Consider the following 53,162-nt stretch of genomic DNA (forward strand, 5'->3'; position numbering starts at 1 on the left):
CTCCGAACCACCCGGTCCAGCGCTGCGGTGAAAGGCCCTCTAAGGACGCCGAACCAGCCCGTCAAACGGTTTTTGTCACGGATGCGACTTTTTTCTCAACGTCAGCGGAAAGATGCGGTCGCCGATGGCGCAACCGCATCGACGCCGGGGCCCTACATCGCCGCGAGCAGCTCGCTGATCGGCACGAAGGCGAAGCCGATCGAGCTGTCGGCGATGCCGTAGGGCAGGAACAGCGTGTCGCCATGCCGCACCGCACCGCAGCTGTAGACGACATTGGGTACATAGCCCTCGCGGTCCTGGTCCTTGGCGGCGAGCAACGGCTCGCGCGTGCGGCCGATCACCCGCGACGGATCGTCCTTGTCGAGCAGCACCGCGCCGATCGAATATTTGCGCATCGCGCCGACGCCGTGCGTCAGCAGCAGCCAGCCTTCGTCGAGCTCGATCGGCGGTCCACAATTGCCGATCTGCACCAGCTCCCAGGGATAGACCGGGGTCAGGATCTTCTCGCCATCATCCCAATGGGTCAGGTCGCCGGACTTGAGCAGGAACAGATTCTCGCCGTCCGACCGGCCGATCATCATATACTGGCCGTCGATGGTGCGCGGGAAGAGCGCCATGCCCTTGTTGCGCGCGGCCGCGCCGGTCATCGGCACCAGGTCGAATGCGCGGAAGTCGCGGGTGCGCAGCAGCTCCGACTGGATCTGGCTGCCATTATAGGCGGTATAGGTCCCGATCCACTCATAGCTGCCGTCATCATGCTGGAAGTGCACGATGCGCAGATCCTCCAGCCCCTTGGACTGAGCGGCGGTGAAGGGGAAGATCACCGTGCCCGACAGCGTCGAGTCGCGGTGGCGATAGACCGTTACCGGGCCATCGAGCACGCCCTGCTGGTCGCTGCCGATGGTATCGACGGCGGTCGCGAAGGGCGGCTCGGGCGCGAGGCGCATCTGGTTGCGATCGGTGATGATCCCCTCGCGGAACGCGACCGAGGAGATATGCCCCTCGCCCACCGCACGCATCGACATGAGGATGCGCAGGCTGCCCGGCGGCATGCCCGACTGGTCGAAATGCGGCACCGCGCTGGGGTTCATCAACGCGGCGGCGGCATAGCTGTATTCGTGGCAGAAATAGGCGCCAATCAACTGCCGTTTCTCGTCGCCGATCGCCGCGCCGTCGAGCTGCAGCAGATCCTCGATCTCGTCATAGCGGGTCATGAACACCCGGCGCGTCTGCCAGTGCCGCGCCTCGAAATCCTTGAGCACGATCTCGAGCTGCTCGCGCGCCTGTTCGGGCGTCATCGCCAGCACTTCCGACACCAGTCGCTCGGTACGGCTGGGCGGGGCGCCCGGACCGCCAAAGGCGATATGGAAGGGACGCACCACCACGCGCGACGGATCGGCGTGCAAACGCAACTCGTGATTGAACAAATTCATGCTGGCCCCGGCCCCGCGCAATGGTCGTTCCGCCTGACGCGCTTCAAGTCACGCGACGGCGCGACCGCCTCCTGCCACGGACGCGACCCCCTGCGAAAGCCCTGAAATCGTGCAGCTGGCCAGTTGCAGCGCCAGGATCGATTCCGCCCCCTGGTTGCGGTTGAGCCCGGTCGGCATCAACCCGTCGAAACACCCGCCATCCTCGACGCTGGCGAGCGGCAGGCCCAGATCGTTCAGCCCCATGAACCAGCCATAGGCGCGCTCGGCTTCCGCCACCCAGCGCGGGTCGCCGGTCGCGGCATGCGCCGCCTGGCAGGCGTCGACCGTGGCCTGCGCCTCCAGCGGCTGCTGGTCGAACTGGAGCGGATCGGCATAGGGACGATGGAAGCTCTCCGTGCCGACAGCGCGGAACCGCCCCTCGGGCGAGGTCTGCTTGGAGACGATCCAGTCGAGCGTCGCCAGACCGCATTGCACCAGGTCGTCGCGCTCCAACGCCATACCGGCCCGGATCAGCGCCTCGGGCAGGCGGGCATTGTCATAGGCCAGCACGATCTCGAACCACTGCCATTCGGGCCGACGCGTCTCGGCGAGCAGTTCGAGATGCACGTCCGGGAAGCGCTGCAGGATGGTGCGCGCCAGCTCGTGGCCGGGTTTCGCCTCCAGCATCGCCGCAGCGCCCAGCATCGCGAAGGACTGGGCCCGCAGCGACCCCAGGTCGAGCGCCAGACTGGCCGTCGAGTCGAACATCACCGCCGCCCAGTCGCGATGCTTCTGCTCGGCCGCGTCGCGCGCGGTGACGCCGAGCGCCCAGAGCGTACGCCCGTTCGAGTCCTCCGACCCCTCCTCCTCGCACCAGGTGCGGTCGAAGCGCATGAAATTGCGGAAACGCCTCCGGTCGGGGTTCCAGGCATATTGCAGGAAGGACGCGTAGATCGTCATCCACTTGTCGCGCTGCACGGACTCGAGATCGGGCATCGCACTGACCAGCATCAGCGCGCGGGCATTGTCGTCGATGCAATAGCCGTGGCGACGATCGGGGATCGAATAGATCGAATGCTGCAACATGCCCGTGGCATCGCTCATCCGCTCGACGGCGGCGAAATCGGGCTTGAGGGGACGGACGGTCATCGGTTGGGCCAATCGCCTGGGACGCGCCGCGATCGCCGCCTCCGTCGCCGCCAGCATCGCTTCAGCGAGCCGCGGCCAGATCATCGTGCGGCCGCGCGCATAGGCGCGTTGCGACAGTCGGTTGCGGTCACGGTCGCTGGACAGCAGCCTGTCCATTTCGCGCGCGAAGGCGGCGACGTCGCGGAAGTCGACCAGCACGCCATGCCCATCCGCCAGGATCTCGGTGGCATGGACATAGGGCGTGGAGATCACCGCCTTGCCGACGCCGACCGCATAGGACAACGTGCCCGAGGTGATCTGCGCCGGGTTCAGATAGGGCGTCGCATAGATGTCGGCGGCCTGAAGATAGTCGATCAGCTCGTCATGCTCGACGAAGCCGTCGACGAAGGCGACATTGTCGCTGACGCCCTTGTCCGCCGCCAGCGTCTTCAGGCTGTCGCGATAGCGCTCGCCCTCATGCGCAACGAGGTTGGGGTGGGTCGCGCCGAGCACGACGTAGAGCAGATTCGGATGCCGCTCGACGACACTGGGCAGCGCCTCGATGATCGTCTCGATGCCCTTGTTGGGCGCGAGCAGCCCAAAGGTCAGCACCACCGGCCGGTCCTGCCAGCCGAACCGTTCCTTGAGCGTCGCTGGATCGACCAGCGCGCGGTCGGGCACGCCATGCGCGATCATCGCGATCTGGCGCGGATTGGCGGCATAGACGCGCTGCAGGATCTCGCGCCCGCGCTCCGCCATCACCACCACCCGCGCGGCGCGGCGCAACAGTCCCTCGAGCACGCGGCGCTCGTCGGCGCTCGGCTTTTCCAGCACCGTGTGGAGCGTCACCACGACGGGCAGCGTCGTGCGGTCGAGGAGCGCGAGCAGATGCTCGCCCGCCGGGCCGCCATAGATGCCATATTCGTGCTGGACCCAGATCGCCTGCGCGCCGCTCGCCTCGATGGTGCGGGCGGTGGCGATATAGGCCGACAGGTCGTTCTGCGGGATCGCGCCGGTCACCGCATCCGGATAGGCATAGCGGCCGGGATGGTCGTCCATCGCATAGACGTCCATGCGGATGTCCGGGAACCGGTCACGCATCGCCTGGTGCACGTCGGTCGTGAAGGTGGCGATCCCACACTGGCGCGGCAAGTAATTGCCGATCATCGCCAAGTGATTGATCGTCATCTCGCCGGACTCTTGCACCATCATCGATCCTCGGGATTGCATCCACACCGTGGAACCGGTGCGATGCGCCATCAAGCCAAACCGTTCACCCCTGCGAAAGGTTCCACTTTTCCCGTTGCAGTGCAACATGTATACGACATGGCGATCAACCGCGTCCGCGATAGGACGCGACGCCCTGGTCGGGCAGCCAGAGGTCGGCGGGCGGCGCGCCCGATTGCCAGAACACGTCGATCGGGATGCCGCCGCGCGGATACCAATAGCCGCCGATGCGCAGCCACACCGGCTTCATCTCCTCGAACAGACGCTCGCCGATGCCGACCGTGCAATCCTCATGGAAGGCGGCATGGTTGCGGAACGACCCCAGGAACAGCTTCAGCGACTTGGATTCCACGATCGTGTCGCGCGGCACATAGTCGATCACCAGATGCGCGAAGTCGGGCTGGCCGGTCACCGGGCAGAGCGACGTGAATTCGGGCGCGGCGAAGCGTACGAGATAGGTGCGGCCGGGTCGCGGATTGGGAACGTAATCGAGCACCGCTGCTTCGGGTGAGTCGGGAAGCGCTGCGGTCTGGCCAAGGAATTTCGGTGTCATGCCGCCCATGTAGGACGACGATGCGGCAATGAAAACGCTGATACCGGTGCTGGGCGACCAGCTCTCCCTATCGCTGTCCGCCCTGCACGACCAGGACCGGGACGCCTGTGTGGTGGTGATGATGGAGGTGGCCGAGGAGACGGGCTATGTCCGCCACCACCAGCAGAAGATCGCCTATATCCTGTCGGCGATGCGCCACCATGCCCAGGCGCTGCGCGCCGCCGGCTGGACGGTCGATTACCAGCGGCTCGACGATCGGGACGCCGCCGACAGCTTCACCGGCGCGGTCGCCGCCGCCATCGACCGTCACGCCCCCGACCGGATCGTGGTGACCGAGGCGGGCGAGTGGCGGGTCCGCGCGATGCTGGAAAGCTGGCAGACGCTGTTCGGCCTGCCCGTCGCGATCCGCGCCGACGACCGGTTCGTCGCCGATCATCGCGACTTCGAACAATGGGCCGAGGGCCGGCGCGAGCTGACCATGGAATATTTCTACCGCGACATGCGCCGCCGCACCGGCCTGTTGATGGACGGCGACCAGCCGGAGGGCGGCCGGTGGAATTTCGACAAGGAGAACAGGAAGCCCGCCGAACGGGACCTGCTGATGCCGCGCCCCTTGTCCTTCGCCCCGGACGCGATCACCACCGAGGTGCTGGCGCTGGTGCGGCGGCGCTTCGCCAACCATCCCGGCCGGCTCGACGGGTTCGACTGGGCGGTGACCGCCGCGGATGCCGAGCGCCAGGCCGACGCCTTCTTCGCCCACGCGCTGCCCCGCTTCGGCGATTACGAGGATGCGATGCTGACCGGCGAGCGGCATCTCTGGCACTCGATCCTCAGCCCCTATATCAATTCCGGGCTGCTCGACCCGCTCGCGCTGTGCCGCCGGGCGGAGTCGGAGTATCGCGCCGGGCGCGCGCCCCTCAACAGCGTCGAGGGCTATATCCGCCAGATCATCGGCTGGCGCGAATATATGCGCGGCATCTACTGGCGCGAAGGGCCGGACTATGTGAACCGCAACCATCTGGACCATCACCGGCCGCTGCCCGGCTGGTACTGGACGGGCGAGACAGAGTTGCACTGCCTGCGCGAAGCGATCGGCCAGACGCTCGACACCGCCCACGCCCATCATATCCAGCGGCTGATGGTGACCGGCAATTTCGCAGCTCTGATCGGCGCCGACCCCGCCGCCGTCCACCGCTGGTATCTGGAGGTCTATGTCGACGCCTATGAATGGGTCGAGCTGCCAAACACATTGGGGATGAGCCAGTTCGGCGATGGCGGGCTGGTCGGGTCGAAGCCCTATGTCTCCTCGGGCGCCTATATCGACCGGATGTCGGACTATTGCCGCCATTGCCGATACGACGTGAAGCAGCGGATCGGGCCCGACGCCTGCCCGTTCAACGCGCTCTACTGGGACTTCATCGCCCGGCATGCGGACCGGCTGGCCGGCAACCGCCGCATGGCGATGCCCTATCGCACCTGGGCGAAACAGTCGCCGGAAGCGCAAGACGCGACGCGCGCGCAGGCGGCGGCGTTCCTCGACGCTCTCGACGGCGGCGGCGGCGCGGCCTACTGAACCCCGGCTCGCCCCCGCCCGCGCCTGTCGACGGGCCGCCCGGCCCACGGGGAACGAGTAGAGGTCGCGACAGGCTGGCCCGCCCGGAGGCCGTCTTGGACCCGCTCGTCACCACCGAATGGCTCGCCGCCGAGCTGGGCGCGCGCGACCTGCGCATCGCCGACGCGACGCTGCTCGACCCCGCGCTGGGCCGCGATGCGCACGCCGACTTTGACGCGGGTCATATCCCAGGCGCGGTCTTCCTGGATCTCGCCGAACTGCGCGATACCGATTCCGCGCTTCCCAACATGCTGCCGCCGATCGCCAAGGTCGCCAGCCGGCTGGGACGGCTAGGCCTGGGCGACGGCACCCGCATCATCCTCTATGACGACAGTCCGTGGCGGAGCGCCGCGCGGGCCTGGTGGCTGATCCGCAACCACCAGATCGGCGACGTCGCGATCCTCGACGGCGGTCTCGCCAAATGGCGCGCCGAAGGTCGGCCGCTGGAAACGGGCGCGGCCACGCCCCGCTCGCGCCACGCGACGCCGCGCTTCGCGCCGACTCACCTGCGCACGCTCCACCAGATGCGCGCCAATCTGGAAAGCGGCGCCGAGCAGGTGATCGACGCACGCTCGCCCGGCCGCTTCACCGGCGCGGAGGCCGATCCGCATGGCGCGGCCCCCGGCCATATTCCGGGGTCGCGCAGCCTGCATTATCCGCGCCTGTTCAACCCGGACGGCACCTACAAGCGGGGCGAGGCGCTGGCGGCGGAATTCGCCGGCATCGATCTCGACCGGCCGATCGTCACCACCTGCGGATCGGGCGTGACCGCCGCGACGCTCGCCTTCGCGCTCCACCTGATGGGCCGCGATGCCGCACTGTATGACGGCAGCTGGAGCGAATGGGGCGGCCGCGCCGACACCCCCAAGGCGCTGGGAGACGCGGCATGAGCGGCGACGCCACCGGCAAGCGCGAGGGTACGCGCGTCGTCCAGGCCGGGCGGCGCCCAGAATGGACGGCGGGGATCGTCAACCCGCCGGTCTGGCGCGCCTCGACCATCCTCTATGATTCGGTCGCGCATCTGCGCGAGGCGGGCGGACGTGACACGCATCACCGGCTGTTCTACGGCCGGCGTGGCACGCCGACGCAATGGTCGCTCGCCGATGCGCTGACCAGCCTGGAGCCGGGGGCCGAGGGCACCTTCCTCTACCCCTCGGGCGTCGCCGCCATCTCCACCGCCTTGCTCGCGGTCCTGTCGCCGGGCGACGAGCTGCTGCTGGTCGACAGCGCCTATGACCCGACGCGCAACCTGGCCAACGGCCTGCTGAAACGCATGGGGATCACCACCCGCTTCTACGACCCGATGATCGGGGCCGGCATCGCCGATCTGATCGGCGAGCGCACCCGCGCCATCTTCCTGGAAAGCCCCGGCAGCCTGACCTTCGAGGTGCAGGACGTGCCCGCCATCGTCGCCGCCGCTCGGGCCCGGGGCGTGACCACCCTGCTCGACAATACCTGGGCGACGCCGCTGCTGTTCCCGGCGATCGAACGGGGCGTGGACTATACGATCCTGGCCTGCACCAAGTATATCGTCGGCCATTCCGACGTGATGCTGGGTTCGGTCACCGCCGGCCCCGGCCGGTTCGCCGCCTTGCGCGACGCCAGCCTGCAACTGGGCCAGGTGACCAGCCCCGACGATGCGTGGCTGGGCAGCCGGGGCCTGCGCACCATGGCCGTCCGGCTGCGCCACCACGAGGCGGCCGCGCTGCGCATCGCCCGCTGGCTGGTCGAGCGGCCGGAGGTGGCGGCCGTGCTCCATCCCGCCATGCCGGGCTGCCCCGGCCACGACCTGTTCCTGCGCGACTTCCAGGGGTCGAGCGGACTGTTCGCCTTCACCCTGGCGGGCGGCGACGACGCCGCCCGCGCCGCGCTGATCGACACGCTCGACCTGTTCGGCATCGGCTATAGCTGGGGCGGCTATGAGAGTCTGGCGATCCCGATCGATCCGCAGCGCCATCGCAGCGTCACGACCCGCGACGATGTCGGACCGATGGTCCGCCTCCAGATCGGGCTGGAGGACCCGGACGACCTGATCGCCGACCTGGAGCGCGGCCTGGCCGCCTGGCGCGCCACGGCCGGGTGAACCCGCTCCTCGCCTGGTGGCGGGCGACCGGCTTCGCCACGCCGGCGCGCGGTGACCTGGCCCAGATCGGGGTAGCGGCCGGACTGGTGGTGCTCTGCCTGCTGGCGGGGGTGCTGGCCGGCCGCCGGCTCGGCCCGCCGGTCGGCCTGTGGTGGAAGCAGCACGCCTCCGGCCATGGCGAGGGCATCTGGACGCGCACCAGCGCCATCCTCCGCCACCTGAGCGCCGCGCTGCTCCTGGCGATCGTGCTGACCGTCTGGCCCTGGCCGCCGCTGGCGGCGCTGCCGCTGGGCTTCGCCGCCGGGCTGGCGACCGCGCGCGCCGCGCATCAGGTGCTGCGCGGCCTCGGCCTGCCGCGCTGGTCGGCCTGGCTGGTCGCGGTCGTGCTGTTCGTCACCCTGTTCAGCCGCGCGGTCGGCGGGCTGGAGCCGATCACCCAGGTGCTGGAGCGGATCGGCTTTCCCTTCGGGCAGCGCCGGCTGTCGCTGCTGACGCTGATCAGCATGACCGTGACGCTGGTCGCGCTATTCGCGGGCGTGCGGCTGGTCAATCGGGTCGCTGGCCATTCGATCGGCCATGCCAACGGCCTCGACCCGACGCAGAAGCTGCTGGCGCAGAAGCTGGTCGGCGTCGGCGTGGTCATCCTCGCCTTCTTCTTCGGCATCGACCTGCTGGGCCTGGACCTGACCAGCTTCGCGATCTTCTCGGGCGCCTTCGGCCTGGCGGTCGGCTTCGGCCTGCAAAAGACGATCGGCAACCTGATCGCCGGCATCATCCTGTTGATGGATCGCTCGATCAAGCCCGGCGACGTGATCGTGGTCGGCGAGGAAGCCGGCCGGGTCAACAAGATCGGGGTGCGCGCCGTCTCCGTCCTCACCCGCGACGGCAAGGAGCATCTGATCCCCAACGAGAATCTGATGACGCAGGAGGTGGAGAACTGGTCCTTCTCCGACCGTAACGTGCGCGTGCGAATCGCGGTGCGGGTCGGCTATGACTGCGACCTCAGGCTGGCGCAGGCCCTGATGCTGCGCGCGGCGGCGGAAAGCCCGCGCGTGTTGAAAAGCCCCAGGCCCAATGTCTGGCTGACCGCGTACGGCGAATATGCGGTCGAGCATGAGATCCTGGCCTGGATCAGCGATCCCGAGGGCGGCGTCGGCAATGTCCGTTCCGATGTGCTCAACCGCTTGTGGTGGCTGTTCAAAGATCACGGCATCGCCATCCCGGTGCCGCAGCGGGAGGTGCGGCTGCGGCCCGCGCGCGACGATTGATCGCGGTCGTCCGCTGTTGCGTCCGCGCAACATGCTGATGCGGGTTGCTCACGCATCGCACGAAAACATCTTGTGCGGTGCGGCACCGGCTGTCATGCCGCTGTCACCGACGGACGGACCGCACGGGGGCTTCAAGCCCTGACAGAGGCGGCATCCCTCGGCATGCAGGCGGGGACATCGGCTTCATCCCTCAGGGAGACTCCTGATGCGCTTCTCGCACTTCCTGGTCGCCGGGCTTTCGCTCGCGGCCGCCACCCCTGCCCTGGCGCAGGACACCGCGCCGCCCTCGCCGATCACGGTCAGCGGCAGCGCGTCGATTCTCACCGACTATCGTCTGCGCGGCATCTCGCAGACCAACAAGAACGCGGCCGTCCAGGCGGCGCTGACGATCGCGCATGAAAGCGGCTTCTATATCGGCACCTTCGCCTCCAACCTGGCGGGCTGGGGCACGTTCGGCGGCGCCAACATGGAGCTGGACGCGATCGGCGGCTACAAGCACACATTCGGCAGCGCGACGATCGACACCGGCGTCACCTGGTACACCTATCCGGGCGGCTTCTCGGAATCGGACGTGGTCGAGTTCTTCGGCCGCCTGTCGGGCGCGGCGGGTCCGGCAACGCTGACGGCCGGGGCCTATTATGCGCCCAAGCAGACCTCGCTGGGCAATTTCTCCAACACGCCCTACAGCCGGGGCCAGCGCCAGGACAATGTCTACCTGACCGGCGACGCCGCGGTCGCGGTGCCCAGCACGCCGATCACCGCCAAGGCGCATATCGGCTATTCGCACGGCAATCCCGGCCTGGGCCCGAACGGCACCAGCCTGGCGCCGACCGGCGAATATTGGGACTGGTCGCTGGGCGCGGACGTCGCCGCCTACAAGAACCTGACGTTCAACGTGTCGTACATCGACACCGACATCAGCAAGGCCGAGTCCGCCTATCTCCAGCCCAATTTCTCCAAGGGCCAGGTGCCCGGCGGAGCCTCGATCGCCAGCGGCACGGTGGTGTTCTCGCTGACCGCCGCCTTCTGATTTCACCCACGACGGCGGCGGTGGCTTCGGGGGAAGCCACCGCCGCCCGAACGACGAAGGGCCGGCGTTCCGCAGGGGGAACGCCGGCCCTTTTCGTGACCAGTCAAACGAAACCGGTCCCATCCCGGCGAAGGCCGGGGCCGAGCTACGGAACGCCTCTGATGATCCGCGAACCTCCCCAACTGGATCCCGGCCTTCGCCGGGATGGGACAAGGGGTCAGGCGAAAGCTTTACCCAACCGCGAACCCCCTCTCGCCGATCAGTTCGCGGTGGCGCGGGCGTCCTGTCCGTCGCCGGCGGGCGCGGCGACGATGCTGCGGGTGGTCTCGCCCTTGTCGATCACGTTGGTCTGCGGATCGCCGGCCGAGGAGCGGATGCCGGGCGTGGCGGCGTCCGCCCCCGCCTGGTCCAGCGCCGCCCGCTCGGACGCGCTGCGCGGCGCGCTGCCGAACAGGGCGTCGATCGTGTCCTGCTGGCCGGCAGTGTCCTGCGGCCGCGCCGTGCCCGGCTGCGGTGGGACCAGGGCGTAATCGGGCGGAATCACCAGCGGAGGCTGGCGCGCGACGGCGAATTCGTCGGGCCGCGCCCGGTCGAGCGAACGGCCGGCGCCGCAACCGGCAAGGAGCGCCGCCGCTCCGACGATGGCCACGAAGTTACGCATGGGGACTCTCCACAGAAGGCGCGGCCTTGTCGCGCGACAGAAAGGCACGGAGCAGCAGCACCAGAACACCGATGGTAATCGCCGCATCGGCGACATTGAAGACCAAAAAGGGTCGCCAGTCACCGAAGTGCAGATCGGCGAAATCGACCACATAGCCGAACCGCACCCGGTCGAGGATGTTGCCGAGCGCACCGCCCAGCACCAGCCCCAACGCGACCTGGTCGGTCGGATGCTTCTCGCGCGTCATCCAGATGGCGACGCCGATCGCGATTGCGCCGGTCATCGCCACCAGCGCCCAGCGCGTGGCGCTGCCGTCGGCGGGCAGCAGGCCCAGCGACACGCCGACATTGGGCACGAAGCGCAGCGAGAAGATCGGCGCGACATAGCGCTCCGCCCCCAGGTGATCCAGGCCGAGCGGTCCGGTGACCGCCCATTTGACGAGCTGGTCGATCGCGAACAGCGCCAATGCCGCGAGCAGGCCCCGCTTGGGCAGCGTCATGCCACGACCTCGGCGCAACGGTCGCACAGGTCGCCGTCGGTCGTCACCTCGGGCAGGTGGCGCCAGCAGCGGCCGCATTTGTGCCGCTCGGTCCGCGCGACCGCCACGTCCTCGCCCGCGCGCACGTCGGCGACGATGAACAGTTCGGCCAGCTCCGCCTCCGGCAGCGGCGTGGCCGGCACCGTCACTTCGGCTTCCAGGCTGGAACGGATCGTCTTGGCGCGGCGCAGCGGCTCGATCGCTTCGGTCACCGTCTCGCGCAGCGCACGCACGCCCTGCCAGCGGGTGCCGAGCGGCGCGTCGCCGTCGAGCGCCGGCAGTTCGGGCCATTCGAGCAGATGGACCGACCCCTCCTCGCTCGGGAAGCGCGCCTGCCACACTTCCTCGGCGGTGAAGCAGAGGATCGGCGCGGCATAGCGGACCAGCGCATGGAACAGGATGTCGAGCACGGTGCGATAGCTGCGCCGCTTCAGGCTGTCGGCGGCGTCGCAATAGAGGCTGTCCTTGCGCACGTCGAAGAAGAAGGCGCTCAGATCCTCATTGGCGAAATCGGTCAGCAGCCGGACATAGCGGTTGAACTCGTAACCGGTCGCCGCGGTGCGCAGCTCGGTGTCAATCATGCCCAGCCGGTGGAGGACGTAGCGCTCCAGCTCGGGCATCGCCTCGACCGCCACCGCCTCTTCGGCGGTGAAGCCGTCGAGCGCGCCGAGCAGATAGCGGAAGGTGTTGCGCAGCTTGCGATAGGCGTCCGACGCGGTCGCCAGCACTTCCTTGCCGATCCGCACATCGTCGAAATAGTCGGTCGAGGCGACCCACATGCGCAGAATGTCCGCGCCCGACTCGCCGATCACCTTGAGCGGATCGACGACATTGCCCAGCGACTTGGACATCTTGCGTCCCTTGTCGTCGAGCGCGAAGCCGTGCGTCAGCACCGCGTCGTACGGCGCGCGGCCGCGCGTGCCGCAGCTTTCCAGCAGCGACGACTGGAACCAGCCGCGATGCTGGTCCGACCCTTCCAGGTACAGGTTGGCGCGCACGCCCGCGCCGTAACGCGCCTCCACGGTGAAGACGTGCGTGCAGCCCGAATCGAACCACACGTCGAGAATGTCGTTCTGCGGCGCCCAGTCGGCGAGCGTATAGCCCTCGCCCAGCAGCGCCTGATGGTCGCCGGTGAACCAGGCATCCGCGCCGCCCGCGCGGAAAGCCTCGACGATGCGCGCATTGACCGCCGGGTCGTTCAGATATTCGCCGGTCGTGCGGTTGACATAGAGCGCGATCGGCACGCCCCAGGCGCGCTGGCGGCTGATCACCCAGTCGGGGCGGCCCTGCACCATCGCGGTGATCCGGTTCTCGGCGCGTGGCGGCACCCACTGGGTCCGCGCGATCGAATCGAGCGCCAGTTCGCGCAGGGTCGCGCCATTGCCGTTGCCGCCGTCGACCTCCGCCACGCCGCTGCGGTCCATCGGGATGAACCATTGCGGCGTCGCGCGGAAGATCACCTTGGCCTTGGAGCGCCAGCTATGCGGATAGCTGTGCCGGAAGTCGTCCGACGCGGCGAGCAGCGCGCCGGCGCCCCGCAGGTCGGTGCAGATCGGCCCGTCGCTGGCGACGAACTTCTTGTTGATGACCGAGCCCTGCCCGCCCAGCCACGCCCAGTCAGGCCGGTACAGGCCGGCGGCATCGACCGCAAAGACCGGATCGATGCCGAACTGCTTGCAGAGCAGGAAGTCGTCCTCGCCATGGTCCGGGGCCATATGGACCAGGCCGGTGCCGGCATCGGTGGTGACGAACTCGCCCGGCAGCATCGGCCGCGGCTTGGCGAAGAAACCGCCCAGGGCGTGCATCGGGTGGCGGACGACGGCGCCGTCCAACTGCGCGCCCTTGCCCGCCCAGCCGGTGCGGGTCAGTGCGATGCCGGCGCGCGCCGCGAAGGATTCGACCAGCGCGTCGGCAACCAGGAAGCGGCGACCGCCCTCGTCGGCGACCAGCACGTAATCGACCTCCGGACCGTAAGCGAGCGCCTGGTTGACCGGGATCGTCCAGGGCGTCGTCGTCCAGATCACCGCCTGCGCGCCGACCAGTTCGGGTGCGTTGGGGGCCTCGACGATCTCGAACGCCACGTCGATCTGGGTCGACACGACATCCTCATATTCGACCTCGGCCTCGGCCAGCGCGGTCTTCTCGACCGGCGACCACATCACCGGCTTGGCGCCGCGATAGAGCTGGCCGCTCTCGGCAAACTTGAGCAGCTCGCCGACGATCGCCGCCTCGGCGTCGTAGTTCATGGTCAGGTACGGGTCGGACCAGTCGCCCATCACGCCCAGCCGCTCGAACTCGCCGCGCTGCACGTCGACCCACTTGGCCGCATAGGCGCGGCACTCGGCGCGGAACTGGTCGACGGGCACGTCGTCCTTGTTCAGCTTCTTCGCGCGATAGGCCTCCTCGACCTTCCACTCGATCGGCAGGCCGTGGCAGTCCCAGCCGGGCACATAGGGCGCATCCTTGCCGAGCAGCGACTGGCTGCGGACTATCACGTCCTTCAGCACCTTGTTCATTGCATGGCCCATATGGATGTCGCCATTGGCGTAAGGGGGGCCGTCGTGCAGCACGAACAGCTCGCGCCCCGCCCGCGCCGCGCGCAGCTTCTGGTACAGGCCGATCCGCGCCCAGCGCTCCAGGATCGCCGGCTCCTTGGCGGCCAGGCCCGCCTTCATCGGGAAGTCGGTCTTCGGCAGGAAGACGGTGTCGCGCCAGTCGCGCGCGGGCTCTTGGGTCGAAGATGCGTCGGTCATGAGTGCGCGGCCCCTAGAACCTCCCGCGCCCGCAGACAATCGGCGTCCATCTGCGCGATCAGCGCATCCAGTCCGTCGAACATCGCCTCGGGGCGGAGGTATTCGATCAGCTCGACCTCCAGCCGGCGGCCGTACAGATCGCCGGTGAAGTCGAAGAAATGCGGCTCCAGCAGTTCCTTCAGCGGCGTGAACTGCGGTCGGATGCCCAGATTGGCGGCGCCGTCCAGCACCCGCCCGTCGTCCAGCCGTCCGCGCACCGCATAGATGCCATAGGCCGGGCGGAGATACTGGCCGAGCTGGAGATTGGCGGTTGGATAGCCGATCGTGCGGCCGACCTTGTCGCCATGCTCCACCACGCCCTGGATCGTGAACGGACGGGTGAGCAGCCGGGCCGCCTCGCGCATCTCGCCCAGGCGCAAATGCGCGCGGATGCGGCTGGAGGAGACCGGCTCGCCGTCCAGCGTGACCGGAGCGACGGCGGTGGCGGAGAAGCCGTGGCGCGCGCCCAGCCGCGCCAGCACCCCCGCATCGCCCGACTTGCGGCGGCCGAAGGTGAAGTCCTGGCCCGTCACCACGCCCGCGACCCGCAGCCGCTCGACCAGCCGCTCGGCGACGAACGCCTCGGCATCCAGGCTGGCGAGCGCGGCATCGAATCCGAACACCAGCATCGCGTCCGCGCCCGCCTCGGCGAACAGCCGTTCGCGCTGGTCGAGCGTGGTCAGGCGGAAGGGTGGCGTGTCAGGGACGAAATGGCGCACCGGATGGGGGTCGAAGGTCGCGACCAGCGCCGGCCGGCCCTCGTGCCGCGCGCGCGCGACCGCTTCCCCGACCACCGCCTGATGTCCGAGGTGAAAGCCGTCGAAATTGCCGAGCGCGACGATCCCGCCGGCAAGATGGGGCGGAATGGCCGAGCCGCCGTCGAGCCGCTGCATGGCCGCGCTGTAGCTTAGCCGCGCGGGCTTGGCGATAGGGTCGATTCGACCGGTGGCAGCAGCGTGACGAAGCTGTAGGCGGGGCGGCCGTCCATCGCCGGGCGGTCCTCGCGCGCCACCTCGCGCCAGCCGGCGAAGTCCGGCACCCGCGTATCGCCCAGCGCGTCGACATGGACCTCGGTGAGCTCGATCCGGTCGGGGGTGAACAGCGCGAAGATCTCCGCGCCGCCGATCACCGCCGCATCGTCGCCGGCCAGCGCCAGCGCCGCCGCCGGGTCATGCGCGACCTCGGCGCCCGTCGCCGACCAGGCGCGGTCGCGGGTCAGCACGATATGGCGCCGGCCGGGCAGCGGCGCGGGGAAGCTGTCGAAGGTCTTGCGCCCCATGATCATCGGCCGGCCGAGCGTCTGCGCCTTGAACCGCTTGAGATCGGCGGGCAGGTGCCAGGGCAGCCGCCCGTCGACGCCGATCACGCCATTGTCGGCCCGCGCGAGGTGGAAGGAGATCATGCCGCCGCCCTGCCCTGCCCCGCCGCGCACGGCAAGGTCGCGGGGCGTCGGGCCTTTCCATGAAGACGAAGCGCGGCCAGCTAGATCCGGTCGAGATAGCGCAGCATGATGTCCTGCGCGTGCGGCGTCAGCGTGACGTAGCGGACGCGCGCGTCGCTCTTGCTCTGCCAGCACTGGGCCAGCCCCTCGCGCTCCAGCACCTTGATCCAGCGCAGCGCCGTGGTCTGCGGGACGCAGGATGCGCTCGACAGGTTGGAGATCGGCACGCGCTCGCCGCGCTCCTGCTGGATGAACAGGTGCAGCAGCATGTCCCAGGCCGGTTCCTGGAACAGCCCGTCGGGATGGCCGAACAGGCGCTGGCGCAAGCGGCGCTGCTCGTAGAGCGCGACCGCCCGCTCGGCATAGCTGGGCTGTTCGGGTGCGGCGGGCCGATCCGCGTCGGGATCGGCGGGTTTCGGCTCGGCCGGCACCTCGGCCGCCGCCCCGGAACCGCGTCCGACCGCGACCTGCGCGGTGGTCGGCGGGTCCTGCCACGGGGCATGGTGCGGGTCCGGCCAGCGGACCAGGCGAATGGGATGGGTCACGATAGGTCTCGATTGTTGGTCAAGCCGACCAGTCGGGGTCGGCGCCGGCCGCGCGGCGGCGCTGCTGGTGGCGGACCGTGCCGACCAGCAGCAGGGCGAGCATCGCATAGGCGAGCTGACCGACCGCGACGGCATAGATCCACGGCAGCAGGAACGGGTGATAGGCCTTGGCGAAATGCACCGCGATCGCGATCAGGTGCATCGCCGCCAGCCAGAGCGGCCAGAACCGTGCCGCCCGCACGGCCACCACGACCAGCGGCGCAAGCAGCGCCACGTCGATCGCCAGCACCCGCCAGTGGAGCTGGTCGAAGCCGCGCGGCACGGCCGGCAGCAGCAGCGTGCCCAACCCCGCCACCATCAGCAGCAGCGCGACCACCCGCTCGGGCTGGCCGCCCCGCCACCACGCATAGCCGCACACCAGGATCTGGACGGCGTTGAAGATCAGGATGTGCAGGGCCATGGCGCGGTGGATCGGGGCGACGTGGATCGGGCGAGTCGACTGGCGGCGGTGCGATCAGGCCGCGTCGCGGATCGACACGATGCTGGCGCTGTTCCGACCATAATTGTCGTCGCCCGGCTTCGGCTGCTCGTCGCCATAGGCGACGACATAGCCGACCTGCTGGTTGATCTTGTCCAGCAGGCGATGGCTGGCGACGGCATGGCCACGCGCCTCGCCCATCGCGGTCAGCGCCTGGCAGACCCGGTCGAATACGCCCTGCCCGACCACCGCGGACAGCCGCGCCTCGCTGCGGGCGGCAGGCAGCAGTGCGGCGAGTCGGCCGCCCAGCGCGAAGCTGTCATCGATCGCCTGTTCGAAGGCGCGCAGCGTGTTCGTCAGTTCCTCGGCGGCGGGCATCGCCACGGCGTCGGTCGGAATGGTGTGCAGCATCTGGGTCATTCATGCGTCCGCTCCCCCCTGGGAGCGCCCCCTGTGCGGACTATGTGGGCAGCTGCCAGACTCGTCCGAGTAGCCCGGTCAGCGTTTCGAGCGCGGTCACCAGCGTACCGAACCCCACCACGGAGGCGAGGGCCAGGGCCGGTATCCACAGGAGGCGCTGGCCCATGCTCAGGTCATTGCCCAGCTCCCCCTTGCGCCGGAGCGGCAGGCGGAACCCCGATGCCGCCGCCGACCCGGTCCGGGACGGCGCCGCGGCGACGGGGTCCACCCTGTCCGGCGAGACCGGAAATGCGGGGAAAACGGCGGCTTCCACCACCCCGGCCGATTCCACCCCCGGGATTCCGGGGGGTGGATTTGGGACCGGATTCGAGGGCGGCGCGGCCGGGCCGTCGCCCAGACGCAGCGCGGCCTCGTGTTCGGCCAGGGCGTTGGCGGCGGCGGCGCGGCCGCGCACGCCGATGATCTCCGCCGCTTCGGTCAGGTAACCGTCAACGGTGCCGGGCGCGATGCCGAGTTCGCCCGCGATCTGCTTGGAACTCTTGAGCTGGCGCACCAGTCGCAGACATTCGCGATGGCGCGGGGCAAGCCGCGTGAATCGATCAGCATCCGTAACGGATCAATGGCGGCCAATGCCGGGCAAGCGCAATGCCGCGCGTGCGCCGATGCGTCGAAATCGGCGCGAAAAAGCGGGCTATGTTACTAGTCTGGAACGGGAAGCAGCGGCGGCAAGGGCTGCGTCCGTCGGGGGGACCGGTGCGCACCCGCCCGTCGCCGCGGCAAAGACGGGACCTTGGCGATACCCCGCAGACCGGACGGGCCTCCGCCGGGGTGGCGGAGGATCTTGCCGACCGCCCAGGGCTTCTGCGCGGCTTCCCATCAGCAGACGAGCGATGCGGGAATCGGTCCTCCCGGCTCGTGCGCGCGGTCATGGAAAAGGGGCCGCGACGTCGCCGTCGCAGCCCCTTTTCCGTTCTGAAGCCTGCGTCCGGCGATCAGCCGTCGTAATCGGCGCCCAGATTCTGGTTGCGCGGCGGCGCGGCGGCCGTAAGGCGCAGCGCCTCGGCCGATGCGGCCAGGCTGCCGATCTCGTCCGCCTCGTCCTCGTCGTCGATCCGCACCTTCTGCAGGCTGTTGACGACCGACTCCTCGAGATTGTCGGGACGCACCGTCTCCTCGGCGATCTCGCGCAGCGCGACGACCGGGTTCTTGTCGCGATCGCGGTCGAGCGTCAGCTCCGCGCCGCCCGAAATCTGCCGCGCGCGCTGGGCGGCGAACAGCACCAGATCGAAACGGTTGGGAATCTTGTCGACGCAATCCTCGACGGTGACGCGTGCCATGCCGTGTCCTTCGGAAACCGGAATCAGGAGAAGCGTGAGCGGCTATCCACCGGCCGCCGAAAAGTCAAGGAAAACCCCCAGGCCGGCTCCTGCGCGGAATCGTGACGGTCCCGGATCAATTCCGGATCGACCGGGCGGCTGGTGCGTAGAACAGCATCATGACGCTCGCCATCGTCCCGTCGGCCGCCCCGTTGGCCGATCGCCCGCGCGCCGCCGCCCCACCGCCGGCGCCTCCGGCGGCGCGGCCGGAACAACCGGTCTTCACCGTCGACGGCAACCGCCTGACCCTGCTCGACACCGGCCCGCGCCGCCTCGACGCGCTGGTCGCGCTCATCGACTCGGCGCATACCAGCTTGCGCATCCTCTATTACATCTACGCCGATGACGGCGCGGGGCGGCGGGTGAACGACGCGCTGGTCGCCGCTGCCCGGCGCGGGGTGGCGGTCGCGCTGCTGATCGACGGCTTCGGCAGCGACGACACGCCCGATGCCTTCTTCGCGCCGCTCGGCGAAGCGGGGATCGACCTGTGCCGCTTCGCGCCGCGCTTCGGCCGGCGCTATCTGCTGCGCAACCACCAGAAGCTGGCGCTCGCCGACGCGGAGACGCCGGACCGGGCGCGGATCATCATCGGCGGCTTCAATGTCGAGGACGACTATTTCGGCACCGTCGCCGATCAGGCATGGCGCGACCTCGGCCTGCTGGTCGAGGGACCGGCGGCGGCACGAATGGGCGACTATTTCGACGCGCTGCACCAGGCGACCAAGCATCCCAAGCTGCGCGTCCGACCGCTCAACAAGATCCTGGCGCGCTACAGCGAGACGCAAGGAGCGTTGCGCTGGCTGATCGGCGGGCCGACGCGGAAACTGTCGCCCTGGGCGCGGACGGTGCGCGACGACATGGCGCGCGGGCGGTGCATCGACATGGTCGCCGGCTATTTCCTGCCCAGCCCGCTGCTGCTCCGCCGGATCGAGCGCGCCGGCCGCGACAGCCACCGCGTCCGCGTCGTCACCGCCGCCCGGTCCGACAACAACGCGACCATCGCGGCGGCGCGTTTCTCCTATGCCGGTCTCCTGCGCCGGGGCGTGCGCCTGTACGAATATGCGCCGACCAAGCTGCACACCAAGCTCTATGTCATCGACGACGCCGTCCATATCGGCTCCGCCAATTTCGACATGCGAAGCCTGTTCATCAACCTGGAGCTGATGCTGCGGATCAAGGACCGCGCCTTCGCCGACCATGTCCGCCGCTATGTCGATGGCGAGGTCGCCCAATCGACCGAAGTGACGCTGGACGGCTACAAGGCGGCGACCGGCTGGTGGCAGCGCGCCAAGCAGTTCGGCGCCTATCTGCTGCTCGCGGTGGTCGATCCCAGCGTGTCGCGGGGGCTGAATTTCGGGATCGACGAATGAGGGCGGACGGCGTCATGCCGGTCGGGTGACGAAGACGATGGTTTCACGCGGCGGCGCGAGGGCGCGGAGAGGGTTGCTGGCGCGGCCGCAGGCCCGCGTCATGATCGTTCATGATGTGGCGACGCAGCCGTCAGGATCGAAACGGCCTCCGCACGCTCCGCGCCTCCGCGTCCGTCATCCTGCCGACATTTCGGCCGCGCCATGCCCGATGTGATCGCCCGGCGCGACCTGATGCTGCTGGTCGCGATGGTGGCGGGCGGCTGGACCGTGGGAAAGCTGATCGCCCGCGCGCCGGACGACACGCGGGAAACAGGTGACGATCCGGCGGTGCAAGCCATTCTCACGGACCGGTCCGCTCCCTCCATGGATCCGGCGAGCGCCGATCTGACGATGCAGGTCTTCACCGACTATCGCTGCCCGGCCTGCCGGCGCGCCGATCCGGCGATGCACCGGGCGGTCGCGGCGGATGGCCGGGTCCGGCTGGTCTATCGCGACTGGCCGATCTTCGGCGACGCGTCGCGCCGGGCGGCGCGGGTCGCGCTGGCTTCGGGGTCGCTCTACCCGGCGGTCCACCGCGCACTGATGGCCGAGCGCCGCGCGCTGACCGACGCCGTGCTGGGCGAAACCGTCACGGCGGCCGGCGGCGACGGGGACCGGCTGCTCCGCGACCTGGACGGGCGGGGCGCGGCGATCGACGCCCTGCTCGCCGCCAATGCCCGTGCCGCCGCGACGCTGGGACTGGCGGGGACGCCGGCCTATCTGGTCGGCCCGCTGATCGTCACCGGCGCGATGGACGAGGGCGGCTTCGCCGACACCTTCGCCCAGGCGCGCGTGGCTCAGCAGCAGCGCCCGCCGCCGCTGCCGTAGCGCGCCTGCTGGCGGTCGCGGAAGAAGGCGGCGCGGCTCATCGGCGCGCGCTCCGGATGATGCGCGGCCATGTGCCGGCAATAGGCGTCGTAGTCGGGCATCCCGACCATCAGCCGCGCCATCTGCGCCAGCCGAGCCAGCACCCGCCGCATGGCGCCCGGCACGCTCATTCCGCCGGGACCAGGGCCATGGCCGGCGGCACCTCGGTCACGCTTGGCCGGGGCAGCGCACGGGCGGCGCGGCAGGTCCTGACCGCATAGACCAGGATCGCCGCGACCACCGCCAGGAACAGCGCGCACAGCGCGGCGTCGATCCGGTCGTTCATCACGATCCGCTGCATATCGCCCATGGTCTTGGCGGGGCCGAGCACCTCGCCCCGCGCCGCCGCGTCGGCGAAGCGCCGGGCATGGGCGAGGAAGCCGACCTTGGGATCGGGGTGGAACAGCTTCATCAGGCCGGCGGTGCCCGTGCACAGCAGCAGCCAGCCGGCCGGCGCCATCGTCACCCACGCGAAGCGCTCGCGCTTCATCCGGAACAGCACCACGGTCGCCAGCATCAGCGCCACCGCCGCCAGCATCTGGTTGGAGATGCCGAACAACGGCCACAGCGTGTTCACCCCGCCCAGGGGATCGGTGACGCCCTGATAGAGGAAGAAGCCCCAGGCCGCGACGCACAAGGCGGTCGCGACCAGGCCCGCCGCGCCCTTGCCCTCCCGGAAGCGCGGGCTGGCCAGGCCGATCAGGTCCTGGAGCATGAAGCGGCCGGCGCGGGTGCCGGCATCGACCGCGGTCAGGATGAACAGCGCCTCGAACAGGATGGCGAAATGATACCAGAAGGCCTTCATGCCTGCGCCGCCGACCGCGTGGCTGAAGATTTCCGCCATCGCCACCGCCAGGGTCGGCGCGCCGCCGGTGCGGCTGATGATCGTCGCCTCGCCCACGTCGCGCGCGGTCTGCGCCAGCGTGTCGGGCGTGACGGGGAAGCCCATCGCGGTCACCGCCGCCGCCGCGCTGGCGGGATCGGTGCCGAGCAGCGCGGCGGGCGCGTTCATCGCGAAATAGACGCCGGGGTCGAGGATCGAGGCCGCGACCAGCGCCATGATCGCCACCGCGCTTTCCATCAGCATCGCGCCATATCCGATGAACGGCGCATCCGCCTCGCTGGCGATCAGCTTGGGGGTGGTGCCGCTGGCGATCAGCGCATGGAACCCCGACACCGCGCCGCAGGCGATGGTGATGAACAGGAAGGGAAAGAGCGGCCCCGCCCAGACCGGTCCCGCCCCGGTCGAGGCGAAGGCGGTCAGCGCCGGCATCCGGAGCGGCGGGGCCATCACGACGATGCCGATCGCCAGCGCGGCGATCGCGCCGATCTTGAGGAAGGTCGATAGATAGTCGCGCGGCGCGAGCAGCAGCCAGACCGGCAGCACCGAGGCGACCGCGCCGTAGACGATCAGGATGAAGCAGAGCTGCACCGGCGTGAAGGTGAACATCGGCGCCAGCACGGGATGCAGCGACACCCATTGCCCGGCGAAGATCGCGCCGATCAGCCCGACGAAGCCGAGCAGCGACACCTCGCCGATCGCGCCGGGGCGGACCCAGCGGGTATAGGCGCCCATCAGCATCGCCAGCGGCACCGTCGCCGCCACCGTCACCATGCCCCAGGGGCTTTCGGCCAGCGCGCGCACCACGATCAGCGCCAGCACCGCCAGGATGATGACCATGATCATGAACGCGCCGATGAGCGCGATCGTGCCGGCCACCGCGCCCATCTCCATCCGGATCAGTTCGCCCAGCGACCGGCCGTCGCGGCGCATCGAGATGAACAGCACGGCGAAGTCCTGCACCGCGCCGGCCAGCACCACGCCCGCCAGGATCCACAAGGTGCCGGGCAGATAGCCCATCTGCGCCGCCAGCACCGGCCCGACCAGCGGCCCCGCGCCCGCGATCGCGGCGAAATGGTGGCCGAACAGCACGCGCCGGTCGGTGGCGACATAGTCCAGCCCGTCGGCGCGCCGCACCGCCGGGGTCGCGCGCGCCGGGTCGAGGCCGAACACGCGGCCGGCGATGAATCGGGCATAATAGCGATAGGCGATCAGATACACCGACAGCGCCGCCGCGACGATCCAGAGCGCGTTGATCGGCTCCCCCCGCGCGGAGGCGACCACCGCCAGGCAGGCGGCGCCGACCAGCCCCAGCATGATCCACGGCCAATGCTTGTTCATGCGCGCCCTCCCGATCGCTTGTCGCGTCCGGTCTAGCGGGCCATGACGGACAAGGCGAGGCTTTGTACATGCTGCGCTGGAAAAGCCGAGGATGGAACCGATGACAAAGGGTGTGACCCTGGTGCTGGGCGGCGCTCGATCGGGCAAGAGCCGGCGGGCGCAAGCGCTCGCGGAAGCGGCGACGGCGACGCGGCGCGTCTTCATCGCCACCGCGCAAGGCTTCGACGCGGAGATGCGCGACCGGATAGACCGGCACCGCGCCGATCGCGACGCACGCTGGTCCACGGTGGAGGCGCCGGTCGCGCTGGCCGCGGCGATCACCGCGGCCGACGGACCGGACGCGGTGCTACTGGTCGACTGCCTGACGCTGTGGACCTCCAACCTGCTGCTCGCCGAGCACCCGCTCGACCCGGCGCTGGACGCGCTCTGCGACGCCCTGGCCGCCGCCCGGGGGCGCGTGCTGCTGGTGTCGAACGAGGTGGGCTGGGGGATCGTGCCCGACAATGCGCTGGCGCGCCGGTTCCGCGACCTGGCCGGCATCGTCAACCAGCGCGTCGCCGCCACCGCCGACCGAGTCGAACTGGTCGTCGCGGGCCTGCCCATGGTGCTGAAGTGACCGGAACCACGCCGCTCCGCCTCCGCCCGGTGCGGCCGGAAGACCAGGCCGCCTTGTCTGCCATCCTGATGCCGGTGATCCGCGCGGGCGAGACCTATGCGCTCGACCCGGCGATGACCGAGGCGGCGGCGCTGGCCTATTGGCTGGGGCCGGACAAGACCGGCTTCGTCGCCGAGCGGGACGGGCGCATCCTGGGCAGCTACTATCTGCGCGCCAACCAGGCGGGCGGCGGCGCGCATGTCGCCAATGCCGGCTATATGACTGCGCCGGGCGCCGGCGGACGGGGGGTCGGCCGGGCGATGGCGGAGCATTCGCTGGACCAGGCGCGGGCGATGGGCTTCCGGGCGATGCAGTTCAACTTCGTCGTCGCCAGCAACGAACGCGCGGTGCGGCTGTGGCTGGCGCTGGGCTTCGCGATCGTCGGCACGCTGCCGGGCGCGTTCCGGCGGCCGGACGGGCGGGAGGTCGATGCGCTGGTCATGTTCCGCCGCCTGTAGGGAGTCACGAAACTGTCCGATCCGCTGGCTAACCGCCGCGCGATGATCCGCTTCCTTCCGCGCCTGCCTCTCCTGCTCGCCGCCATCGCGGGCCTGTCCCCGCCCGTCATGGCCGCCTCCGCGCGCCACCATCTGGTGCTCGACCGCGCGGTGGTGCTGATGCGGCACGGCGTGCGCGTGCCGCTGGAGGGCGAGGTGCCTGGCGACACGCGGAGCGCCGCGCCCTGGCCGCGCTGGCCGCTGCCGGAAAGCCAGGTGACGCCGCATGGTGCGCGCGCGATGACGCTGCTCGGCCGGTTCGACCGCCGCCGCTGGGCCAAGGCCGGTCTGTTCCCCGCCACCGGCTGTCCGCGGCCGGGCACGATCCGCATCCACAGCAACACCGCGATCCGCACCGTCCAGAGCGGCGATTCCTTTGCCGCCGGCTTCGCGCCCGGTTGCGGCATCGCGGTGGATCATCTGGGCGCGGACCAGGCCGATCCATTGTTCGAGCCGCTACGCGCCGGCGTCACCGCCTTCGACGCGCGCGCCGCCGTCGCCGCGATCGACCGCTATACCGGCGGCATGGCGGCGCTCGCCGCGCGCCACCGGCCGGCGATCCGCCTGCTCGACCGGGTGCTCGACTGCGGCGACCCGCGCGGCTGCACCGGCGGCGGCGCGCCCGGCCTGCGCCCCTCGGCGGACGGGCGGGGCATCGACCTGTCGGGGCCGATCCGCAGCACATCGGGCATCGCGCAGGTGCTGCTGCTGCAATATGCGCAAGGGATGCCGAAGGCCCAGGTCGGCTGGGGCCGCGCCGACGCCCGGACGATCGCGCGGCTGGGCACGCTTCATGCCGCCCTGTTCGACGTGTTCACCCGCTCCCCCTATATGGCCGCGCATCAGGCGGCGGCGCTGGCCGACCATATGCTCGCCGCGCTGACCCGGACGGACGGCCCCGCGCTCGACCTGCTGGTCGGCCACGACACCAACGTCACCGCATTGGGCGCGGCGCTGGGCGTCGACCTCACCGCGCCTGGCTATGCGCCGAATGACGTCGCCCCCGGCGGCGCGATCCTGCTGGAACGGTATCGCGACCCGCGTTCGGGTGCGCGCTATGTCCGTGCCGCCTATCAGGCGCAGCCGCTGGACGGCTTGCGCGCGCTATCGCCCGAAGTGGCGGTGACGCCGCTGACCGTGAAGGGCTGCGCCACGCTCTGCCCGCTCCCGACCTTCGAACGCCTGCTCCGCGCCCGCCTCGCGCCGCTGGTGGCGCGACCGGCGCAGGGGTCCTAACGTCCTGTGATCGCCGCCACCGCCGCCGCCAGCGCCGCGTCGCGTTGCGCGCTCAGGGCCGCCGGCGTCGTGGCGGCCAGGTCGAAGCGGAGCTCGTGCATCGTCATGCCGGAGCGATAGCCCTCCGGCCACACTGCCGTCTCTTCGAAGCCGCAGCGGCGGAAGAAGGGCGCGACCCGGGGCGAGGTGTCGACGGTGACATAGCGGGTCGGCGGGTCGGCGCGGGTGGCGACGTGCAGCAACCGCTCGAACAGCAGCAGCCGGCCGAGGCCGCAGCCATGCCAGCGTCACGCCGCCATGCCCCAATAGAGCAGCGCCTTGTTGTAATGGTCCCAGACCTCATAGCCGCCGAACGCTGCCGCCGCGCCGTCCACCGCGACGACGAAGGCGGGGCCGTCCGGCGCGTCCAGCGTCTCCGCCAGCCATAGCCGGTCGCCCGCGCCGAAATAGCCGTCTTCATTGCCGTCGAAGATCGCCAGCACCGCGTCGCGATCGGTATCGGCATAGGGGCGGACGGCAAGGTCGGTCATGCGGCGCTCCACACAGCCAGGGTCTCGATCGCATCGCCGCTGTCGCGTGTCCAGCAGTCGGAGCGGCCTTTGCAATTCGCAGTGGCGCGGACCCGATCGATCAGCCGCGTGTCGATCGTCTCGGGCGCGAGGCGGCGCGGCGTGCCGACCAGCTTGGCGTGCGCCTCCTTGATCGTCCAGCGGCGCAGCCACGCGCGGGGCTGGTCTGCGACCGGCAGGTGGCGCAGGTCGCGCGTCTCCCCGGCCGTCAGCATGTCCCAGAGCGGCGGTTGGCCGTCGACCAGCTCGCGATCGACCGCGATCCGGCACCGCGCCGCGCCGATCAGGCAACAGTCGCCGCGCCCCGCCAGGCTGACATGCCAGCCGGGCGGATGGGCCACAAAAGGCGCGCCCGCCGCATCGCGGGCGAGGCGGATGGCGTCGGCCGCGTCGCCGCTGAGCCGGCCGAGCAGCGCGGCGACCAGAGGCTGGCGTCGCCCCCGCCCCGGATCGGCGATGCGCCAGGCCACCGGCGCCGCGCCATCCCAGTCGAGCGCCGCCAACGGCCCGTCATGCCAGATCGGACTCACGCGGCCCCGGTGACGATCCGCGCCGGGCTACCTTCCCAATTGGTGCCGTCGGGTAACGTCTCGCCCTTCATCACCACCGACAGGTCGCCGAGCTGCGCGTCCGCGCCGACCTCCGCGTCGTAGAGGACGATGGCGAGCGAGCCGATCGTCGCGCGGTCGCCGACGGTGATCGCGCCGACCTTCATCACCCGATCCTCGAACAGGTGCGTCTGGAGACCCGCATAGTCGTTGAGCGCGACATCGTCGCCGATCGTCACCAGGTCGTGCTCGGTCAGGTCGGTGGTGTCGATATAGCAGCGCTTGCCGATCGTCGCCCCCATCAACCGCAGGTAGAGGCCGATCCAGGGCGTGCCGCGCAGCGGCTCCAGCAGGTTGGCGACCGCCAGATTCTCATAGGTCGCGGTGACCAGCTCGGTGCGCCAGACAAAGGTGCTCCACAAGGGCGCGGTAGTGGCGGTGTAGCGGCCGACCACCAGCCATTTGAGCGCCAGCACGAACGCCCCGCAAGCCAGGCAGAAGCCGATATAGAGGAAGGGGAAGGCCGTCACGATCACCAGCCCGCCGCGCTCCAGATCGTCCAGGTCGCCGACGATCGACAGCAACAGGCTGAAGAACACCAGGAAGGCGGTCAGCGACAGGGTGGCGCGGATCGCCTCGATCGACAGGCGGGTGGCGATCAGCCCGCGCGAGGGATTGAAGCGCGCGCCCTCGTCGAACATCGTCGCGACCTGGCGCACCGGCAGCTTGAACGCGGGCGATCCGAACCAGGTGCTACCCGCTTCCATGGCCAGCGCCGGGTCCTCGGGCGGCTTGGACAGGACGCCGATCAGCACCTCGTCGCCGATCTGCGCGCCGCTCGGCAACAGCGCCGAATTGCCGATGAAGCTGCGCCGGCCGATCCGGGTATGCGCCAGCTCGATCGTGCCATGGCCGATCTTCGCGGCACCGAAGATGACCGAGTCGGCGATGAAGCTTTCCGGCCCGATCTCCACCAGATCGGGGACGATCGCGCTGGCGGTGGAAATCTCCGCCCGTCGGCCGACCTTCACGCCCAGCGCCCGGTACCAGGGGATGACATAGAGGGTCGCGAAGATCGGGTGCAGCAGCCTGAGCGCCAGGTCGTTGATCTGCTTGACCATCCAATAGCGAACGTAGAACCAGCTGCCCAACCGGTAGATGCCGGGCGACACCCGGCCCAGGATCAGGCGCTTGGCCAGCACGGTCAGCACGCACATCATGACCACATAGGTGACGGCGAGCAGCGGCGAGACCAGCATATAGGCATAGCCGGTCGTCGCCCAGTCGAGCTCGATCAGCGCGATCAGGCCCGGCGCGATCGGCAGGATGGCCAGGATCGGCAGCAGCAGCGCGCCGACCAGCAGCCCCAGCGACGGGCCGAGCCCGCCGGTCCTGCCCGCGACCATGGCCGGCTCGACCGCCGCGGCGAAGCGGGCGGGCGATCCGGTCCAGCGCTCGCGCGCGGGCACCACCATCTCCGCCGGCAGCGCCGACATGTCGTCGAGAATCGCATCCGCCTCCAGCCGGGCGTCGCGGCCGACCACCGCCTGCGACCCCACGAACGCCCGGTCGCCCAGCGTCACCCGGCCGAGCCGCAGCAGCCCGCGCTCGACCGCGCTGGTCGCCATCACTGCCTGGTCGCTCACGATCGCGTCGTCGCCGCAGGCGAACAGGTCGGCTGTGTCGATCACCCCGGTGCCGAGATAGGCGCGCTTGCCGATCCTGGCGCCCAGCATCCGGTAATAGCCCCGGATCATCGGCGTGCCGGCGATATAGGGCGTCGCGGTCACCGCGATGATCCGCCGCACCAGCCACCAGCGGAAGTAATAGCTGCCCCACAAGGGGTAATCGCCCGCCTTGAACCGCCCGACGATCAGCCATTTCGCCGCGATCGACAGGAACATGGAGGCGACCGGCACGATGGTGAAGAACAAGGCGCTGAGGATCAGCGCGTCGATCCGGCTCATCCGCGCCGCCAGATGCGTATAGGCGATATAGGGCGTGAACCATTGCAGGCCCGCCAGCGTGTAGATCGGGATCAGCGCCAGCGTCTGCGCCGCGACGCACAGCCAGCGCTGCCATTCGGGCACGCGGTGGAAGCTGTCCTCCTCCAGCAGCGCGACCGGGGCCGCGCCGCCGATCCGCTGCGCCAGCGCGCGGATGGTGGGGGCGGCATAGACGTCCTCCAGCGACAGGCCTGCCAGCCCCGGCACCTTGCGCGCCGCCGACACCAGCCGCGCCGCCTTCAGCGAATGGCCGCCCAGGTCCTCGAACAGGTCGTCCAGCACCGAGACGGGCTGCGGCGCGAACGCCTCGGCCCAGATGCGGTGGAGCACCTCTTCCATCGGCGTCGCCGGCGGCGCGACCGCGCGGCCGGTGTCGACGGTCACCTCGGGCTTGACCAGCGCCTTGCGGTCGACCTTGCCCGAGGCGGGCAGCGTCGGCAGCGCGGCCATCATCTGATAGGCGGCCGGGCGCATGTAGTTGGGCAACCGCTCGGTCACCCGCGCCTTGACGCCGCCTATGTCGACCGTCTCGCCGCTGCGCGCGACGATGAACGCGGCCAGGAATTCCGCGCCATCGGCATCGTTGAACAGATGCACGACCGCCTGCGCCACGCCCGGCGCCTCGCCGATCACCGCCTCGATCTCGGCGAGCTCGACGCGGAAGCCGCGAATCTTGACCTGCGTGTCGATCCGCCCGACAAAGTCGATGTCGCCTGCCGCGTCCAGCCGGACGAGGTCGCCCGAGCGATAGATCCGCTCCGGCCCGCCCGACACGGTGTCGAACGGCGTCGTGGTGAACTTCTCGGCGGTCAGGTCGGGTCGGTTGACGTACCCGACGCCGACGCCTGGGCCGCCGATCACCAGTTCGCCCTCCTGCCCCGCCGCGACCGGCTGCAGATGGTCGTCCACGATCCAGGCTGTATAGCCGGGCAGGGGCTTGCCGATGGTGATGCGCTGGCCGGGATGCACCTCGGTCCAGGTCGCGGTCACCGACGTCTCGGTCGGGCCATAGGTGTTGAGCAGGCGCAACCCCGGACGCGCCAGCCGGCGCGGCAGGTCGGGCGGACAGGCCTCGCCGCCCATGTTGATCAGGCGCAGGCTTGGCACCGGATGCTCGACCAGCGCGATCAGCGAGGGGACGACATGCCAGATCGTCGTCCCCTCCGCCGCCAGCGCGATCGCCACGTCGGGACCGCTCGACGCCAGCGCCTCCGTCGCGACCAGCAGCGTCGCGCCGACGAAGAAGGCGCTCCACATCGTCTCGACCGACATGTCGAAGGCCAGGCTGAACCCGCCGAACACAATGTCGGCCGGGTCCAGCGCCAGGATCGCGCTTTCGGATCGGACCAGGTGGCAGGCATTGGCATGGGTGATCATCACCCCCTTGGGCCGGCCGGTCGTGCCCGAGGTGTAGATGATATAGGCCAGGTCCTGCGGGTCCGACCCCGTCGCGTCGCGCGGCAGCGGCAGCGGCGGCTCGGCGGCCAGATCGCCCAGCTCGGCGTCGATCGCCAGCGTCCGCCCGCCGATCTCCCCGGCGCGACCCGCGACCGTGATGGTCAGCGCCGCGCCGCTGTCCTCGACGATGAACGCGATGCGATCCTGTGGATAACCCCAGTCGACCGGCACATAGGCGGCGCCCGCGCGCAGGACGCCCAGGATCGCCATATACTGGTCCAGCCCCCGCGGCAGGCACAGCACCACCCGGTCGCCCCGGCCGATTCCCATCGCCCGCAGCCGATGCGCCAACGACAGGCTGCGCCGCGCCAGCATGTCATAGGTCCATGCCGTCACCCGGCCATATTCCTCGTCCGCGCCGATCAGCGTCAGCGCGGTGGCCGGGCCATGGTCGCGGACGGTGGCGTCGAACAGCTCGTGGAGCAGTTCGTCGCGGGCATAGGGCGCGCCGGGGCGCAGTTCCGGCGCGGGGGCGATCGGGGCCTGGATGCTCGGCGGCGCCTGGCGGCCGGGCGGCGTGGCAGGGTCGGTGAGAAGCGGCGTTTCCGCTGGCATCGGCTGAACGGTCCTGTGGATAAGTTGGACGGGCGACGACGGGCCTAGCTGCGCCGGATCAGCGCGCGGGCGAGCCGCCGGTCCTCCAGCGAATAATAGAGCCAGATCCTGCCGCCCTCGACCACCACCGAGGCGGCGAAGGCGATATCGGTCGCACCACGGTCATCGGCCGGCGGCGGCAGGACCAGCGGCTCGATGCCGCGCGCGACAACGCGGGTGTAATGGTCGTCGAACGCCACCCAGCCGATCCGCCAGCGCGCGTCGCGCGTCGCGCCATTGTAGAACATCACCGGCCGCGCCGGATCGTCGGTCAGCAGCGGCCCTGTGGATAAATGCCAGTCGTCCCAGCTATTCTCGCGCGGCATGAACGGGGTGGGCTGTTCGTCCCAGGGTCCCGCCACATCCGCGCCGATCGCCAGACCGATGCGCGACGCATCGTCGGCGGCATATTCGTAGAACAGCCGCCAGCGCCCGTCCGCGGTGCGGTCGACCGTCGCCTCCTTGGTATTGCCCTCCGACTTGGACGAGGCGAGCGCGACGCCGCTCTTCACCAGCCGGTCGAGCGACGGGCCGGCGGCATAGGACAGCTCGCCGTGCGAATGATCGGCCAGCACGCCCGAATAATAGACGATGTACCCGTCCGGCCCGCGCACCACGGTCGGGTCCTCGACCCCGCCGGCATCGTGATCGTCCGGACCCGGCACGATCGCGGGCGCGTCCAGCATGGTGAAGTGGCGGCCGTCGTCGCTCCATCCCGCCCAGATCACGCCGGTATCGGTCAGCGTCTCGCCCGGCTTCACCACCGCGCGCACCATCAGGCCCCAGCGGCCATCGGCCTCGCGCCAGACATAGGGGCTCATCAGGTCGCGCGCCATCAGCGCGGCCGGACCGTCCAGCGTCACCGCCTCGATCCGCTTGACGTTGAAGTCGAGGTCGAAGGGCACGTCGACCACCGCATCCTTGCGATGCGGATCGGCGGTGGATTGGCGCGCGCGCATCCCCGCGCTCATGCGCCCAGGGCCTGCATCAGCGACAGACCGCCATCGATCACGATCCGCGCGCCGGTGATGTAGCGCGCCCGGTCGGACGCCAGGAAGACGGCGAGGTCCGCCACCTCCGCCGGCTGACCGGCCCGGCCGAGCGGGATGTTCTGCTCCAGCGTGCGGCGATAGGCGTCGTCGCGCTCGGCGCGCGCGTTCATCGGCGTCAGGATCATGCCCGGCTCGATCGCGTTGACGCGGATGCCGCGCGGCGCTTCCTCGATCGCCAGCGTCTCGACCAGGTTGGACAGGCCGCCCTTGGCCGCGCAATAATCGGCGCCGCCCGCGCGCACCGCATAGGCATGGATCGAGGAGATGTGCAGGATCGCGGCATCGCCCGGCGCGGTCCCCCGCCCGGTCAGGAACCGGCGCGAGGTCAGGAACGCACCGGTCAGGTCGGTGTCGAGCAGCCGCCGCCACTGCGCCAGCGTCATGTCGCGCACGGTCACGCCTGACATGTTGAGCCCCGCCGAATTGACCAGCACCGCCGCCGGTCCCCAGGCCGCCTCCACCGCCCCAAAGGCCCGGTCGACCGAGGCTTCGTCGTCGACATGCGCCTGCACGGTCATCGCCGTGCCGCCCGCCCTGGTCACCGCCGCCGCCGTCGCGTCGGCCGCCGCCTGGTCCTGGTAGAACAGGATCGCGACCCGCGCCCCCGTTGCGCCGAACGCCTCGGCACAGGCCGCGCCTATCCCCGACTCGGCTCCCGTCACGATCACGGTCCTCTCCGCCACCCTCGCCTCCTTCAACCGTTGAACCCGCGTAACGAATGTTGATCGACATTAGTTCATCGGCACGCCGCCGCCAGGGCCGATTCTTGAACATCGGCCGGCGTCGCCCAAGACGGGAGGCTTGGCGGTCCGCTCCGGCCAGGTCGTGGACAGATGTTCGCCTCGATCGATCAAGTCCTTCATCAGAATACGGAAATCTATGTCCTGCCGGTCTTGTCCGATGCACGTTCCGACATGGGGTTTTTCCGTCAGTCTCGTGACAAATCGCTCATCTTGCGCCCGCCATCTTGCCAGCGATCGGTCGTGCCGCGATGCACAATCTGTCCGATACAAAGTAACATTGAGAGTCGCCGATGCGCGTTTCCCCGCTTTTCCGCCATGTCGCCCCGACGGCCCTTACCGCCGCCATCGCCCTGACCGCGCCGGGCCAGGCCGCCCTGGCGCAGACGCGCGGCGTGCCCAGCCAGGACCCGACCACGGCGGACACGGCGGCCTCGGCAGACATGGCCGCTGGGCAGGGTCCGGCCGGCACCCCGCCGGACATCGTCGTCACCGCCCGACGGCTCGACACGGCGCGCGAGCATATCCAGCCCAGCCTGGGCGCGTCGAACTACGAGATCACCAGCGCCACGATCAAGGCGCTGCCCGGCGGCGAGAACCAGCCGTTCAACCAGATCCTGCTCCAGGCCCCCGGCGTCGTGCAGGATGGTTTCGGCCAGTTCCACGTCCGCGACGACCATAACGGCCTGCAATACCGCATCAACGGCACCATCCTGCCCGAGGGGCTGGCGGTGTTCGGGCAGACGCTGTCGCCGCGCCTGATCGACAAGGTCAACATCCTGACCGGGGCACTGCCGGCGCAATATGGCCTGCGCACCGCCGGGATCATCGACATCACGACCAAAAGCGGCCTGTTCGACACCGGCGGCACCGCCTCGCTCTATGGCGGCAGCCACGACACGATCCAGCCCAGCCTGACCTATGGCGGCTCGACCGGCCGCACCAACTACTTCGTTTCCGGCGATTACCGGCACAGCGGCCTGGGCATCGAGAGCGTCGACGGCCGCTCGAACCCGGTCCATGACCATACCGACCAGTATCAGGCCTTCACCTATGTCGACCATATCCTGGACGCGCAGAACCGCCTGTCCTTCGTCGGCGGCTATTCCAATCAGTGGTTCCAGATCCCCGACCCGGTCGGGCAGCAGCCGGGCGCCGGCTGGAGCGTGAACGGGCAGACGGCATACCCCAGCGACACGCTCGACGAGACGCAGCTCGAGAAGACCGGCTTCGGCCAGATCGCGATCCTCCACGATGCCGAGCCGCTGACCGTGCAGGCCTCGCTGTTCGCGCGCTATTCGTCGCTACGCTACCGGCCCGACATCCTGGGCGAATTGCTGTTCAACGGGCAGGCGCAGCAGGCGTATAAGCAGGATGTCGCGATCGGCGGCCAGGTCGACGCCGTCTACCATCTGGGCACGGCCCATACGCTGCGCAGCGGCCTGCTGGTCACGCGCGACCGGTCGACCAGCGACACCACCACCCACGTCTTCCCCGTCGACGACAGCGGAGCGCAGACAGGCGCGCCGATCGCGATACCCGACCATGGCGGCAAGACCGCGACCAGCTTCAGCGGGTACCTTCAGGACGAATGGAAGCTGCTTCCCAGGCTGACGCTCAACTACGGCGCGCGCTACGACCTCTATAACGGCTATCGACGCGAGGGCCAGGTGTCGCCGCGGGCCAATCTGGTCTGGCAGCCGGGCGACATCTATACGCTCCATGCCGGCTATGCCCGCTATTTCGTGCCGCCCCCCTTCGAGCTGGTCGCCACCACCAGCATCGCCAAGTTCATCGGCACCAGCGCCTATCCCGCGGTCACCACCAACACCGTTCCCTATGCCGAGCGGCAGGATTATTTCGACGCCGGCTTCCAGGCGAGGCTCAGCCGCTATCTCACCTACGGCATCGACGCCTATTACCGCATCTCGAAGAACCTGATCGACGAGGGGCAGTTCGGCGCGCCGATCATCCTGACCCCGTTCAACTACGCCCAGGGCCGGATCGGCGGGATCGAGGCGAATGTCAGCTATGCGCGCGGCGGCCTGCTCGCCTACGCCAATTTCGCCGCGGCCAAAGCCAAGGGGCGCGACATCGTCTCCAGCCAATTCAGCTTCGGCCAGGACGATCTCGATTACATCGCCCGGCGCTTCATCTATCTCGACCATGACCAGAGCTTCACCGGCTCGGCGGGCGTCTCCTATGCCTTTGGCGGGGGCACGAAGCTGGGCGGCAGCATGATCTATGGCTCGGGCCTGCGCCGCGACGACGCGGCCAACAATGTCCCGAACGGCGCCAAGCTGCCGCCCTATGCGCAGTTCAACCTGACCGCGAGCCAGCATCTGGCGGGGCCGAACCTCGACATCCGCTTCGACGTCATCAACGCGCTCGATCACAAATACGAAATCCGCGACGGGACCGGCGTGGGCGTCGGCGCACCGCAATATGGCCCACGGCGCGGGTTCTTCGTCGGTGTGGCCAAGACCTTCTAACCGCTTGCCATTCAAGGCTGAACGGAAGCTGCCAGCCCGGTTCAGCCTCGCCACAGCCGAATCGGCGTAATCGTTCGTCATCGCCCATAGGGAGACGATCGATGTTCAAGACTGTCACGCAAGTCCTCGCGGTTGCCGGCGTGGCGATCGCAGGTGTCTCGGCCACCCCCGCCATGGCGCAGGACTATTATGGCCGCGGCTATTATGATCGCAGCTACGACACGCGGGGCTATGACCGCGGCTATTACGACCGGGGCTATGACGCGCGTGGCTATCGCGACTATCGCGACGACGGCTATCGCCGCGACTGGCGTCGCACCGGCTATGACCGCCGCTGCCGCACCGGCGGCACGACCGGCGGCGTGCTGGGCGCGGTGGTCGGCGGCCTGCTTGGTCGCGAGATCGGGCGCGGCGGCCGCTACAACGCGCCGAGCACGACCGGCCTGATCGTCGGCGCGGGCGTCGGCGCGCTGGCGGGGCGCGAGATCGAGCGCAGCCAGGGCTGCCGTTGAACCGCTGCCAACCGGCCCGTGCGCTTGCCCGCGCGGGCCGGTCAGGCCGATCCGGCCGCCGCCGCGCCGCGCCCGAACGGGCCGACCAGCCGTCGATATTCCGCCTCCGCCCGGCCATAGGAATCGCCCGCGATCTCCTCCAGCCGGGCGCGGTCGCGCACCGTGATCAGACCGCGCGTCCCCCGCACCGCGCCCGTGCCTTCCAGCAGGTGCAGCGTCACGGTCACGCCCGATCGGCGCACGGCGAGCATCACCGACAGAAATTCATGGGTCAGCGTCATTTCGTCGCCCTCGCTGCGGTCATGGCACATCAGCAGCCAGCGGGCGAGCCGTTCGGGCAGCGCATATTGCGCGTTCGACGCCGCTGTCTGCGCGGTCTGTACGATCGTCGACTGGACATAGCGGAGCAGCAGGGTGCGCAACGCGACGCTACGGTCGCAAGCCGCGGCCAGCGCGGCACTGGAGATGCGCAGCGCACTGCCGTCACCCAATTGGATCACCGACCGGAGCGGTGACCGGTCGGCACGGAGGATTGCGGACACTCCGTACAGTCCCTCATAGCCGAACAGCCCGACCTCGATCTCGCTGCCATCCTCCTGCACCGCGATCAGCGATCCGATCCCGCGCTCGATGAAATAGACGTGGTTGACCGGCTGGTCAGGCTCGTCGAGCACCTGTCGCTGGGTTAGCGCCACCCGCTCCAGATCGGGTTGCAGCAAGGCGTAATCCGTCGCCGTCATCCGGCTCAACAGGCCATTACGCGTAAAAGATTGGGCATGGCCAGACATATGTTCTCTCCATCCACCAATATTCCTGACAAAACAAATGTTGCCGAGCAAATATTATCCTGATCCGCATTACGATTATACGACAGTGTGCTTCTTAAAATTCGGCAGTCCTGTTTCAATGTACGTCAGCGAACATTGGATGCAGCGAATATGGAGGAATGCGGAAACATGGATTACCATGGGGTTCAGCAGCGATCCGGCGCGTGATGCCGACTGCCGGGTATCCCTGATTCGTCTTTGGGAGTTCGATCATGCATCCTGCCACCACGCCGCTCCTGTCCTTCACCCGCCGGCTGGAGCGGTTCGCGCCTTTGGAGCCGGGGGATCGTGCGGCGATCCTGACCCTGCCCGCCCAGGAGGAACGGATCGGGCGCGGGCGCCGGCTGGTCGAGGAGGGGCAGGACGATCATCCCTGCCTGTTCCTGCTGTCGGGCTTCGCGCAGCGCCACGGCATCTTGGCGGACGGACAGCGGCAGATCACCGGCCTCTATGTGCCGGGCGACATCATCGGCCTGCGCAGCGAGGCGCTGCCCCGCGCGCATCAGACGGTCGGCGCGCTGGGCCCGGTCGAACTGCTGAAGATTCCGCACAAGGCGTTGACCGGCCTGGCGGATGCGCATCCGGCGATCGCCCGCGCGCTGTGGAACGAGACGCTGGCCGATGCCGCCGCCGCGCAGGACTGGATCATCACGCTGGGCAAGCGCGACGCGCGCGGCCGGGTGTTGGCTTTGCTGGGCGAACTGATGGACCGGTGCCGCCGCGCCGGGCTGGCGATGCGCGACAGCATCGTGCTGCCGCTGACGCAGGAAGAGATCGGCGACGCTACCGGCCTGACCTCCGTCCATGTCAATCGCACGCTGATGGCGCTGCAGGCCGAGGGGGTGATCGAACGCGCCGGTCGCCGCGTCACCCTGCTGCGGCCGCAGACCGCGCCCCGACCTGCGTTGCGCATCGCCATCGGCTGACCGGGGCACGAGCCGCCGCTCGGTGACGGCGACCTGTCCACATCCGTTCCCCATGCCATTTTGTTATTGATAACGACTATCACTCGCCGCTAGGAGGAGCGGGCGAGAACGGCAAGGGAATCGACATCATGTTCGTGGAGCGCGGTCATCCCGCCCCGTCCCCGTCGTCCACGCGCCGCCATCTGCGCCCGATCGTGTGGGCGATGGCCGCGCGATCGGTGACGGCGCTGGTCGGTGGCTATGCCGCCGCCGCCGTGCTCGCGACGCTCGCCGCCCGGCTGCTGCCCGTCGACCGCGTCGAGGCGACCGGCTGGGCGATGATCGCCGCCTTCCTGATCTATGCCGCGATCGGTCTGTGGTGCTTCCACGAGCCCCGGCTGGCGCGGGTCGCCGGCATCGTCTGGGGCGTCGCATTGCTGGGCGGTGCGGCGGCCTGGTGGCTGGGCGTGCGGCCATGAGCGTGTCGCTGCGCCAGAGCATGGCCTGGATCCATGGCTGGCTGGGCCTGCTCGCCGGCTGGCTGCTGTTCGCCATGTTCCTGACCGGCACCGCCAGCTATTTCCGTCCGGAGATCACGCGCTGGATGCAGCCCGAATTGCATCCGCAGCAGGTTTCCACCACGCGCGCGGCCGAAACCGCCATCGCCTATCTTCAACGCACCGGCGCGGACGACCTGCAATGGTATGTCTATCTGCCCGACGCACGCACGCCGCTGACCCGGATCTACCAGGTCCCCAACCCCGCCGCCGCGCCGCGCCAGCGCCGCGACGAGATCCAGCTCGACCCCGCCACCGGCCGGCCGGCGACCGCGCGCGAGACGCGCGGCGGTGAGCAATTCTACCGTTTCCACTTCCAGCTCCAATTGCCGCATCCCTGGGGCCGCTGGCTGGCGGGACTGTGCGCGATGTTCATGCTGGCCACGATCCTGTCGGGCGTCATCACCCACAAGCGCATCTTCGCCGACTTCTTCACGCTGCGCTGGAACAAGGGGCAGCGTAGCTGGCTGGACGCGCACAACGTCTCGGCGGTGCTGGCGCTCCCCTATCATGCCATGATCACCTATACCGGGCTGATCACGCTGGTGACGATGTACATGCCCTGGCCGATCCTGGCCAATTACAAGCAGCCCGCCGATTTCGCTCAGATCGCCTTCGGCCTGCCCGCCGAGCGCCCGGCCACCGGCACGGCCGCGCCGCTCGTCGCGATCGCCCCGCTCGTCGCCGATGCCGGCCGCCGGCTGGGGGGCCCCGTGGCGCGGATCATCGTCCACCATCCCAACGACCAGGCCGCCACCATCAGCGTCGCACGGCGCAGCGGCACCTCGATCGACGCGCACTCCCCCACCGTCACCTATGACGGCGCGACCGGGCGCCTGCTCGAACAATCGGGGGCGGGCGGCGCCGCACTCGCCACGGCGGGGGTGATGCTGGGGCTGCATATCGCGCAATTCGCCGGGCCGGCCTTGCGCTGGGCCTATTTCGCCATGGGACTGACCGGCGTGGCGATGGTCGGCACCGGCCTGCTGCTCTGGACCGCCAAGCGGCGACGGCCGGGCGCCGCGGCCTTTTTCGGACTGCGGCTGGTCGAGCGGCTGAACATCGCGGTGATCGTCGGCCTGCCCATCGGCATGGCCGCCTATCTGCTCGCCAACCGGCTGATCCCGGCGATGCAGCCCGGCCGCGCCGATGCGGAGGTGGCGACCATGTTCTGGGCCTGGGGCCTCGTCGCACTGGCGCAACTGCTCCGCCCCGCGCGCCGGGCTTGGCGCGAGGGGTTCACGCTGGCCGCGCTCGCCTTCGCCGCCATTCCCATCGCCGATGCGCTGACCACGACGCGGGGACTGCCGGGATCGCTGCGGCAGGGCGACTCGCTGTTCGCCGCCTTCGACGTGGCGATGCTGGTGATCGCCGCGCTGTTCGCCTTCGCCGCCTGGCGCGCCGGCCGCGCCCCCGCGCCCCGGAGCCGCCGCGCCGCGCGCGCCGAACGCCTTTCGGAGACCGTCCATGCTTGAATCCGTGCTGACCTGCCTGATCGGCTGGCTGCTGCTCGCCGCCGCCTCGTTCCGCATCCGCCGCGACCTGGGCCTGACCGCGGGCGAGGCGCGCTGGCTCCGCGTCGCGGGCGTCGTGGTGCTGACCGCGACCCTGTGGCGGTGCGGCGCGCCGATCAGCGGCGAACGCTGGGTTCGCTTCCTGGGCGCGGCGGGCGTTTCCGGGGTCGCAACGGTACTGATCCTGTCCGCCGCGCCCCGGCCCCGGCTGCGCCGCCGCTGATCCGGTCCGGATCACGGACATCGCGCGCAACACCGCTAGGCGGCACGGGCAAGCCACTGTAAAGCGGTCGCCGACCACCCGTATACGGCCCCATGCCCGGCGTCGAAGCAGGACGGTTCCACGCGGGAGGAGAGACGCCGATGCCACCGGTTCAGGACCGTCCGTCCACACTTGCCGCCCTGGGCATCGCCGGGCTGGACCAAGTGCTCAACGGCGGGGTGACGCGTCAGCGCCTCTACCTGGTCGAAGGCACGCCCGGCACCGGCAAGACCACGCTCGGTCTTGGCTTCCTGCTCGCCGGGGCGGCGATCGGCGAAACCGGCCTCTACATCACGCTCGCCGAGACCGAGGAGGAACTGCGCGCGGTCGGCGCCAGCCATGGCTGGTCGCTCGAGTCGCTGACACTCTTCGAGATGGTGCCGGCCGAGGGGCTGGACGAGGCGGAGGAGCAGACCCTGCTTTATCCAAGCGAGGTCGAACTGGGCGAGACGGTGCGCGCGATCATGGCCCGGGTCGATGCGGTCCGCCCCGACCGGCTGGTGATCGACAGCCTGTCCGAACTGCGGCTGCTGGCGCAAAGCCCGATCCGTTATCGCCGACAAATCCTGGCGCTGAAGCATTTCTTCGCCAGCCGCCAATGCACCGTGCTGGTGCTGGACGACAAGAGCGGCGCGCCTGGCGACGCGCAGCTGCACAGCATCGCCCATGGCGTGATCGCTTTGGAACAGACGCTGTCCGGCTTCGGTGCGGAACGGCGGCGGATGCATGTCGTCAAGATGCGGGGTCAGCGCTATCGGGGCGGCTATCATGATTTCGAGATCGAGCGTGGCGGCCTGGCGGTTTTTCCCCGGCTGGTCGCGGGCAATGTCCAGACCGCGTTCGACGCCGCGCCGGTCTCGACCGGATCGCCGGCCTTCGACGCGCTGCTCGGCGGCGGGCTGACCCCCGGCACCGCGACATTGCTGTCGGGCCCGGCCGGCGTCGGCAAGACCACCACCGCGACCGGCGCGATGGTCGCGGCGCTCCGGCGGGGCGAGCGGGCGGCCTATTTCCTGTTCGACGAGCGCACACCGACGCTGCTCCACCGCTCGGCCGCGCTCGGCATGGACCTGCGACCCTATATCGACTCGGGACAATTGCTGCTTCGCTCGATCGATCCGGCGGAATTATCGCCTGGCGCCTTCGCCGCCGTCGTGCGCCATGCGGTCGAGGCGGAGAGCGCACGCTTCGTCGTGATCGACAGCCTCAACGCCTATCTGCAATCCATGCCCAGCGAGCAGTATCTGGTGCTCCAGATGCACGAGCTGCTCACCTATCTGTCGCTGAACGGCGTGGTGACGCTGCTGATCCTGGGGATGCACGGCGTGCTGGGTGAGGCGGGATCGGATGTCGACATCAGCTATCTCGCCGACAATGCAGTGCAGTTCCGCTTCTTCGAGGCGTTCGGCGCGGTGCGTCAGGCGATCTCGGTCATCAAGACGCGCACTGCCGCGCATGAGCGCACCATCCGCGAGTTCCGCATCACCGCGGACGGGCTGGATTTCGGGGAGCCGCTTTCCGCCTTCCATGGCGTGCTGACCGGCATCCCGACCTTCTCGGGCGAGGCCGCGACCCTGCTCGCCGCCGGTAAGGCCGATGAAAGCGGGGCGTCGATCGGTGGATGACCCGGTCCTGATCCTGGCCCCGCGCGGCCGCGACGCGGCGATCGCCGCCGACTTGCTCGCCCGCCACGCGATCCGCGCCGAGGTGGTGACGGACCTGCCCGCGCTGATCGCCGCGCTGGGCACCGACGCGCGGGCTGGCGCCGGCGCGGTGCTGCTGACCGAGGAGGCGCTGGCGACGATGGACGATGGTCCGCTGGCCGCAACGCTCGCTGCGCAGCCGGGCTGGTCCGACCTGCCCTTCATCCTGCTCGCCAATGGCGGCCGCGCGCCCCGCTCGGCCGAGGCGGCGCGGCGGGTGGAAGCGCTGGGCAATGTCGTGCTGCTCGAACGACCGCTCCATGCCGAGGCGCTGCTGGGCGCGGTCCGCTCCGCGCTCAAGGCACGCGGCCGGCAATATGAACTGCGCGCCGCCGCCCGCACGCTGGAGCGCGCCGTCGCCGACCGGACGCGCGAGCTGGAGACGGCGAGCGCCAGCCTGGCCTTCGCGCTCGAGGCCGCCGGCATGGGCAGCTGGGACATGGACCTGGCCACCGGCCTGATCGAGCGCAGCGCGCGCCATGACGAGATCTTCGGCTATGCCGAGCCGCTGCCGCGCTGGTCGTTCGAGACGATGCTGCGCCACGTCGACCCCCGCCAGCGCGCCGGGGTGGCGCAGGCGTTCGAGGATGCGCAAGTCAGCGGCCATTTCGATGTCGAGCTGGCGATCACCGGCGCGGATGGCAATGCGCGCTGGATCACCAAGAAGGGCCGCATCCGCCACGACGCCGCCGGCCGGCCGGTGCGGATGACCGGCGTGGTCGCCGACATCACCGCACGCAAGGAAGCCGACGTACAGCTCGCCCAGGCGCAGAAGATGGACGCGATCGGCCAGTTGACCGGCGGCGTCGCGCACGACTTCAACAATCTGCTGACCCCGATCGTCGGCAGCCTCGACATGGTCCGCCGCCGCCACCGCGACGACGAGCGGACGCAGCGGATGATCGGCAACGCGCTTCAGGCGGCCGAGCGCGCGGCGACGCTGACCCAGCGGCTGCTCGCCTTCGCCCGGCGCCAGGCGCTGCAGCCGCGCGCGGTTGATGTCGGGGCGCTGATCGACGGCATCGTCGACCTGATCCGCCGCTCGCTGGGCCCGACGATCCGCGTCGTGCTGGAGGTGCCACGCCATCTGCCGCCCGCCTCGGTCGACCCCAACCAGCTCGAACTGGCGCTGCTCAACCTGGCGATCAACGCGCGCGACGCGATGCCGGCGGGCGGGCAACTGACCATCACCGCCAGCGCCGCGACTGCGGGCGAGCGCAACTTGCTCGGCCTGGTGCCCGGCGATTATGTCCGGCTGCTCGCCACCGATACCGGCACCGGCATGGACAAGGCGACGCTGGCGCGCGCAGCCGAACCCTTCTTTTCGACCAAGGGGGTGGGCAAGGGCACGGGCCTGGGCCTGTCGATGATCCACGGGCTGGCGGCGCAATCGGGCGGCACGCTGCGGCTGGACAGCGCATTGGGCATCGGCACGACGGTGGAGCTGTGGCTGCCCATCTCGCACGATCCCGCGGAGCAGGTGGTGGAGCGGCCGGTCGACCCGACCGCCGCGCGCGAGGCGGCGCGCATCCTGCTGGTGGACGACGAGGATATCGTGCGCGGGGCCACGGCCGACATGCTGCGCGACATTGGGTACGACGTGGTCGAGGCGCGGTCGGCTAGCCAGGCGCTGGCGATGCTGCGCGGCGGCGCGGCGGTCGACCTGCTGGTCACCGATTATCTGATGCCGGGCATGACCGGCGCGGCGCTGATCACCGAATGCCGCACCGGCGGTCCCGCGATCCCGGCGCTCCTCATCACCGGCTATGCGGCGGCGGGCGAGGACGTGCCGGCCGACGTGCCGCGCCTGGCCAAGCCGTTCCGCCAGGTCGACCTCGCCGCTCGCGTCGACGACCTGCTGACCGCCGCGCCGTCCTCTTCCGGGGGCGGGCGGTTGCGCCTGGTGCGCTGAGGACCGACGGTCCGTTCACGCGCCACAGGGGCCGCCTCCTGCCGGCCCCCTTCTGTTCCCCGGCCTTCGCCGGGGAACAGGTCAATGGGGATGGTCTTTTCCCGCCCCTCAGAACAACCGCCCCCCGTCCGGCACAGGCTGATCCGGCGCGACCAGCACCACCGCGCCGTCCGCGTCGGGAAAGCCCAGGCACAGCACCTCGGACATCATCGGACCGATCTGGCGCGGTGGAAAATTGACCACCGCCGCCACCTGCCGCCCGACCAGCGCCTCGGGCGTGTAATGGACGGTGATCTGCGCCGAGGACCGCTTGCGGCCGATTTCCGGCCCGAAGTCGATCACCAGCCGGACCGCGGGCTTGCGCGCTTCCGGAAACGGCTCGGCGGCAACGATCGTGCCGACGCGAATGTCGACCATGTGGAAACCGTCGAGATCGATCGTCACCATCGTTCAGGATCCAGGATCAGAAGTCCAGATTGTCGTAGTGCGCGGGCGGCGCGACCAGCTCCATCCGCTCGGCGAGCAGCGGGCGGAAGGAAGGCCGGCTCTTCAGCCCCTGGTACCAGCGCGCGGTCTGGTCGTGCCCCTTCCAGTCGATGCCGCCCAGATAGTCGGCGATCGAGATCTGCGAGGCCGCCGCCAGGTCGGCGAGGCTGAGCGTCGCGCCACCCAGCCATTGCCGGTGGTCGAGCAGGTAATCGGTATAGTCGAGATGGCTGACCGCCGCCTTCATCGCCTCGCGCAGCGCCTTGCCGTCCGGCGCGACGCGGTGCGCCAGCCGCTTGACCATCCGCTCGTGGAGCAGCGGCCCGGTCACGTCGTGGAAGAAATGCGTATCGAACCACGTCACCAGCCGGCGGATCTCGGCGCGGTTGGCGGCGGTGCCGTGGATCATCGCGGCCTTTTCGACCGTCTCCTCCAGATATTCGCAGATCGCCATCGAATCGATCAGCAGGATGCCGCGCACCGCATCGACCATCACCGGCGTCTGTCCGGCGGGGTTCATGTCGAGGAACTCGTCGCGCCGCAGCCAGGGCGATTCGCGCACCAGCTCGTACCCGACGCCCTTCTCCCCCAGCAGCAACCGGACTTTGCGCGAAAACGGACATAACGGAAACTGGAGAAGCTGCCACATATCGCCCTGTTACGCTTGGCGCGACGGCACTGTCACCCCCGGCATGGCCCTCGGCCCATGATAAAAAGGGGGCAGGCGACCCGGCCGCCAGCCCCCTTCGTCCACCGCTTATTCCGCGGCCTGCAACGCCGCGCTGTCGTCCAGCGGATGTGACAGGCGGGTCAGCATCTCCTTCGGCACCACCTGCCAGAACTGCCCGGCGACGCGATCCCAATCCTCGAGCAGCCCGCGCGACCATTTGCTGTCGGTCGCGGCGGCATGCGCGGCGATCCGGTCGCGCAGCACCTGCTCCCAATGCGCCGAGGACAGGCGCTGCCAGACGATGCTCTCCGGATTGGCGCGCCGCTCGAACACGCCGTCGGCGTCGTAGACGAAGGCCATGCCGCCGGTCATGCCCGCGCCGAAATTCGCGCCGACCTGGCCCAGCACCACCGCGATGCCGCCGGTCATATACTCGCAGCCGTTCGCGCCGCAGCCCTCGACCACCACGGTCGCGCCCGAGTTGCGCACCCCGAAACGCTCGCCCGCCTGGCCTGCCGCATAGAGCGTGCCCGAGGTCGCGCCATAGAGCACGGTGTTGCCGGCGATCGTGTTCTCCTGGCTGGCGAGCGGCGAGGACACCGCCGGGCGCAGGATGATCGTGCCGCCCGACAGGCCCTTGCCGACATAGTCGTTGGCGTCGCCGAACACCTCCAGCGTCACGCCCTTGCACAGGAACGCGCCCAGCGACTGGCCGGCGCTGCCGCGCAGGCGGATGGTGACATGGCCGTCGGCCAGCTTGCTCATGCCGAAGGTGCGGGTGATCTCGCTCGACAGGCGGGTGCCGACCGCGCGGTGCGTGTTGCGCACCGAATAGGTCAGCTGCATCTTCTCGCCGCGCGAGAAGACCGCCGCCGCATCCTTGATGATCTGCGCGTCCAGGCTGTCCGGCACGTCGTTGCGGAAGGTCGACAGGCTGAACCGCCGCTCGGCGTCGGTCGCGTCGACCTTGGCCAGGATCGGGTTGAGGTCGAGGTCGTCGAGATGCTCCGCGCCCCGGCTGACCTGGCGGAGCAGCTCGGTGCGGCCGATCACCTCGTCCAGGCTCCGGCAGCCCAGCCGCGCCAGGATGTCGCGGACCTCCTCGGCGATGAAGGTCATCAGGTTGATGACCTTCTCCGGCGTGCCGGTGAACTTGGCGCGCAATTTCTCGTCCTGCACGCAGACGCCGACCGGGCAGGTGTTCGAATGGCACTGGCGCACCATGATGCAGCCCATCGCGACCAGCGACAGCGTGCCGATGCCGAACTCCTCCGCGCCCAGGATCGCGGCGATGACGATGTCGCGCCCGGTCTTGAGCCCCCCGTCCGCGCGCAGGCGGATGCGCCCGCGCAGGCCGTTCAGCGTCAGCGTCTGGTTCACCTCCGACAGGCCCATCTCCCAGGGCGTGCCGGCATATTTGATCGAGGTCTGGGGCGACGCGCCGGTGCCGCCGACATGGCCGGACACCAGGATGACGTCGGCATGCGCCTTGGCGACGCCCGCCGCGACCGTGCCGATGCCGGCCGAGCTGACCAGCTTGACGCAGACGCGCGCGCGCGGGTTGATCTGCTTGCAGTCATAGATGAGCTGGGCCAGATCCTCGATCGAATAGATGTCGTGGTGCGGCGGCGGCGAGATCAGCGTCACCCCCGGAGTCGCGTGGCGCAACTTCGCGATGAACTCGGTCACCTTGAAGCCGGGCAGCTGCCCGCCCTCGCCGGGCTTCGCGCCCTGCGCGACCTTGATCTCGATCTCCTCGCAGGCGTTCAGATATTCGGCGGTGACGCCGAACCGGCCGCTGGCGATCTGCTTGACGCCGGAATTGGCGTTGTCGCCATTGTCATAGGGCTGGAAGCGGATCACGTCCTCGCCGCCCTCGCCCGACACCGCCTTGGCGCCGATGCGGTTCATCGCGATCGCCAGCGTCTCGTGCGCCTCGGGGCTGAGCGCGCCCAGCGACATGCCCGGCGTCACGAACCGCTTGCGGATCTCGGTGATCGCCTCGACCTGATCGATCGCCACGCCCTCGGCGGGGAAGTTGAACTGGAGCAGGTCGCGCAGATACACCGGCGGCAGGTCGGAGACGCCGCGCGAGAATTGCAGATAGCTGGAATAGCTGTCGGTCGCGACCGCGGTCTGGAGCAGGTGCATGAGCTGCGCCGAATAGGCGTGGGTCTCGCCACCGTTGCGCTGGCGATAGAAGCCGCCGATCGGCAGCGTCGCCACCCCCTGGTCCCAGGCCATGTCGTGGCGCATCATCGCGCTCAGGTGCAGCGAGGCATAGCCCTCGCCCGAGATCTTGGCGGGCATGCCGGGGAACAGGTCGTTGACCAGCGCGCGGCTGAGCCCGACCGCCTCGAAATTATAGCCGCCGCGATAGGAGGAGATGACGGCGATGCCCATCTTCGAGATGATCTTGAGCAGCCCCTCCTCGACCGCGACGCGGTGGCGGCGCAGGCATTCGTCGAGCGCCAGGTCGCCGAACAGGCCGCGTGCGTGACGATCGGCGATCGCGGCCTCGGCCAGATAGGCGTTCACCGTGGTCGCGCCGACGCCGATCAGCACCGCGTAATAATGGGTGTCGAGGCATTCGGCCGAGCGGACGTTGATCGACGCGTAGGAGCGCAGGCCCCGGCGCACCAGATGCGTGTGCACCGCCGCCGCCGCCAGCACGCCGGCGATGGCGACACGGCCCTCGCCCACCGCCTCGTCGGTCAGGAACAGCTCGCTGCGCCCCTCGCGCACCGCCTGTTCGGCCTGATTGCGGATGCGCTGGATCGCGGCACGCAGCTTGTCGGGGCCGCCCTCCGCCTCGAAGGTGCAGTCGATCTCCGCCGCCGACCGGCCGAAATGGCTCTTCAGCCGCTGCCAGTCGGCGCCGGTCAGCACCGGCGAATCGAGCACCAGCACCCGCTCGCGCTGGTCGCGCACGTCCAGGATGTTGGCGAGGTTGCCGAACCGGGTCTTGAGCGACATGACGTGCCGCTCGCGCAACGGGTCGATCGGCGGGTTGGTCACCTGGCTGAAATTCTGCCGGAAGAACTGGCTGATGAGGCGCGGCTTGTCGGAAATGACGGCGAGCGGCGTGTCGTCGCCCATCGACCCGATCGCCTCCTTGCCGCTTTCGACCATTGGCGCGAGGATCAGCTCCATGTCTTCCAGCGTCTGCCCGGCGGCGACCTGGCGACGCGCGAGTTCGGCGCGCGGGTAGCGCACCGTCGCATCATCGGCGACCGCGCCCAGGTCCGCCATGGTCAGGAACTCGCCGGTCATCGCGGCATAGTCCTGCTCGCTCGCGATCCGGTCCTTGACCGCGCGGTCCTCCAGCACGACGCCCTCCTGCAGATCGACCGCGATCATCTGGCCCGGCCCCAGCCGGCCCTTGGCGATGATGGTCGATTCGGGCACCACCACCATGCCGCTCTCGGAGCCGACGATCAGCAGCCCGTCGGCGGTCTGGGTATAGCGCAAGGGACGCAGCGCGTTGCGGTCCATGCCCGCCACCGCCCAGCGGCCATCGGTCATCGCCAGCGCCGCCGGTCCGTCCCACGGCTCCATCACCGAGGCGAGGTAACGGTACATGGCGGCATGGGGCTCCGGCACGTCGCCGCGCTCGTCCAGGGCTTCCGGCACCAGCATCAGCTTGGCGGTCGGTGCGTCGCGGCCCGAGCGGCAGATCGCCTCGAACACCGCGTCAAGCGCGGCGGTGTCGGACGCGCCGGCCGGGATCACCGGCTTGATGTCCTCCGAATTGTCGCCGAACGCGATCGACGCCATCCGGATCTCGTGGCTGAGCATCCAGTTCTTGTTGCCGCGGATCGTGTTGACCTCGCCATTATGCGCCAGGCAGCGGAACGGCTGCGCCAGCCACCATTGCGGAAAGGTGTTGGTCGAATAGCGCTGGTGGAAGATCGCGACCCGGCTCTCGAAGCGCGGATCGGTCAGGTCGGGATAGAAGACCGACAGGCTCTCCGCCAGGAACAGGCCCTTGTAGACGATCGAGCGCGCCGACAGCGAACAGATGTAGAAGCCCTGGATCTGCGCCGCGATCACCCGCTTCTCGATGCGGCGGCGGACCAGATAGAGGTTCTTCTCGAACTCGGCGGCGTCCTGCTCCTGCGGCAGCGGTCCGGCGATCATGATCTGCTCGATCTCGGGGCGCGTCGCCTGCGCCTTCATGCCGATCACCGACACGTCGACCGGCACCTGCCGCCAGCCATAGATGGTGTAGCCCGCCTCGATGATCGCGCTCTCGACGATCGTGCGGCACGTCTCCTGCGCGCCGAGATCGGTGCGCGGCAGGAAGATCATGCCGACCGCCAGATGGTTCGGCCGCACCTTGTGTCCCGAGGCGGCGATCGCGTCGTCGAAGAAGCGGTGGGGCAGGTCGATATGGATGCCGGCGCCGTCGCCGGTCTTGCCGTCGGCATCGACCGCGCCGCGATGCCACACCGCCTTCAGCGCGTCGATCGCCGACTGGACGACGCGGCGCGACGGCTGGCCATCGGTCGCCGCGACCAGGCCGACGCCGCAGGCGTCGCCCTCGAAATCGGGCCGGTACATGCCATGTTCGGCGAGATAGGTGCGCTGGTCGGTCATCGCGGCCTCGGTCATTGGGACGCTCCCTTCTTCTTCACGGGCGGCAGATGCTTGGTGGCGTCTTGCACCTTGGCCATTATCGCCGGCATCGCCTGGATCATCTTGGGTACGAAGGCCTGCATCGCCTTCATCATCTCGGGACTGGCCATCAGCATCATCGACTCGCTGGCGTATGTCCGGCCAGTCGGCGTGTCGAAGAAGCGATGCAGATCGTCGAGCTGCGTGACGGTGAAGCGGCGCGCATAGGCCTGAGCCATGGCCTGCCGGACCTCCGGTTCCACCTGCGTCATCAGGTCGGCGATGCCGTCCGTCATCACCCGCATCGTGATCCGCATCCGTTCGTCAAAGGCCGGGTCCTGTTCCCTGGCCCTTTGTCGCAGGCTCTGCTGCGCAACGGCCGGGTTGGCCTTGGCATCAACACCCAATTGGGCCGGCGTCATGTCGTACATGCCGGCGAGCATGCCGTTGACGGCCTGATCCATCGTCGCGTGCATGAGGCGGGCATAGGTGCCAAGCGGCCAGATCTGGTCGATGACCGGCTTCGCCGCCGCGACCCGTGCGGAATCGACCGGCGGGAGAACCGTACCCGTCGTGGCGGGCGTCTGCGCTTCCGCTGCGACGGGAGGCAGCGCGATGAGACCGATCGCCGCGATTGCGGCGCGCATCACGCCGCCACCTTCTCGGCCCGCGCCTTCGCCTTCAGCCACTGATGCATCGACGCCGCCACGTCGCGGCCGTCGCGGATCGCCCAGACCACCAGCGATGCGCCGCGCACGATGTCGCCGGCCGCGAACACGCCGTCGAGGCTGGTCATCAGCGTCTTGCCGTCGACCAGCACCGTGCCCCAGCGGCTGACGCCCAGCTCGGGCGCGCCCCAGAGGGCGGGCAGGTCCTCCGCGTCGAAACCCAGGGCCTTGATCACCAGGTCGGCGCCCAGGGTCATGTCGCCGCCCGGATCGACCTCGGGCGCGCGGCGGCCGCTGGCGTCGGGCGCGCCGAGCCGCATCCGGCTGGCGCGGACGCTGCGCACCGCGCCGTCCTGCCCCTCGAAGCCGAGCGGGGCGGACAGCCAGACGAACTCGGCGCCCTCCTCCTCGGCATTGGCCACCTCGCGCTGGCTGCCGGGCATGTTGGCGCGGTCGCGGCGGTAGAGGCACTTGACCGACCGGGCCCCCTGGCGGATCGCGGTGCGGACGCAGTCCATCGCGGTGTCGCCGCCGCCGATCACGATCACGTCCTTGCCCGCCGCGTCCAGCGCGCCGCTGTCGAAATCGGGCACCGCGTCGCCGAAGCCCTTGCGGTTGGAGGCAGTAAGGAAATCGAGCGCGGGGACGACGCCGGACGCATCATTGCCCGAAACCTCGACCTGCCGCGCCTTGTAGACGCCGGTCGCGATCAGCACCGCGTCGTGGCGCGACCGCAACTCCTCCAGCGTCGCATCCTCGCCGACCGAGAACCCCTCGTGAAAGACGATGCCCGCCTGCTTCAGCCGCTCCACGCGGCGCATCACCACCGGCTTCTCCAGCTTGAAGCCGGGAATGCCATAGGTCAGCAGCCCCCCGGCGCGGTCATGCCGGTCATAGACATGCACCTCATAGCCATGGCCGCGCAGCAGCTCGGCGGTGGTCAGCCCGGCCGGGCCCGCCCCGATCACCGCGACCGACTGCCCGCGCGCCGGGCCGACCGCGACCGGCTCCACCCAACCCTCGGCCCAGGCGGTGTCGGTGATGAACTTCTCGACCGAGCCGATCGTCACCGCGCCGTGGCCGGAGAACTCGATCACGCAATTGCCCTCGCACAACCGGTCCTGCGGGCAGATGCGGCCGCAGATCTCCGGCATGGTCGAGGTGGCGTTGGACAGCTCATAGGCCTCGCGCAACCGCCCCTCCGCGGTCAGGCGCAGCCAGTCCGGGATGTGGTTGTGCAGCGGGCAGTGCACCGAGCAATAGGGCACGCCGCATTGCGAGCAGCGCCCGGCCTGGTCCTCGGCGGCGGGCGGCGCATAGCGTTCGGCGATCTCGCGAAAGTCGTGCGCGCGCTGCTCGGCCTCGCGCTTGGCGGGATAGTGCTGCTCGCGCACCACGAATTTCAGCATCGGATTGTCAGCCACGTCGCGACCCCGTTCGAAAATGTCTCGAACGGGGCCTACAACGTAGCTTCACAATAACAAGACAGCACTACTTACCAAAACCGCGTCGTTTGGCCTGCCAAGGGCAAAACGCTCATGTTTTGTCCCAAAAATAGGTCCGGAACAAACCTTAGTGGAGTGCAAGCGCCAGGAGCGTCAGGCTTCCTGCCGCGATTCGATACCAGGCGAAGGGCGCGAAGCCGCGGCGGCTGATGACGCCGACGAACCAGCGGATCACCGCGATCGCCACCAGGAACGACACGACGAAGCCGACCGCGATGCTGGTGAGATGCGCGGTGCCCAGTTCGTGCCGCGCCTTCCACAGCGCCAGCGTCGTCGCCCCGGCCATGGTCGGGATCGCGAGGAAGAAGCTGAACTCCGCCGCCGTCTCGCGGTCGACGCGCATGGTCAGCGCGCCCATGATCGTCGCGCCCGAGCGGCTGACGCCCGGGATCATCGACACGCACTGGATCACGCCGATGCCCAGCGCCGTCTTCCAGTTGAGCCCCTCGACGCTGGTCCGGGCGGCGGGCGGCACGGTGCGTTCGATGAACAGGATGGCGAGCCCGCCCAGGATCAGCGTGATGGCGATCACCACCACCGCCACCGACTGGTCCTGGATCAGCGCGCGGATCGCCGAATAGGCGACCGCGCCGACCAGCATCGAAGGCACGAAACCCAGGAGCACGTTGCGCGTGAAGCGGATCGCCCCCGCGTCGCGGGCCAGCAACCCCATCCCCACCTTCATGAAGCGGTGCCAATAGACCACCACTACCGCCAGGATCGCGCCGAGCTGGATGACGATGTCGAACGTTGGATCGCCCTCCGGCAGTCCCAGGAAATAGCCGCCCAGCACCAGATGACCGGTGGACGAGACGGGCAGGAACTCCGTCACCCCCTCGATGATGCCGAGCAGGACGGCGATCAGCAGATCATGCATCTCAGACGGCCTGTTCGCGCGAGCGACGGCCGAACCGGCCCTGCTTGCGGAAGCGGACCAACCATTCCGGCGCGACCGCCGCCATCGGCGTCGGCGTCACGCCCAGCGTCTCCAGCCCTTCGACCCCCTGGCCGACGACATTGTCCCGGCCCAGCATCTGCCACTGGTCGGTGGTGATCGGCGTGGCCGGCAGCTTGGCGATCAGCGCCCCCAGCGAATCGGGCAGGTCGAGGAAATGCGGCGAGCGGTCGAGCTCGTTGGCGATCCAGCGCAGCAGGTCCTTCATGCTGAGCACGTCGGGGCCGCCCAGTTCATAGATGTGGCCGCCGAACCGGCCCGGCTCCTGCACCGCCGCCAGCACCGCCTCGCCGACATCGCCCGCGAAGACCGGCTGGAAGCGGGTGCCGCCGCGCAGCACCGGCACCACCGGCGCCTTCTCGATCATCCCGGCGAATCGGTTCACGAACGCATCCTCGCGTCCGAACACGACCGAGGGGCGCAGGATGGTGGCGTTCGGGAAAGCCTCGCGCACCGCCGCCTCGCCCTGCCCCTTGGAGCGGCCATAGGCGGAGGCCGCGTTCGCGTCGGCGCCGATCGCCGAGACATGGACCAGCGCCTCGAGCCCGGCCTTGCGCGCCGATTCCGCGATGGCGCGCGCGCCGTCGACATGGGCGCGCTGGAAATCGCCGCTCAGCACGCCGACCAGGTTCACCACCGCGTCGGCGCCCTGCACCGCGCGCAGGATCGTATCGGGGCGGCCGACATCGGCGGCCACGAACTGCATCTGGCCGATCGCGGCCAGGGGCTTCAGATGCCAGGCCTGGCGGGGGTCGCGTTGCGCCACGCGGATACGCGCGCCCGCGTGCAACAGGGCCTGGGCGGCGTAGCGGCCGACAAAGCCTCCGCCGCCGATCAGCGTCACCAGCTTGTTCTTCATGAGCATGTCGTCCGTTGTCGGATGGGATAAAATGCCTTTGCCCAGCGAAAGGGTTGTTGACAAGGCCGAGTCCCCGCCCCTAAAGCGCCCCCACTACCCCGTGCCCAGATGGCGGAATTGGTAGACGCACCAGCTTCAGGTGCTGGCGATCGCAAGGTCGTGGAGGTTCGAGTCCTCTTCTGGGCACCATTTTCTCTCAAGGCATTGATAATGCACGGGGATCGTCGAAAAGACGGTCCCCGGAGAGCGTTTGCTATGACAAACTGCTACGGCAAACAGGTCGATCATTAGGCAAAAAATCGCGGAGAACCGTCCTTCCCGAGCGCCGTGATTGCTACGGT

The 53,162-nt window shown here is 69.4% G+C and carries 45 protein-coding genes, 1 tRNA gene and 2 pseudogenes; 19 read left to right on the forward strand and 29 right to left on the reverse strand.

The features are described 5' to 3' along the window. Window positions 1–152: 152 nt before the first annotated feature. The 3 genes from GGQ96_RS18795 to queF all read right to left on the reverse strand — a co-directional run bounded on the left by GGQ96_RS18795 (window position 153) and on the right by queF (window position 4,320). Window positions 153–1,433, reverse strand: a complete 1,281-nt coding sequence (locus GGQ96_RS18795; protein WP_184116917.1) for a glycoside hydrolase family 130 protein — start codon at window positions 1,431–1,433, stop codon at window positions 153–155. 48 nt (window positions 1,434–1,481) lie between these two features. After that, window positions 1,482–3,752, reverse strand: coding sequence for a glycosyltransferase family 4 protein (locus tag GGQ96_RS18800; RefSeq protein ID WP_425506715.1), 2,271 nt, complete (start codon window positions 3,750–3,752; stop codon window positions 1,482–1,484). A 121-nt stretch (window positions 3,753–3,873) separates the two neighbouring features. After that, complete coding sequence (queF, locus tag GGQ96_RS18805; protein ID WP_184116919.1) at window positions 3,874–4,320, reverse strand: preQ(1) synthase; 447 nt, start codon at window positions 4,318–4,320, stop codon at window positions 3,874–3,876. Window positions 4,321–4,348: 28 nt separating this feature from the next. Here queF and GGQ96_RS18810 point away from each other — a divergent pair, with 28 nt between their 5' ends. The 5 genes from GGQ96_RS18810 (at window position 4,349) to GGQ96_RS18830 (ending at window position 10,313) form a co-directional block, all read left to right on the forward strand. Next, window positions 4,349–5,893: a cryptochrome/photolyase family protein gene (locus tag GGQ96_RS18810; RefSeq protein WP_184116920.1), complete on the forward strand. Its 1,545-nt coding sequence runs from the start codon at window positions 4,349–4,351 to the stop codon at window positions 5,891–5,893. A 95-nt stretch (window positions 5,894–5,988) separates the two neighbouring features. Beyond that, window positions 5,989–6,822: a sulfurtransferase gene (locus GGQ96_RS18815; RefSeq protein WP_184116921.1), complete on the forward strand. Its 834-nt coding sequence runs from the start codon at window positions 5,989–5,991 to the stop codon at window positions 6,820–6,822. Next, window positions 6,819–8,015 carry a cystathionine beta-lyase gene (gene metC / locus GGQ96_RS18820; protein WP_184116922.1) on the forward strand — a complete coding sequence of 399 codons (1,197 nt, stop codon included), beginning with the start codon at window positions 6,819–6,821 and terminating at the stop codon, window positions 8,013–8,015. The genes GGQ96_RS18815 and metC overlap by 4 nt, the downstream gene beginning before the upstream one ends. Beyond that, on the forward strand, window positions 8,012–9,283 hold the full coding sequence (locus GGQ96_RS18825) for a mechanosensitive ion channel family protein (protein ID WP_343059128.1): 1,272 nt from the start codon (window positions 8,012–8,014) through the stop codon (window positions 9,281–9,283). The genes metC and GGQ96_RS18825 overlap by 4 nt, the downstream gene beginning before the upstream one ends. A gap of 205 nt (window positions 9,284–9,488) precedes the next feature. Beyond that, window positions 9,489–10,313 carry a TorF family putative porin gene (locus tag GGQ96_RS18830; RefSeq protein WP_184116923.1) on the forward strand — a complete coding sequence of 275 codons (825 nt, stop codon included), beginning with the start codon at window positions 9,489–9,491 and terminating at the stop codon, window positions 10,311–10,313. Between the two features lie 259 nt (window positions 10,314–10,572). On the opposite strand, the gene GGQ96_RS18835 is transcribed toward GGQ96_RS18830, so the two are convergent. From GGQ96_RS18835 to rpoZ, 10 genes and pseudogenes are all read right to left on the reverse strand, one after another. After that, a complete protein-coding gene (locus GGQ96_RS18835; protein WP_184116924.1) occupies window positions 10,573–10,974 on the reverse strand; it encodes a DUF3035 domain-containing protein in 402 nt (133 codons plus the stop codon). After that, window positions 10,967–11,473 carry a signal peptidase II gene (lspA, locus tag GGQ96_RS18840; protein WP_184116925.1) on the reverse strand — a complete coding sequence of 169 codons (507 nt, stop codon included), beginning with the start codon at window positions 11,471–11,473 and terminating at the stop codon, window positions 10,967–10,969. Before lspA ends, GGQ96_RS18835 begins: the two co-directional genes overlap by 8 nt. Beyond that, window positions 11,470–14,265 (reverse strand): isoleucine--tRNA ligase, encoded by a 2,796-nt coding sequence (gene ileS, locus GGQ96_RS18845; RefSeq protein WP_184116926.1) that lies wholly within the window; start codon window positions 14,263–14,265, stop codon window positions 11,470–11,472. The genes lspA and ileS overlap by 4 nt, the downstream gene beginning before the upstream one ends. Further along, window positions 14,262–15,197: a bifunctional riboflavin kinase/FAD synthetase gene (locus GGQ96_RS18850; protein ID WP_184116927.1), complete on the reverse strand. Its 936-nt coding sequence runs from the start codon at window positions 15,195–15,197 to the stop codon at window positions 14,262–14,264. Before GGQ96_RS18850 ends, ileS begins: the two co-directional genes overlap by 4 nt. Before the next feature lie 14 nt (window positions 15,198–15,211). After that, window positions 15,212–15,706, reverse strand: coding sequence for a dihydrofolate reductase (locus GGQ96_RS18855; RefSeq protein ID WP_184116928.1), 495 nt, complete (start codon window positions 15,704–15,706; stop codon window positions 15,212–15,214). Window positions 15,707–15,786: 80 nt separating this feature from the next. After that, window positions 15,787–16,290 (reverse strand): MarR family winged helix-turn-helix transcriptional regulator, encoded by a 504-nt coding sequence (locus GGQ96_RS18860; RefSeq protein WP_184116929.1) that lies wholly within the window; start codon window positions 16,288–16,290, stop codon window positions 15,787–15,789. A 19-nt stretch (window positions 16,291–16,309) separates the two neighbouring features. Continuing rightward, window positions 16,310–16,750, reverse strand: coding sequence for a hypothetical protein (locus tag GGQ96_RS18865; RefSeq protein WP_184116930.1), 441 nt, complete (start codon window positions 16,748–16,750; stop codon window positions 16,310–16,312). A 54-nt stretch (window positions 16,751–16,804) separates the two neighbouring features. Next, a complete protein-coding gene (locus tag GGQ96_RS18870) occupies window positions 16,805–17,188 on the reverse strand; it encodes a hypothetical protein (protein ID WP_246360728.1) in 384 nt (127 codons plus the stop codon). Between the two features lie 40 nt (window positions 17,189–17,228). Then, window positions 17,229–17,762: pseudogene (locus GGQ96_RS18875) on the reverse strand (LuxR C-terminal-related transcriptional regulator); the annotation flags it as partial. A gap of 418 nt (window positions 17,763–18,180) precedes the next feature. Continuing rightward, window positions 18,181–18,525, reverse strand: a complete 345-nt coding sequence (gene rpoZ, locus GGQ96_RS18880; RefSeq protein ID WP_184116931.1) for a DNA-directed RNA polymerase subunit omega — start codon at window positions 18,523–18,525, stop codon at window positions 18,181–18,183. Window positions 18,526–18,683: 158 nt separating this feature from the next. Between rpoZ and GGQ96_RS18885 the strand changes: the two genes are divergently transcribed. Continuing rightward, window positions 18,684–19,934: a phospholipase D-like domain-containing protein gene (locus GGQ96_RS18885; RefSeq protein WP_184116932.1), complete on the forward strand. Its 1,251-nt coding sequence runs from the start codon at window positions 18,684–18,686 to the stop codon at window positions 19,932–19,934. A 201-nt stretch (window positions 19,935–20,135) separates the two neighbouring features. Further along, a complete protein-coding gene (locus tag GGQ96_RS18890) occupies window positions 20,136–20,801 on the forward strand; it encodes a DsbA family protein (RefSeq protein ID WP_184116933.1) in 666 nt (221 codons plus the stop codon). On the opposite strand, the gene GGQ96_RS18895 is transcribed toward GGQ96_RS18890, so the two are convergent. Then, window positions 20,771–20,953 carry a YbdD/YjiX family protein gene (locus tag GGQ96_RS18895; RefSeq protein ID WP_184116958.1) on the reverse strand — a complete coding sequence of 61 codons (183 nt, stop codon included), beginning with the start codon at window positions 20,951–20,953 and terminating at the stop codon, window positions 20,771–20,773. The genes GGQ96_RS18890 and GGQ96_RS18895 overlap by 31 nt on opposite strands. A gap of 14 nt (window positions 20,954–20,967) precedes the next feature. Continuing rightward, on the reverse strand, window positions 20,968–23,022 hold the full coding sequence (locus GGQ96_RS18900; protein ID WP_184116934.1) for a carbon starvation CstA family protein: 2,055 nt from the start codon (window positions 23,020–23,022) through the stop codon (window positions 20,968–20,970). A gap of 100 nt (window positions 23,023–23,122) precedes the next feature. Here GGQ96_RS18900 and cobU point away from each other — a divergent pair, with 100 nt between their 5' ends. The 3 genes from cobU to GGQ96_RS18915 are packed head-to-tail and all read left to right on the forward strand — an operon-like array spanning window position 23,123 to window position 25,410. Next, a complete protein-coding gene (gene cobU, locus GGQ96_RS18905) occupies window positions 23,123–23,638 on the forward strand; it encodes a bifunctional adenosylcobinamide kinase/adenosylcobinamide-phosphate guanylyltransferase (protein ID WP_184116935.1) in 516 nt (171 codons plus the stop codon). Then, complete coding sequence (locus GGQ96_RS18910; RefSeq protein WP_343059130.1) at window positions 23,635–24,135, forward strand: GNAT family N-acetyltransferase; 501 nt, start codon at window positions 23,635–23,637, stop codon at window positions 24,133–24,135. Before cobU ends, GGQ96_RS18910 begins: the two co-directional genes overlap by 4 nt. A 42-nt stretch (window positions 24,136–24,177) precedes the next feature. Continuing rightward, window positions 24,178–25,410 (forward strand): histidine-type phosphatase, encoded by a 1,233-nt coding sequence (locus GGQ96_RS18915; RefSeq protein WP_184116936.1) that lies wholly within the window; start codon window positions 24,178–24,180, stop codon window positions 25,408–25,410. Here the strand turns inward: GGQ96_RS18915 and GGQ96_RS21545 are convergent. The 6 genes and pseudogenes from GGQ96_RS21545 to GGQ96_RS18940 form a co-directional block, all read right to left on the reverse strand. Further along, window positions 25,407–25,682 (reverse strand): annotated as a pseudogene (locus GGQ96_RS21545) (GNAT family N-acetyltransferase); the annotation flags it as partial. The gene GGQ96_RS18915 and the pseudogene GGQ96_RS21545 overlap by 4 nt on opposite strands. A 15-nt stretch (window positions 25,683–25,697) precedes the next feature. Beyond that, window positions 25,698–25,940 (reverse strand): hypothetical protein, encoded by a 243-nt coding sequence (locus GGQ96_RS21550; protein WP_246360730.1) that lies wholly within the window; start codon window positions 25,938–25,940, stop codon window positions 25,698–25,700. Beyond that, the gene (locus GGQ96_RS18925) at window positions 25,937–26,509 is read right to left on the reverse strand and encodes a 4'-phosphopantetheinyl transferase superfamily protein (RefSeq protein WP_184116937.1); all 573 of its coding nucleotides are present in this window, start codon (window positions 26,507–26,509) and stop codon (window positions 25,937–25,939) included. The genes GGQ96_RS21550 and GGQ96_RS18925 overlap by 4 nt, the downstream gene beginning before the upstream one ends. Beyond that, complete coding sequence (locus tag GGQ96_RS18930) at window positions 26,506–30,546, reverse strand: Pls/PosA family non-ribosomal peptide synthetase (RefSeq protein WP_184116938.1); 4,041 nt, start codon at window positions 30,544–30,546, stop codon at window positions 26,506–26,508. The genes GGQ96_RS18925 and GGQ96_RS18930 overlap by 4 nt, the downstream gene beginning before the upstream one ends. A 44-nt stretch (window positions 30,547–30,590) precedes the next feature. Continuing rightward, window positions 30,591–31,544, reverse strand: a complete 954-nt coding sequence (locus GGQ96_RS18935) for a glycoside hydrolase family protein (protein ID WP_184116939.1) — start codon at window positions 31,542–31,544, stop codon at window positions 30,591–30,593. An 8-nt stretch (window positions 31,545–31,552) separates the two neighbouring features. Further along, window positions 31,553–32,320, reverse strand: a complete 768-nt coding sequence (locus GGQ96_RS18940) for an SDR family NAD(P)-dependent oxidoreductase (protein WP_343059132.1) — start codon at window positions 32,318–32,320, stop codon at window positions 31,553–31,555. A gap of 350 nt (window positions 32,321–32,670) precedes the next feature. Between GGQ96_RS18940 and GGQ96_RS18945 the strand changes: the two genes are divergently transcribed. Then, window positions 32,671–34,869 (forward strand): TonB-dependent receptor, encoded by a 2,199-nt coding sequence (locus GGQ96_RS18945; protein WP_246360731.1) that lies wholly within the window; start codon window positions 32,671–32,673, stop codon window positions 34,867–34,869. 101 nt (window positions 34,870–34,970) lie between these two features. Then, window positions 34,971–35,381: a glycine zipper 2TM domain-containing protein gene (locus GGQ96_RS18950; protein WP_184116940.1), complete on the forward strand. Its 411-nt coding sequence runs from the start codon at window positions 34,971–34,973 to the stop codon at window positions 35,379–35,381. Between the two features lie 41 nt (window positions 35,382–35,422). Here GGQ96_RS18950 and GGQ96_RS18955 read toward each other — a convergent pair whose 3' ends face one another. Then, entirely contained in the window at window positions 35,423–36,169 is a 747-nt protein-coding gene (locus GGQ96_RS18955; RefSeq protein WP_184116941.1) for a Crp/Fnr family transcriptional regulator, read from the reverse strand. Window positions 36,170–36,420: 251 nt separating this feature from the next. On the opposite strand from GGQ96_RS18955, the gene GGQ96_RS18960 reads away from it, so the two are divergent. The 6 genes from GGQ96_RS18960 (at window position 36,421) to GGQ96_RS18985 (ending at window position 43,061) form a co-directional block, all read left to right on the forward strand. Beyond that, on the forward strand, window positions 36,421–37,134 hold the full coding sequence (locus tag GGQ96_RS18960) for a Crp/Fnr family transcriptional regulator (RefSeq protein ID WP_184116942.1): 714 nt from the start codon (window positions 36,421–36,423) through the stop codon (window positions 37,132–37,134). A gap of 128 nt (window positions 37,135–37,262) precedes the next feature. Continuing rightward, window positions 37,263–37,592 carry a hypothetical protein gene (locus GGQ96_RS18965; protein ID WP_184116943.1) on the forward strand — a complete coding sequence of 110 codons (330 nt, stop codon included), beginning with the start codon at window positions 37,263–37,265 and terminating at the stop codon, window positions 37,590–37,592. Then, window positions 37,589–39,145: a PepSY-associated TM helix domain-containing protein gene (locus tag GGQ96_RS18970; protein ID WP_184116944.1), complete on the forward strand. Its 1,557-nt coding sequence runs from the start codon at window positions 37,589–37,591 to the stop codon at window positions 39,143–39,145. The genes GGQ96_RS18965 and GGQ96_RS18970 overlap by 4 nt, the downstream gene beginning before the upstream one ends. Next, a complete protein-coding gene (locus GGQ96_RS18975; protein ID WP_184116945.1) occupies window positions 39,138–39,407 on the forward strand; it encodes a hypothetical protein in 270 nt (89 codons plus the stop codon). The genes GGQ96_RS18970 and GGQ96_RS18975 overlap by 8 nt, the downstream gene beginning before the upstream one ends. A 140-nt stretch (window positions 39,408–39,547) precedes the next feature. Further along, complete coding sequence (locus tag GGQ96_RS18980; RefSeq protein ID WP_221240064.1) at window positions 39,548–41,071, forward strand: ATPase domain-containing protein; 1,524 nt, start codon at window positions 39,548–39,550, stop codon at window positions 41,069–41,071. Continuing rightward, window positions 41,064–43,061, forward strand: coding sequence for an ATP-binding protein (locus GGQ96_RS18985; protein WP_184116947.1), 1,998 nt, complete (start codon window positions 41,064–41,066; stop codon window positions 43,059–43,061). Before GGQ96_RS18980 ends, GGQ96_RS18985 begins: the two co-directional genes overlap by 8 nt. 108 nt (window positions 43,062–43,169) lie before the next feature. On the opposite strand, the gene GGQ96_RS18990 is transcribed toward GGQ96_RS18985, so the two are convergent. The 7 genes from GGQ96_RS18990 to GGQ96_RS19020 form a co-directional block, all read right to left on the reverse strand. Continuing rightward, window positions 43,170–43,508 carry a tRNA-binding protein gene (locus GGQ96_RS18990; RefSeq protein WP_184116948.1) on the reverse strand — a complete coding sequence of 113 codons (339 nt, stop codon included), beginning with the start codon at window positions 43,506–43,508 and terminating at the stop codon, window positions 43,170–43,172. A gap of 16 nt (window positions 43,509–43,524) precedes the next feature. Beyond that, on the reverse strand, window positions 43,525–44,196 hold the full coding sequence (locus GGQ96_RS18995) for a glutathione S-transferase family protein (RefSeq protein WP_184116949.1): 672 nt from the start codon (window positions 44,194–44,196) through the stop codon (window positions 43,525–43,527). A 108-nt stretch (window positions 44,197–44,304) separates the two neighbouring features. Continuing rightward, entirely contained in the window at window positions 44,305–48,831 is a 4,527-nt protein-coding gene (gene gltB / locus GGQ96_RS19000; protein ID WP_184116950.1) for a glutamate synthase large subunit, read from the reverse strand. Further along, window positions 48,828–49,481 carry a DUF2059 domain-containing protein gene (locus GGQ96_RS19005; RefSeq protein WP_184116951.1) on the reverse strand — a complete coding sequence of 218 codons (654 nt, stop codon included), beginning with the start codon at window positions 49,479–49,481 and terminating at the stop codon, window positions 48,828–48,830. The genes gltB and GGQ96_RS19005 overlap by 4 nt, the downstream gene beginning before the upstream one ends. Further along, the gene (locus tag GGQ96_RS19010) at window positions 49,481–50,926 is read right to left on the reverse strand and encodes an FAD-dependent oxidoreductase (RefSeq protein ID WP_184116952.1); all 1,446 of its coding nucleotides are present in this window, start codon (window positions 50,924–50,926) and stop codon (window positions 49,481–49,483) included. Before GGQ96_RS19010 ends, GGQ96_RS19005 begins: the two co-directional genes overlap by 1 nt. A gap of 148 nt (window positions 50,927–51,074) precedes the next feature. Further along, window positions 51,075–51,884, reverse strand: coding sequence for an undecaprenyl-diphosphate phosphatase (locus GGQ96_RS19015; RefSeq protein WP_184116953.1), 810 nt, complete (start codon window positions 51,882–51,884; stop codon window positions 51,075–51,077). A gap of 1 nt (window position 51,885) precedes the next feature. After that, window positions 51,886–52,821 (reverse strand): complex I NDUFA9 subunit family protein, encoded by a 936-nt coding sequence (locus tag GGQ96_RS19020; protein ID WP_184116954.1) that lies wholly within the window; start codon window positions 52,819–52,821, stop codon window positions 51,886–51,888. A gap of 102 nt (window positions 52,822–52,923) precedes the next feature. Between GGQ96_RS19020 and GGQ96_RS19025 the strand changes: the two genes are divergently transcribed. Continuing rightward, window positions 52,924–53,010: transfer RNA gene (locus GGQ96_RS19025), tRNA-Leu, on the forward strand. Window positions 53,011–53,162: the final 152 nt, after the last annotated feature.

The sequence above is a fragment of the Sphingomonas abaci genome (genome assembly GCF_014199625.1).
Taxonomy (GTDB): Bacteria; Pseudomonadota; Alphaproteobacteria; order Sphingomonadales; family Sphingomonadaceae; genus Sphingomonas; species Sphingomonas abaci.

Excerpts from the sequence above, each read along its gene's own strand:
- gltB (WP_184116950.1), bottom strand. The coding sequence starts at position 48,831 with ATGACCGAGGCCGCGATGACCGACCAGCGCACCTATCTCGCCGAACAT.
- GGQ96_RS18855 (WP_184116928.1), bottom strand. The coding sequence starts at position 15,706 with ATGATCTCCTTCCACCTCGCGCGGGCCGACAATGGCGTGATCGGCGTC.
- GGQ96_RS18870 (WP_246360728.1), bottom strand. The coding sequence starts at position 17,188 with ATGACCCAGATGCTGCACACCATTCCGACCGACGCCGTGGCGATGCCC.
- GGQ96_RS18800 (WP_425506715.1), bottom strand. The coding sequence starts at position 3,752 with ATGATGGTGCAAGAGTCCGGCGAGATGACGATCAATCACTTGGCGATG.
- GGQ96_RS18890 (WP_184116933.1), top strand. The coding sequence starts at position 20,136 with ATGCCCGATGTGATCGCCCGGCGCGACCTGATGCTGCTGGTCGCGATG.
- GGQ96_RS18935 (WP_184116939.1), bottom strand. The coding sequence starts at position 31,544 with ATGCGCGCGCGCCAATCCACCGCCGATCCGCATCGCAAGGATGCGGTG.
- ileS (WP_184116926.1), bottom strand. The coding sequence starts at position 14,265 with ATGACCGACGCATCTTCGACCCAAGAGCCCGCGCGCGACTGGCGCGAC.
- metC (WP_184116922.1), top strand. The coding sequence starts at position 6,819 with ATGAGCGGCGACGCCACCGGCAAGCGCGAGGGTACGCGCGTCGTCCAG.
- GGQ96_RS18995 (WP_184116949.1), bottom strand. The coding sequence starts at position 44,196 with ATGTGGCAGCTTCTCCAGTTTCCGTTATGTCCGTTTTCGCGCAAAGTC.
- cobU (WP_184116935.1), top strand. The coding sequence starts at position 23,123 with ATGACAAAGGGTGTGACCCTGGTGCTGGGCGGCGCTCGATCGGGCAAG.
- GGQ96_RS18975 (WP_184116945.1), top strand. The coding sequence starts at position 39,138 with ATGCTTGAATCCGTGCTGACCTGCCTGATCGGCTGGCTGCTGCTCGCC.
- GGQ96_RS18865 (WP_184116930.1), bottom strand. The coding sequence starts at position 16,750 with ATGGCCCTGCACATCCTGATCTTCAACGCCGTCCAGATCCTGGTGTGC.
- GGQ96_RS18950 (WP_184116940.1), top strand. The coding sequence starts at position 34,971 with ATGTTCAAGACTGTCACGCAAGTCCTCGCGGTTGCCGGCGTGGCGATC.
- GGQ96_RS18970 (WP_184116944.1), top strand. The coding sequence starts at position 37,589 with ATGAGCGTGTCGCTGCGCCAGAGCATGGCCTGGATCCATGGCTGGCTG.
- GGQ96_RS18835 (WP_184116924.1), bottom strand. The coding sequence starts at position 10,974 with ATGCGTAACTTCGTGGCCATCGTCGGAGCGGCGGCGCTCCTTGCCGGT.
- GGQ96_RS18965 (WP_184116943.1), top strand. The coding sequence starts at position 37,263 with ATGTTCGTGGAGCGCGGTCATCCCGCCCCGTCCCCGTCGTCCACGCGC.
- GGQ96_RS18795 (WP_184116917.1), bottom strand. The coding sequence starts at position 1,433 with ATGAATTTGTTCAATCACGAGTTGCGTTTGCACGCCGATCCGTCGCGC.
- GGQ96_RS19015 (WP_184116953.1), bottom strand. The coding sequence starts at position 51,884 with ATGCATGATCTGCTGATCGCCGTCCTGCTCGGCATCATCGAGGGGGTG.
- GGQ96_RS18810 (WP_184116920.1), top strand. The coding sequence starts at position 4,349 with ATGAAAACGCTGATACCGGTGCTGGGCGACCAGCTCTCCCTATCGCTG.
- GGQ96_RS18885 (WP_184116932.1), top strand. The coding sequence starts at position 18,684 with ATGACGCTCGCCATCGTCCCGTCGGCCGCCCCGTTGGCCGATCGCCCG.
- GGQ96_RS18895 (WP_184116958.1), bottom strand. The coding sequence starts at position 20,953 with ATGCGGCGGGTGCTGGCTCGGCTGGCGCAGATGGCGCGGCTGATGGTC.
- GGQ96_RS18900 (WP_184116934.1), bottom strand. The coding sequence starts at position 23,022 with ATGAACAAGCATTGGCCGTGGATCATGCTGGGGCTGGTCGGCGCCGCC.
- GGQ96_RS18980 (WP_221240064.1), top strand. The coding sequence starts at position 39,548 with ATGCCACCGGTTCAGGACCGTCCGTCCACACTTGCCGCCCTGGGCATC.
- GGQ96_RS18930 (WP_184116938.1), bottom strand. The coding sequence starts at position 30,546 with ATGCCAGCGGAAACGCCGCTTCTCACCGACCCTGCCACGCCGCCCGGC.
- rpoZ (WP_184116931.1), bottom strand. The coding sequence starts at position 18,525 with ATGGCACGCGTCACCGTCGAGGATTGCGTCGACAAGATTCCCAACCGT.
- GGQ96_RS18945 (WP_246360731.1), top strand. The coding sequence starts at position 32,671 with ATGCGCGTTTCCCCGCTTTTCCGCCATGTCGCCCCGACGGCCCTTACC.
- GGQ96_RS19005 (WP_184116951.1), bottom strand. The coding sequence starts at position 49,481 with ATGCGCGCCGCAATCGCGGCGATCGGTCTCATCGCGCTGCCTCCCGTC.
- queF (WP_184116919.1), bottom strand. The coding sequence starts at position 4,320 with ATGACACCGAAATTCCTTGGCCAGACCGCAGCGCTTCCCGACTCACCC.
- GGQ96_RS18915 (WP_184116936.1), top strand. The coding sequence starts at position 24,178 with ATGATCCGCTTCCTTCCGCGCCTGCCTCTCCTGCTCGCCGCCATCGCG.
- GGQ96_RS18830 (WP_184116923.1), top strand. The coding sequence starts at position 9,489 with ATGCGCTTCTCGCACTTCCTGGTCGCCGGGCTTTCGCTCGCGGCCGCC.
- lspA (WP_184116925.1), bottom strand. The coding sequence starts at position 11,473 with ATGACGCTGCCCAAGCGGGGCCTGCTCGCGGCATTGGCGCTGTTCGCG.
- GGQ96_RS18955 (WP_184116941.1), bottom strand. The coding sequence starts at position 36,169 with ATGTCTGGCCATGCCCAATCTTTTACGCGTAATGGCCTGTTGAGCCGG.
- GGQ96_RS18990 (WP_184116948.1), bottom strand. The coding sequence starts at position 43,508 with ATGGTGACGATCGATCTCGACGGTTTCCACATGGTCGACATTCGCGTC.
- GGQ96_RS18960 (WP_184116942.1), top strand. The coding sequence starts at position 36,421 with ATGCATCCTGCCACCACGCCGCTCCTGTCCTTCACCCGCCGGCTGGAG.
- GGQ96_RS19020 (WP_184116954.1), bottom strand. The coding sequence starts at position 52,821 with ATGAAGAACAAGCTGGTGACGCTGATCGGCGGCGGAGGCTTTGTCGGC.
- GGQ96_RS18850 (WP_184116927.1), bottom strand. The coding sequence starts at position 15,197 with ATGCAGCGGCTCGACGGCGGCTCGGCCATTCCGCCCCATCTTGCCGGC.
- GGQ96_RS21550 (WP_246360730.1), bottom strand. The coding sequence starts at position 25,940 with ATGACCGACCTTGCCGTCCGCCCCTATGCCGATACCGATCGCGACGCG.